Raw genomic sequence first — 57,337 nt, forward strand, 5'->3', positions numbered from 1 at the left:
GCCGTGCTGGCCCGGGTCGCGGGCTACGCGGGCGCGCTGCACGAGCTCGACGGGCCCTCCGGCCGGCCGTCCATCGGCGCCCCGCGCTCCGAATCCGTACTGGAGCAGCTGTCGGCGACCCCCGCGCCGTACCCCGACGGCTGCGGCAGCTGGCAGCAGGCGGATGTCCGCACGGCCCGCGACCGGCTCGGCTGGCGGCCCCGTATCAACCTCGAAGAATCCCTTGCCGACATCTGGATGGAGGCAGCATGTCGCATCTGACCACCACCACCACCCAGCTCGCCGCGACCGACGCGGTGGGGGTCCCCCCGGACGAAGGATGGGGGAGACTCGGCTTCGGCATCCCCGGCTACGCCCACCCGTTGCTCGCCCCCGCCGAATGGGCCGAACTGACCCGTCCCGGCACGCCGTTGCACTGGGTCGTCCTCAATGTCGCCGACGGCCCCGGCGACCGCCCCGACCCGCACTGTCTCGAGGCCACGGGCAAGTTGCGCAACGCGGGCGTACAGGTCCTCGGACACATCGACATGGCGCACGGCTCGCGCTCCTTCGGCGATGTCGTCTCCGATGCGCACCACTACCTCGAGTGGTACCGCGTGGACGGCTTCCTGCTGGACCGCTGTCCGACGGAACGGGCCGATCTGCACGGGGTGCGGCGTGTCACCGCGACGCTGGAGGCCGTCGTGGACGGCGGGCATCTCGTCCTCGGCCACGGCTCGCACCCGTACCCCGGATATGCGGAGGCCGCCGACCAGCTGGTCACCTTCTCCGGGCCGTGGACCGATTACCGCTGGTCGCAGGTGGCGGAGTGGACGGCGGACTATCCGCCGGAGCGGTTCGCGCACTTCGTCCACGGGGTGCCCCGCACGCATCTGGAGGAGGCCACCCGTATCGCGCGCTGGCAGGGCGCGGGGACGATCTTCTTCACCGACCGGACCGCGCGCTGCGACCACAGAGGACAAAGCACCGCATTCGAGGCACTGCCCGGCTACTGGGACGAAATCGTCTCGCAGATCGGACCGGGTGTCTCGGAATGAGGAGGGCCGTGGCAGTGTTACGGAGAGAACAACCGTACTGACATACCGACCAACGGAGCCCCCGTGTCGCTGCCACCCCTGGTCGAGCCAGCTGCTGAGCTCACCGTCGACGAGGTCCGCAGGTACTCCCGCCACCTGATCATCCCGGACGTCGGGATGGAAGGGCAGAAGCGGCTGAAGAACGCCCGTGTGCTGTGCGTGGGCGCCGGCGGCCTGGGTTCGCCGGCTCTGATGTACCTCGCCGCGGCCGGTGTCGGCACGCTCGGCATTGTGGAGTTCGACGAGGTCGACGAGTCGAACCTGCAGCGCCAGATCATCCACAGCCAGGCCGACATCGGCCGCTCCAAGGCCCAGTCCGCGAAGGACTCGGTGCTCGGCATCAACCCGTACGTGAACGTGGTCCTGCACGAAGAGCGGCTCGAGGCCGAGAACGTGATGGACATCTTCGGCCAGTACGACCTGATCGTCGACGGCACGGACAACTTCGCGACCCGCTACTTGGTCAATGACGCGTGCGTGCTGCTGAACAAGCCGTACGTCTGGGGCTCCATCTACCGCTTCGACGGCCAGGCGAGCGTGTTCTGGTCGGAGCACGGTCCCTGCTACCGCTGCCTCTACCCCGAGCCCCCGCCGCCCGGCATGGTCCCGAGCTGCGCCGAGGGCGGCGTGCTCGGCGTGCTCTGCGCGTCCATCGGCTCCATCCAGGTCAACGAGGCCATCAAGCTGCTCGCGGGCATCGGTGAGCCGCTGGTCGGCCGACTGATGATCTACGACGCCCTGGAGATGCAGTACCGCCAGGTCAAGGTCCGCAAGGACCCGGACTGCGCGGTCTGCGGCGAGAACCCCACCGTCACCGAGCTCATCGACTACGAGGCCTTCTGCGGCGTCGTGTCGGAGGAGGCGCAGGAGGCGGCGGCTGGTTCGACGATCACTCCCAAGCAGCTCAAGGAGTGGATCGACGACGGCGAGAACATCGAGATCATCGACGTCCGTGAGATCAACGAGTACGAGATCGTCTCGATCCCGGGCGCCAAGCTGATCCCGAAGAACGAGTTCCTGATGGGCACCGCTCTGGAGACGATGCCGCAGGACAAGAAGATCGTCCTGCACTGCAAGACGGGCGTCCGCAGTGCGGAAGTCCTCGCGGTGCTCAAGTCCGCGGGCTTCGCGGACGCGGTGCACGTCGGCGGCGGCGTCATCGGCTGGGTCAACCAGATCGAGCCGGACAAGCCGATCTACTGACGCGAGTCTGCTGGGCCCTGGACCGGAACGCCGGTCCAGGGCCTTCGCGCTGGCGCGGGCAGCTATCCGCAGGTCTTGCCGTTCGCCGGGACCTTGCCGTCCAGCAGATACGCGTCCACCGTCCCGGTCACGCACGCCCCGTTCCCGTACGCGCCGTGGCCCTCGCCCTTGTTGGTGAGCAGCACGCCGACACCCGCGCCGAGCTCGTCCGCCATCTTCTTCGCGCCCTCGTACGGAGTCGCCGGGTCGCCCGTGGTGCCGACGACCAGGATCGGGGCCGCGCCCTGTGCGGCGACTTCGGGAGTCTCCCACTCGCCGGTCACCGGCCAGTTCGCGCACCAGCCCGCCAGGTCCCAGGCCAGATACGGGCCGAAGACCGGCGACACCTTCGTGAACTCGGCCAGATGGCGGGACTTGACCTCGGCGGCCGTCACCCGTCCCGTGGTGTCCGCGCACGATATGGCGCGTTGCGAGTGATCCTGCGTGCTGTAACTGCCGTCCTCGTCACGGCCGTTGTACGAGTCGGCCGACATCAGCAGCCGACTCCCGTCGCCCTTCTCGGCCTCGTCGAGGGCCTTGGTCAGGTACGGCCACTCGTCCTCGGAGTACAGCGGCCTGATGATGCCGGTGAGCGCGAGGCTCTGGGTGAGCGTGCGGCCCTGCGTGGTGGGCAGGGGCTTGCGGTCGAGCTCGTCGAGCAGCTTCACCACGCGCGCGGTGCCGTCCTTCGCGCCGATGCCGCGGCTCTTGAAGTAGTTCTCCAGGGCGCGCTGGAAGCCGAGGGCCTGGTTGCGCGAGTGCCCCGGGTAGTCGGCGGAGGGGTCCACCACAGCGTCCAGGACGAGGCGTCCGACCCGCTCCGGGAACAAGTGGGCGTAGACGCCGCCCAGTTCGGTGCCGTACGAGAAGCCCAGGTAGTGCAGCTTGTCGTCGCCGAGGACCTGGCGTATCAGGTCCATGTCGCGGGCGGCGTTCGCGGTGCCGACGTGCGGCAGCACCTTGCCCGACTTGCTTGCGCAGCCCGCGCCGAAGGCGGTGGAGTCTTCGAGGTACGCCTTCTCCTCCGCGGGTGTGTCCGGGGTGAAGTCCAGCCGGAACGAGGCCGCCGACTGCTTGCTGTCACGGCAGACCACCGCGGCGCTCTCCGCAACCCCGCGCGGGTCGAAACTGACCAGGTCGTAGCGGCTGTTCAGCTTCTTGAAGCCGTCTGCCGAGCCGGGCAGTCCGGCCACACCCGAGCCGCCGGGGCCGCCGAAGTTGAAGAGCAGCGAGCCGATCCGCTTGTCCGCGTCGAGTGCCTTGGCGCGGATCAGGGCGATCCCGATCGTCTCGCCCGCCGGCCTCTGGTAGTCGAGCGGGGCCTTGAGCAGGGCGCACTGCCATTCCTTGCCCGGCGTCCGTGCGTAGCTGCCACGGGCCTTGACGGGGGCCTTGCAGCGCTTCCAGTCCAGCTGCTGGCCGGTGAGGGCGGCGGGCAGGGCCGCCTCACCCGGCCTGCTCGGCGCGGCCTTGCCCGGGGCAGCCCTGGACGCCGAGGGCTTGGCGGCGTTCTTGCCGTCGGCCGCCGCCCTGTCCGTACCACTGTCACAGCCGACGGCCGCCCCGGCCAGGAGCAGCGCGGCCGCGGTAAGGGCCCCCGCCCGTACCCGCATGGTCATCCCGTGCCCCCCAAGGCTTCGAAGATTCTTTCGGCATCCTATGCGGGCCTATTGACAGACCGTCCCGGCAGCGGGCGCCTTGCCCTCGAGGAGGTAGACGTTCACGGCCTGCTGCACGCACTTGTTGCCGCCGTTGTAGGCGCCATGGCCCTCGCCCCGGTACGTGACCTCCACACCGACGCCCTTGCCGAGGGCGTTGACCATCGCCCGCGCGCCCTCGTACGGGGTCGCCGGGTCGCCGGTGGTGCCGATGACGACGATGGGCGGCGCGCCGGGCGCGGACACGTCGGGTGTGTGCCAGGTGCCGGGCACTGGCCACTCGGTGCAGCCCATCAGGCCCCAGCCGAGGTAGTCGCCGAAGACGGGCGACACCTTGCGGAACTCCGGCAGCTTCGCCTTCGTCTGCGCCAGGGACCAGCGGTCCTTGGAGTCGACGCAGTTGATGGCCGCGTTGGCCGCCGAGAGGTTGCTGTAGTGGCCGTTCTCGCTGCGCCCGTTCATCGAGTCGGAGAGGGCGAGCAGCAGGGCGCCGTTGCCGCCGTCGGCCTCGTCGAGACCTTGTTCCAGAAACTCCCAGTACTCCTTGGAGTACAGAGCCTGCGCGATTCCGTTGGTGGCCTGGCTCTGGGTCAGTTTCCGGTCGCCGATGCCGGCGATCGGTTTCTTGTCGAGCTCGTTGAGCATCGCGATGATCCAGTCCTGGATCTCCTGCGCCGTGGTGCCGGGCAGCAGGCACTCTTCGCCGCGGTCCACGCAGTCCTGGGCGAAGTTGGTCAGGGCCAGCTGGAAGCCCTTCGCCTGGCCGAGCGAGCCCTGTTCGTAGTTCTTGGTCGGGTCGACGACGGCGTCGAAGACCGCCCGGCCGACCTTCGTCGGGAACAAGTGGGCGTAGACGCCGCCCAGTTCGGTGCCGTACGAGATGCCGAAGTAGTAGAGCTTGTCGTCGCCGAGTACCTGGCGCATCAGGTCCATGTCGCGGGCGGCGTTGGTGGTGCCGACGTACGGCAGATGCTCGCCGGAGTTCTTCTCGCAGGCCCCGGCGAAGGTCTTCAGGTTGTTCGTGTACGTCTTCTCCTCTGCGGTGTCGTCGGGCGTCCAGTCCTGGGCGAAGTACGCGTCGAGCTGCTTGTCGTCCTCGCACTCCACAGCCGCGCTGCGGCCCACCCCGCGCGGGTCGAAGCTGACCAGGTCGTAGCGGGTGTGCAGGGCGGCGTAGTCCGGGGCGGCGGCGGGCAGGTTGGCGACCCCGGAGCCGCCGGGGCCGCCGAAGTTGAAGATCAGCGAGCCGATCCGCTTGCTCGTGTCGCGGGCCCTCGCCCGGATGAGGGCAAGCTCGATGGTGTCGCCGTCCGGCTTGTCGTAGTCGAGCGGGGCGTCCATGAAGGCGCACTCCCAGGCGATGCCGCCGGGCAGCGGCGAAGGCGCGGGCCCGCCGCCCTCCGCCTCCGAGGGCGGCGGGCATTTCTGCCAGTCCAGCGTCTGCGAGGCGAGATCCTTCGCCCGCTCCTCGCCCGGTTCATCGCCCTTGTCTCCGCTGCCGGAACAGCCGGCGGCCGTCAGCAGCACGGCGGCGGAGGTGGCGAGTGCGGCGGCGCGCAGGGCGGTGGTGCGCAGAGCGGTGGTGCGGACGGCCGCGGAAGAGGTCGGCATGCCGCCATGGTGCGCCGCGGGGGCGCGCGGCGCGCGGGCGGCGGTCCATGCGGGTGGCGCGGGACGGGACGGGTGGCGCGGGACGGGCGGCCGGGGCAGGACGGGTGGCCGGGGCAGACGGGCGGCGCGGGGCGAGCATGCCTTCCGGGCGCGGCGACAGCCGGACGGCCCCGGCATTACCCGGACGGCCCCCCGGCGTTACAGAGCGCCCTTGCGGGTCAGGTGGCTGAAGGCGAACCACCCCGGCAGCACCGGCAGCCACAGCGTCATCAGGCGGTACAGCAGCACCGCCGGCGCCGCGACCTCCTTCGGTACCCCGGCCACGATCAGACCGAAGGTCAGCGCACCCTCGACCGCGCCCACACCGCCCGGCGTCGGGGCCGCCGAGCCCAGCGCGTTGCCCGCCAGGAAGACCACGGCGATGCTCGCGTAGCTCAACGGCTGGTTGCCGCCGTCGAAGGCCCGGATCGAAGCGTCCAGGCACATCACGAACACACCGGTCAGCAGCAGCATCCCGCCGATGCCGGTGAGCAGCTTCATCGGCCTCTGCAGTACGTCGAGCATGCGCGGCACCACCCCGGCGAACAGCGAGCGCAGCCTCGTCGAGACGAACTTCCGCAGGAACGGGATCGCGGTCACCACCAGCACCAGCACGGCGACCGTCAGCAGACCCGCGATCACTGTCCTGGACGGGGTGAACGACGCCGTCCGCTCCGTACCGGTCAGATAGCCGAAGGCGAGCAGCAGCATGATGTGCGCGCCGAGCCCGAAGAGCTGGGACGCGCCGACACTGGCCACCGCGAGGCCGGGACGTACTCCCGAACGCTGCAGGAAGCGGGTGTTCAGCGCCACGCCGCCGACCGCCGCCGGAGCGACGATCTTGACGAAGGACCCGGCGACCTGTGCGACGACGGTCCGCAAGAACGACACCCGCTCGGGCACGAAGCCCAGCAGGCTCATCGCCGCCGCGAAGTAGCTGAGTACGGAGAAGGCGACGGCGGCCGCCACCCAGCCCCAGTGGGCCCGGGCGAAGACCGTGCCGAAGTCGATGCCGGCGAGCTGCGAGAGCAGGAAGTACGCGGCGACCGCGCCGGCGATGAAGCTGACGAGCGTACGCGGCCTGATCCGCTCCAGGCGGACCGGCTCGACCGGCGCCTGCGGCCTGATCAGCAGCATCTGCCGGCGGATCTGGGAGAGCAGATCCTCCTCGCGCACCTCGTCCATGGCCTCGTCCATGGCCTTCTTGTCGGCCTGCTTCTCCGCCCGTTCGGTCTTGCGGACGGCCTTGCGGTCGTCGACCGCCGCCTCCTCCGTCTCTTCCGTACGGGCGCGCCTGGCGGCCGCGGACGCCTCCAGCACCGCCTCCCGCTCACGATGCGACCGCTCGCGGGCGAGCCTGCGCAGGGTCGCCCGGGTCGAGCGGCTCAGCGCGATCGGCTGGAGCAGCGGCAGACAGTCGGCGACCTTGTCGGGGCCGAGCACCTCCACGGCGGTGGCCACCGCACGCTCGGCGCCGACCCGCAGCCCGGTCGTGGTGAGCAACTGCGCGATGTCCATCCGCAGCACCACGTCGCCCGCCGCGATCTCGCCGCCGCGCAGATCGGTCACGATCACCTTGCCGGAACGATCCACCAAAATCGCGTCGCCGGTCAGCCGCCGGTGCGCGATACGCCTCGATTGCAGCGCCTGCACCTGCCGCCAGGCCCCGCGCAGCACGTCGTCGGTGATCTCCTCGTCCGCCATGGAGTCGAGGGACCGGCCGCCCAGGTGCTCGTACACCAGCATCACGGCGTCCGGACCGAGCTCCGATGTGGCGATCAGCTTGGGCGCGTTGGCACCGGCGGCGATCGCCGCGTACGCGAGCAGCGCCTCCTGCTCCAGGGCCTGGCGCAGGGACGGGATTGAGCGGCGGGTGGTGATGGAGCGCAGCGTCAGCCGGCGCCACACCCGGTAGAAGAAGCCCTGTGCCTGCTGCTCGCGGTCGACGACGGTGACATCGAGCGGCGCGCCCTCCTCCAGCGTGACCTGGTAGCGGCGGCCGCGGTCGCTAGGCTCTGCGGAGTCGGGAACTTCCTCGGCGCGCATGGCGGTGACAGGGCGGAAGCCGACGTGGCGCAGACCGGCCAGCAGGGTCTGGCCGGTGGGCCGTACGTTCGGCGAGCCGACGGCGTACAGAGTGCCGTAGGCGACTGTCCAGCCGAGCAGCACGGTGAGGATGATCGAGAACGGGGTGGTGTAGCCGGCGACCAGCATCGCGAAGGCGTCGAGCAGCAGAACCACCCACAGGACCACGCGCCAGCGGGGTCTGCGGGACATGCCGACGGCCGTCATGTACGCGATGACGGGCGCGAGATAGCCGTGGACGGGGTCGGTCAGCCCGCCGCCGGTCTGCGCCTGGGTCAGCGCCTCCTGGAGGGGGCCGGGCGCGGCCCTGGCGACCCAGAGGTCGGTGGCGAGGGTGGCGCCGTGCGCGAGTACGGCGGCGAGGACGCCGTCCGCGATCCGCAGCCCGTCGCGTTTGATCAGCCGCTCGATCGCGAAGGCGACCGGGACGAGCAGCACGGCGATGCTGGAGACCAGACCGGCGATCTTGACGAAGAGGTCGGGGGCCTGTCCGGTGCCCTTGTTGATGTCCTGCTCGAGGCCGGATGTGGTGCCGTGGGCGAAGGCGGCGATGGCGAGTACGACGGCGATCGCGAGGATGCCGATGAGCAGGCGCAGCAGGTCGGAGGGGCGGTGAACGCGGGCGGCGAGCAGCGGCTCGTCCCCCGAGACCCTGTCGACGCCGGCGTTGCCCGAGGCGTCTGCGGTTCCGTCCGCGGCTTTGCCGCTGCCTTCGGTGGCTTCGGTGCCTTCGGTGGCTTTGTCGGCGCCTTTGTCCTCGGCTGTGTCCTGGGCCTTGTCCGTGGCTTTGGCTGAGGCATCGTCCGTGGCCGCGTCCGGGGCCCTGTCGACGTCTATGTCAGCGGCGGTGTCCCGGGCCGTCTCAGTGGCTTCGTCCGCCGCTTCCTTCCTCCCCTTGGGGGCGCCGGCAGACTCCTGCGAAACGGGCGCGTCCGGGTACGGCTCGGACTCAGGGGTGCTCGCCGCCTGAGGAGGCTGCACGCCCTGCTCCTTCGCCGTCTCGGTCTCTTCTTGATCTCGTATCACCAGTCACCGCCCGCATGATGGTGGCACGGCCCGCCGACAGAGGGGGGCATCAGGGTGCATCGCGGGGGCGTGAGGCGGGCAGGATACGCCCCTTTGCCCCTCGGGTCCGGCTGTCCGGGGCGTTGTCGGTGGCGTACGGCAGGATGGGTCGGATGGAAGAGCTGCCGGAGTACGCGGAGCGGGTGCTCGAGGTCGCCGAGCTGATCCCGCCGGGCCGGGTGATGACGTACGGCGACATCGCCGAGTGGCTCGGTGAGGGCGGCCCCCGCCAGGTCGGCCGCGCGATGTCCCTGTACGGCGGCGGCGTGCCCTGGTGGCGCGTCGTGCGCTCGGACGGCGCGCTGCTGCCCGGCCATGAGCTGAGCGCCCTGGAGCACTACCGCACGGAGGGGACGCCCTTGCGCGAGGCAGCGCGCAGCGCCCAGAGCCACGTGCCGCGCCTCGACATGAAGCGCGCACGATGGGACGGCGGCGGTGGTGCCGGCGACAGCGCTCACATATGACAGCTTCCGCCATTCGGCGGTCGCACGGGCGCTCCGACGACCGTACGGAGTGCGCGCCGGACTCGCTGCGTCGCGGTAGCGCGCTGGCGTAGCGTCGTCAGCGCGCGGCACGAACCGCTCCATCACCACCAGCACACCCACCAGGACCGGCGATCCACGTGAGCTCCTCCTCCACCACCGGGCGTACGCCGTACCAGCAACAGGTACGGCAGGGGGTCCCCCCACGCCCGCAGGGGCGTAGGGGGAGGACCCCGGGCGCGTACCGACTGGTGCGTACCCCGCCGGGCCGCGTGGATCCCCCTCTCCTGGACGCAAGTCAGCGCGCTGTGGTTGACCACGATCACGGTCCGCTGCTCGTTCTGGCAGGTCCGGGCACCGGCAAGACCACCACGCTGGTGGAGGCGGTCGCCGCGCGGGTGGCCAAGGGGACGGATCCGGAGCGGATCCTGGTGCTCACTTTCAGCCGCAGGGCGGCGGTGGAACTGCGCGACCGGATGGCGCTGCGGCTCGGCGGCGCGCAGGGGCCGCAGGCGACGACCTTCCACTCCTTCTGTTATGCACTGGTCCGTGCTCACCAGGACGCCGATCTGTTCTCCGAGCCGCTGCGGCTGCTGTCGGGTCCCGAGCAGGACGTCGCCGTACGGGAGCTGCTGACGGGCCAGCTCGATCTGGAGGCCGAGGGGCTGGCGCGCAACCACTGGCCGGACGAGCTGCGGGCGTGCCTGACGACGCGTGGCTTCGCCGACGAGGTGCGGGCGGTGCTCGCCCGGAGCCGTGAGCTGGGCCTGGGACCCGATTCGCTGGCCCGTTTCGCGGCCCGTACCGGCCGCCCCGACTGGGGGGCGGCCGCGTCCTTCCTCGCCGAGTATCTGGACGTCCTGGACATGCAGGGGGTGCTCGACTACGCGGAACTGGTGCATCGGGCGGTGCTGCTGGCCCAGCGGGTCGCCTCGCCTTACGACTTCCCCTACGACGCGGTGTTCGTGGACGAGTACCAGGACACCGACCCGGCCCAGGTACAGCTGCTCCAGGCGCTGGCCGGTCAGGGCCGCACGCTGGTCGCGTTCGGCGATCCGGACCAGTCGATCTACGCCTTCCGCGGCGCGGATGTGAACGGCATCCTCGATTTCCCCGACGCCTTCCGGCACGCGAACGGCAGCCCGGCGGACGTGGCGGTCCTGACGACGTCCCGGCGCAGTGGCGGGCACCTGCTGACGGCGACTCGGCTGCTGACCCGCCGGATGCCCCTGCCCCGGCTCCCGTCGGAGAAGGTCCGGGCGCACCGGGAGCTGGGCGCCGTCCGGGAGGGAGGCCGGGTCGAGACGTACACCTGTCCGACGGCTTCCACGGAACTGGACAACATCGCGGACATCCTGCGCCGGGCCCACCTGGAGGACGGCGTTCCCTGGCACGACATGGCAGTCCTGGTCCGCGCCGGCGGCCGCACGATCCCCTCGGTCCGCCGCGCCCTGACGTCGGCGGGCGTACCCCTGGAAATCGACGGCGACGACGTCCCCCTGCGTCACGAACCTGCGGTGTCCCCGCTGCTGACGGCATTGCGCGCGGTGGCTACGGCGGCGACGCAGCCGCAGAGGGCGCAGTCCGCCGACACTGCGGGGGGCGACACTGCGGGTGGCGACACAGCGAGGGCCGACTCTGCGGGGGAGGGTGACGACAACCCCACCACCCCATGGCTCGGCACAGAGACGGCCCTCACCCTCCTAGCCTCCCCCCTCGGCGGTATGGACGCGGCCGATCTCCGCCGCCTCGGCCGTGCCCTCCGCGACGAGGAGCGCGCCGGCGGCAATCGCGTACCCCCGCCCTCCGACCAGCTCCTCGCCCGCGCCCTCGCCGAGCCCGAGCGCCTCGTCGCGCACGACCCGGCGTACGCCCGAGGCGCGCAGCGGCTCGGCGCGCTCCTGCGCAAGGCGCGTGAGCTCCTCGAGGGCGGCGGTACCGCCGAAGAGGCGCTGTGGGAGCTGTGGGCCGGCACCCCCTGGCCGCAGCGCCTCGAACGCGCGGCTCTTCGCGGCGGCGCGGGCGGACGCAACGCCGACCGCGACCTCGACGCCGTCTGCGCCCTCTTCGAGACCGCCGCCCGTGCCGAAGAGCGCACCGGCGGCCGCGGCGCCCTCAACTTCCTCGAGGAGATCGAGGCCCAGGACATCGCCGCCGACACCCTGGCCGGGAGAAGCACCCGCCCCGACGCCGTACGCCTGATGACCGCCCACCGGTCCAAGGGCCTCGAATGGAGCCTCGTCGTCGTCGCCGGCGTACAGGAAGGTCTGTGGCCAGATCTGCGACGGCGGGGCTCGCTCCTGGAAGCGGACAGGATCGGGCGCGACGGGCTCGCCGAGCCCCTCACCCCCGGCGCCCTCCTCGCCGAGGAACGCCGGCTCTTCTACGTCGCCGCCACCCGCGCCCGCGACCGCCTCGTCGTCACCGCCGTCAAGGCACCAGCCGACGACGGCGACCAGCCTTCCCGATTCCTCACCGAACTCGGCGTCGAACCCAAGGACATCACCGGCCGTCCCCGCCGCCCCCTCGCCGTCGCCGCGCTCGTCGCCGAGCTGCGCGCCACCACCGTGGACCCGCAGGCGACACCCGCGCTGCGCGACGCCGCCGCACGCCGTCTCGCGCGCCTCGCCGCGCTCGCCGACGACGAGGGCCAGCCGCTCGTGCCCGCCGCGCACCCCTACCGCTGGTGGGGCCTGTACGAGCCGACCCACAGCCGGCTCCCCCTGCGGGACCGGAACCAGCCCGTCACCCTCTCCGGCAGCGCACTGGACCAGCTGGCCAACACCTGCGCGCTCCAGTGGTTCCTGGGCCGCGAGGTGAAGGCGGACGCCCCCGCAACGGCCGCCCAGGGATTCGGCAACGTCGTTCACGTGCTCGCGGACGAGGTCGCCTCCGGACAGACCCCCGCCGACCTGGCCGTTCTCATGGAGCGGCTCGACTCCGTCTGGAGCGCGCTCGTTTTCGACGCCCCATGGAAGTCGCAGCAGGAGAAGGAGCACGCGCGCGTGGCGCTCGAACGCTTCCTGCGCTGGCACGTCATGGACCGCGGCGGCCGAGCCCCCGCCGCGACCGAGCACGACTTCGACGTGACCCTGGAGGCCGGTGAGTACGAGGTGCGGATCCGAGGCTCCATGGACCGCGTCGAGCAGGACGCCGAAGGACGCGCGTACGTCGTCGACTTCAAGACCGGCAAGCAGACGCCGACCCGGGACGAGGTCGCCCGGCATCCTCAACTGGCCGTCTACCAGCTCGCCGTGCGTGAAGGCGCCCTGGACGAGGCCTTCGACGGCCGCCGCCCCGAGCCCGGCGGCGCCGAGCTCGTACAGCTGCGCCAGGCCGCCGCCAAGAAGGAGGGCGGTGACGACCTTCCCAGGATCCAGGCGCAGGCGCCGCTCGCGGGGGAGTGGGTCGGCGAGCTGCTGGCCACCGCCGCCGGCCGCGTACTCGACGAGCGCTTCACCCCGAGCGCCGGGCAGCACTGCACCCACTGCACGTTCCGTTCGTCGTGCAGCGCCCAGCCCGAAGGCCGCCAAATAGTGGAATGAGCGGTGTTTTGTCGCGCATTGCCGCATTTGCTTGCATCCAATGAATGGCGACAAGGCGATACGCGGACCTGCAAGGGGAGACACATGGCGGCCAAACGGAAGTCGTTGGTTACGGCGGTGGTCTTCTCGACCGTGACCGCGATCGCTGCGCTGGCGGGCTGCTCCGACGATGGCGGCATCAAGGCCAAGAGCGCCTCCGTGGAGCAGGAGGAGAGGGAGCAGGAGCAGCGGGACAGGGCGCAGGAACCGGCGGCCGTCACCAGCACGGCACCCGCCGACCTCGCCGGTCTGACCGCCGATCAGATCGCGGGCAGGGCCGTCGCGGCCACACAGGCAGCCGGGTCCCTGCGGATGGCGGGTCAGGTCAACAGCGCCGGCGAGCGGACGTCCGTGGACCTCGCTGTGGACAACAAGGGCGCATGTACGGGCAGGCTGGGCTTCGGCGGCGGAATCGCCGAGCTGCGCCAGGTCAACAAGGTCCTGTACATGAAGGGCGACGAGAAATTCTGGCGTGCCTCGCTCAGCGAGAGCGGCTCGCCCGGCGCAGACGGCGAAAGCGTCGTCGAGCTGGTGAAGGACCGCTGGATCAAGATGCCGCCGGGCAGCGCGAAGGCCATGGGCGGGGTCTGTGACCTCAAGGCCATGCTCGCCGAGAGGGACAAGAACACGTCGGACCGTCAGGGGATGACCAAGGGGCCTGACGCCGAGGTCAACTCTCTGCCCACGACGACCCTCGTGAAGAAGAATCCCGGCGGCGAAACGATCACCATGCACGTGGCCAAGAAGGGCGAGCCCTACCTCATCAGGGTCGTCAGGGTCGGCGGTGACGGGCCCGGCACGATGACCTTCTCCGACTTCAACAAGCCGGTCAGGGCCGTAGCCCCGCCGGCCAACCAGGTCGTCGACCTGGAGAAGCTGGGCACCGGCCTGAGCGCGGGCCCCGGGTCCGGCACCGACACCGACGCTGACACCGGCTCCGGGCTCGGTCTCGGCTTCGGTCTCGGCTTCGGTTTCGGCTTCGGTTTCGGCACGGGCTCCGGCTCCGGCGCCTGACGCTCCCCGAGTCCGAGTCCGAGTCCGAGTCCGAGTCCGAGTCCGAGTCCGAGTCCGAGAGCCCGAGGCCGAGTCGAGTCCGAGTCCGAGAGACCGAGGCCGAGTCGAGTCCGGAGGCCGCCCGAGGCGGTTGAGGCCGTCGGGGACCACCGGAACCTGAGTATCAGCATCAATGTCAGTGGTCCCCGTTAGCCTCTCTGAGGTGACCCCACGCATCACCGACCCCGAGCAGCTCAAGGAGCTCCTCGGCATCCCCTTCACCCCGGAGCAGACGGCCTGCATCACCGCGCCGCCCGCCCCGCAGGTGATCGTGGCCGGAGCCGGCTCGGGGAAGACGACGGTGATGGCCGCGCGGGTGGTGTGGCTCGTGGGGACCGGCCAGGTCGCTCCCGAGCAGGTCCTCGGCCTCACCTTCACCAACAAGGCGGCGGGGGAGCTCGCCGATCGCGTCCGCAAGGCACTCGTGAGGGCGGGGGTGACGGACCCCGACGTCATCGATCCGGACAACCCGCCCGGCGAGCCGCGCATCTCCACGTACCACGCCTTCGCCGGTCAGCTCCTCACCGACCACGGGCTGCGGATAGGCCTGGAGCCGACCGCGCGCCTGCTCGCCGACGCCACCCGCTACCAGCTCGCCGCGCGGGTGCTGCGCGAGGCGCCGGGCCCGTACCCCTCGCTCACCAGGTCCTTTCCGTCCCTGGTCAGCGATCTGCTGGCGCTTGACGCGGAGCTCGCGGAGCATCTCGTACGTCCCGAGCAGCTCGGCGCGTACGACTCCGAACTGCTGCGCACCCTGGAGAGCGCCCGGCTGAGCAACGCTGAACTGCGCAAGGTGCCCGAGGCGGCCGCGGCCCGCCTTGAGCTGCTCGATCTGACCGTCCGTTACCGCGAGGCCAAGCGCGCCCGCGATCTCCTCGACTTCGGCGACCAGATCGCGCTCTCCGCCGAACTCGCGCTCACCAGGCCCGAGGTCGGGGACATCCTGCGGGACGAGTTCCGGGTCGTGCTGCTCGACGAGTACCAGGACACGTCGGTGGCCCAACGGCTGCTTCTGTCCGGCCTGTTCGGTCAGGGCACCGGTCATGCCGTGACCGCGGTCGGCGACCCCTGCCAGGCGATTTACGGCTGGCGGGGGGCCTCCGTCGCCAACCTCGACGACTTCCCGGCGCACTTCGCGTACCCCGACGGCAGCCCAGCGACTCGCTTCTCCCTCAGCGAAAACCGCCGCAGCGGCGGTCGGCTGCTGCACCTCGCCAATGGCCTGGCGGCCCCGCTGCGCGCCATGCACGAGGGCGTCGAGGCGCTGCGGTCCGCCCCCGGCGCCGAGCGCGACGGGTCCGTCCGTATCGCTCTCCTCCCCACTCACGCTGAGGAGATCGAGTGGCTCGCCGACTCGATCGCCCACCTGGTGCGTACGGGCAAGGAACCCGGAGAGATCGCGGTCCTGTGCCGCACGGCGGGCGACTTCCCGGAGATCCAGAGCGCACTGGTCGCAAGGGACGTCCCGGTCGAGGTCGTCGGCCTGTCCGGGCTGCTCCACCTGCCCGAGGTCGCCGACCTGGTCGCGATGTGTGAGGTCCTGCAGGACCCGGGGGCCAACGCGTCTCTTGTACGTCTGCTCACCGGACCGCGCTGGCGGATCGGCCCGCGTGACCTCGCCCTGCTGGGCCGCCGGGCCCGGCTGCTGGTGCACCGCGCCTCGTCCGACGGGACGGATCCGGACGAGCGGCTGGCCGCGGCCGTCGAGGGCGTCGACCCGGCCGAGGTCATCTCGCTCGCCGACGCGCTGGACACGTTCCTGGAGTCGGCGGGCTGGGAGGACGACGACCTCCCCTTCTCGGCGGAGGCCCGCGTCCGTTTCGCCCGCCTCGCCGCCGAACTGCGCGACCTGCGCCGCTCCCTGGCCGACCCGCTGATGGACGTCCTGCACCGCGTCCTGTCCACCACCGGCCTCGAGGTCGAACTCTCCGCGTCCCCGAACGCCCTGGCCGCCCGCCGCCGCGAGACCCTCGCCAACTTCCTTGACACGGCGGCCGGTTTCGCGGCACTGGACGGGGAGGCCACGCTGCTGGCCTTCCTCGCCTTCCTGCGTACGGCCGCGCAGTACGAGAAGGGCCTGGACAACGCCCTTCCGGGCGGCGAGAACACCGTGAAGGTGCTGACCGCCCACAAGTCCAAGGGCCTGGAATGGGACGTGGTCGCGGTCCCCGGCCTGGTCGCCAAGCACTTCCCGAACGACCAGGCGCGCGAGGCCTGGACCTCCCAGTCCAAGGTCCTGCCGCACGCGCTGCGGGGCGACGCGGCCACCCTTCCCTCCGTCGAGTCCTGGGACGCGAAGGGCCTCAAGTCCTTCAAGGACGCGATGAAGGACCACCAGCACACGGAGGAACTGCGCCTCGGCTACGTCACCTTCACCCGTCCCCGCTCCCTGCTCCTGGGCTCGGCCCACTGGTGGGGGCCGACGCAGAAGCGCCGCCGCGGCCCCTCGCTGTTCCTGCAGGCGCTGTACGACCACTGCGCGGAGGGCTTCGGCGAGACCGAGGTCTGGGCGGACGAACCGGAGGAGGACGCGGAGAACCCGCATCTGCGCGAAACGACGGCGGACCAGGCCTGGCCGCTGCCGCTGGACGCGACTTCGCTGACGCGCCGCCGCGCCGCGGCCGACACGGTGCTGGCGTATCTGGACGAGCCGGAGAGGCTCCTGTCCGAGCCGGGGGAGTTCCCGCGCCAGCCGGAGAAGCTCCTCTCCGAGGCGGAGGAGATCCCGCGCGAGGCGGAGGAGATCCCGGCCGAGGCGGCAGAGCCCCCGCCCGAGCCGTACGAGCCCCACCCGGAGCCTGAAGAGCCGGACTGGGACGACCCCTGGGACGAGCCGGACCTTCCGGACGACGCGGCGGCCGCCCTGCCGCACCAGCGCCGCGAACCCGACGCTCTTGAGGCGGCCACCCCCGAAGACGTCCGCACCATCGCCTCCTGGGACCGCGACCTCGACGCCCTCGCCGGTGAGCTCCGCCGTAGCCGCGCGAGTGTCCGCGACGTCACCCTGCCCCCGTCACTCTCCGCCTCCCAGCTCATGCGCCTCGCCGCCGACCCCGACGGCTTCGCGCAGGAGCTGGCCCGCCCCATGCCGCGCCCTCCGCAACCCGCGGCCCGCAGAGGCACCCGGTTCCACGCCTGGGTGGAGTCGCGATTCGAGGAGCTCCCGCTCCCCATGCTCGGCCCGGACGAGCTCCCCGGCGGTGACGCCGACGAACCCGAGATCGCGGACGAGCGTGATCTGGCCGCGCTCAAGGAGGCGTTCGAGCGCACGCCGTACGCCCGGCGCACGCCCTACCGCGTGGAGTCCCCGTTCCAGCTCACCCTCGCGGGCCGCGTGATCCGCGGCCGTATCGACGCCGTCTACCGCGACGAGACGGCCGCGGGGTCGGCAGACGAGACGACTGGGGCGTACGAAATCGTCGACTGGAAGACCAGCCGCACACACACCGCCGACCCGCTCCAGCTCGCCATCTACCGACTCGCCTGGGCCGAGCAGCACGACCTCCCCCTTGAAGCCGTCAACGCCGCGTTCGTGTATGTACGCACCGGAGAGACCGTCCGCCCCCACCCTCTCCCGGCCCGGGCCGAGCTCGAGCGCATCCTGCTCGGCGAGACGGCCGACGAGACAGTCATCCGCGCCCGTTAGGCTCAGGTGCATGAGCGACACCCCGGACAGCGCCGTCCGTACCTACATAGAGCAGCACCGCGGCGCCTTCCTCGACGACCTCGCCGACTGGCTGCGTATCCCGTCCGTGTCGGCCCAGCCCGACCACGCCGCGGACGTCCGGCGCAGTGCCGACTGGCTCGCGGCCAAGCTCAAGGAGACCGGCTTCCCGGTCACCGAGGTCTGGCCCACCCCCGGCGCCCCCGCGGTCTTCGCCGAATGGCCCTCCGGCGACCCGGATGCACCGACCGTCCTGGTCTACGGCCACCACGACGTCCAGCCCGCCGCCCGTGAGGACGGCTGGCACACGGACCCCTTCGAGCCGCAGATCGTCGACGGCCGGATGTACGGGCGCGGCGCGGCGGACGACAAGGGGCAGGTCTTCTTCCACACCCTGGGCGTGCGGGCCCACCTCGCCGCCACCGGACGCACCGCCCCCGCGGTCGGTCTCAAGCTGCTGATCGAGGGCGAGGAGGAGTCGGGATCGCCGAACTTCCGCGCCCTGGTCGAGGCGAACGCCGCCCGCCTCGCCGCCGACACGGTGATCGTGTCCGACACCGGCATGTGGTCCGAGACGACCCCCACCGTCTGCACCGGCATGCGCGGCCTCGCCGACTGCGAGATCGCGCTGTACGGCCCCGACCAGGACATCCACTCCGGTTCGTTCGGCGGCGCGGTGCCCAACCCGGCCACCGTCGCCGCCCGTCTCGTCGCGGCGCTGCACGACGCCGACGAACACGTCACCATCCCCGGCTTCTACGACGGCATCGCGCCGCTCACGGACGCCGAGCGCGAGCTGTTCGCCGAGCTCCCCTTCGACGAGGCGTCCTGGCTGAGCACCGCCAAGTCGTACGCCACGCTCGGCGAAGCCGGCTACTCCACGCTGGAGCGCATCTGGGCCCGCCCGACGGCCGAACTCAACGGCATCGGCGGCGGCTACCAGGGCCCAGGCGGCAAGACGATCATTCCGTCGTCCGCCCAGCTGAAGCTCACGTTCCGTCTTGTCGCCGGCCAGGACCCGGAGAAGATCGAGCAGGCGGTCGCCGACTGGGTCGCGGCCCAGGTGCCGGCCGGTATCCGCCACGAGATCACCTTCGGCGCCTCGACCCGCCCCTGTCTGACGCCGCTGGACCACCCGGCCCTGCAGTCGGTCGTACGGGCGATGAGCCGCGCCTTCGACGGGCGGAAGATCCGCTTCACCCGCGAGGGCGGGTCGGGCCCCGCTGCGGATCTTCAGGACGTACTGGCGGCTCCCGTGCTCTTCCTGGGCATCTCCGTACCGTCCGACGGCTGGCACGCGCCCAACGAGAAGGTCGAACTGGACCTGCTCATCAAGGGTGTGGAGACGACGGCCCACCTCTGGGGCGACCTCGCCGCCGCCCTCCACTGAACTGCCACCCAATCCACCCGGGGGAGTTGGAATTACCTGTGAGCACCACTGCCAACGGCACCACACACCGCCCGATCGATCTCACCGCGCCGATCGGCCTCACCGCGTCGAGCGGCATCGACCGCGAGGCGCACCACCGCCTCGACGAGGCCTGGCTGGCGGCGGCGTGGAGCCACCCGACGACCCGGGTCTTCGTGGTCTCGGGCGGCCAGGCGCTGGTCGACGACACCCCCGACGGCCGCACCGAACTGGTCATGACCCCGGCCTTCGAGGCCCCCGTCACCGAGACCCACCGCTACTTCCTCGGAACCGACGAAGACGGCGTGCGCTACTTCGCGCTGCAGAAGGACGCCCTGCCCGGCCGCATGGACCAGTCGGCCCGCCCCGCGGGTCTGCGCGAGGCCGGACTGCTGCTCTCCCCGCGCGACGTGGGACTGCTGGTGCACGCCGTCGCACTGGAGAACTGGCAGCGACTGCACCGCTTCTGTTCACGCTGCGGCGAGCGCACGGTCATCGCGGCCGCGGGCCACATCCGCCGCTGCCAGGCATGCGGGGCCGAGCACTACCCTCGTACCGACCCCGCCGTGATCATGCTCGTCACCGACGAGGAGGACCGCGCGCTGCTGGGCCGCCAGGTGCACTGGCCGGAGGGGCGCTTCTCCACGCTGGCGGGCTTCGTCGAACCGGGCGAGTCGATCGAGCAGTCGGTGCGCCGCGAGGTCTTCGAGGAGGCGGGCGTCACGGTCGGCGAGGTCGAGTACATCGCCAGCCAGCCCTGGCCCTTCCCGTCCAGCCTGATGCTCGGCTTCATGGCGCGGGCGACGTCCTCCGAGATCGACGTCGACGGCGAAGAGATCCACGAGGCGCGCTGGTTCTCCCGGGAAGACCTGCGGGCCGCATTCGAGTCCGGGGAGGTGCTGCCTCCCTATGGGATCTCGATTGCGGCCCGCCTGATCGAACTCTGGTACGGCAAGCCGTTGCCGAAGCCCGGAGATGTGGGCTGAGCGGTCCCCCGCTCAGACGCCGATCTTCTGCTTGACCTGGGCCAGCGAGGGGTTGGTCAGCGTCGAACCGTCCGCGAAGAGCACGGTCGGGACGGTCTGGTTGCCCCCGTTGGCCTTCTCGACGAAGGCCGCGGAATGCGGGTCCTGCTCGATGTTGATCTCGTTGTACGTGATGCCTTCGCGGTCCATCTGGCTCTTCAGCCGACGGCAGTAGCCGCACCACGTGGTGCTGTACATCGTCACAGTCCCCTGCATCGTTTCTCGCGCTCCTCTGTCTCGTCCGTCTCGTTCGTCTCAGTCATGCGAGTTCGCATCGACGCGTGCTCCGTGCATGCTCGATGCGTGTTCGCACGCCGTAGAACGTACGTGACATGGCCGCCATTCCCGCATTAGTACGACCACCCCCGGCCCCCTGTGGACAACGGCCGCACCCATCTCTGCCGACCTGGCAGCATGGCGGTGTGACAGCAGCAACGCACTCCTCTCTTTTCCCGCAGGTCCCCGAGTCGGCGGACGCGGTGCTCGACGGGCTCGACCCCGAGCAGCGCGAAGTGGCGACCGCCCTGCACGGTCCGGTGTGTGTGCTGGCAGGAGCCGGCACGGGCAAGACGCGCGCGATCACCCACCGCATCGCGTACGGAGTGCGCGCGGGCATACTCCAGCCCGCCAGTGTGCTGGCCGTCACCTTTACCAACCGCGCCGCGGGCGAGATGCGCGGCCGGCTGCGCCAGCTCGGCGCGGGCGGCGTCCAGGCGCGTACGTTCCACTCGGCCGCGTTGCGCCAGCTCCACTTCTTCTGGCCGAAAGCGGTCGGCGGCGAGCTGCCCCGCCTCCTGGAGCGCAAGATCCAGCTGGTCGCCGAGGCCGCGGCCCGCTGCCGTATCCGGCTCGACCGCAATGAGCTGCGGGACGTCACGAGCGAGATCGAGTGGGCCAAGGTCACCCAGACCGTGCCCGCGGACTACCCGGCCGAGGTCGCCAAGTCGCACCGCGACGCCCCGCGCGACCCGGCCGAGGTCAGCCAGATCTATGGGATGTACGAGCAGCTCAAGCGCGACCGCTCGGTGATCGACTTCGAGGACGTCCTGCTCCTCACGGTCGGCATCCTCCAGGACCGGCACGACATCGCCGACCAGATCCGCCGCCAGTACCAGCACTTCGTGGTGGACGAGTACCAGGACGTCAGCCCGCTCCAGCAGCGGATGCTCGACCTGTGGCTCGGCGACCGCGACAGCCTCTGCGTCGTCGGCGACGCCAGCCAGACGATTTACTCCTTCACCGGCGCCACCCCCGACCACCTGCTGAACTTCCGCACCCGCCACCCCAGTGCGACCGTCGTCAAGCTGGTCCGTGACTACCGCTCCACCCCCCAGGTGGTCCACCTCGCCAACGGCCTGTTGAGCCAGGCCCACGGCCGCGCCGCCGAGCACCGCCTCGAACTGATCTCGCAGCGCGCGGCCGGCCCCGACCCCGCCTACACCGAGTACGCGGACGAACCGGCCGAGGCCGAGGGCACCGCCCGCCGTATCCGCGACCTGATCGCCGCGGGCGTCCCGGCCGGCGAGATCGCCGTGCTCTACCGGATCAACGCCCAGTCGGAGGTCTACGAGCAGGCGCTCGCCGACGCCGGAGTCCCGTACCAACTGCGCGGCGCCGAGCGCTTCTTCGACCGCCAGGAGGTACGTGAGGCGGGCGTCGCCCTGCGCGGTGCGGCCCGCGCAGGTGGCAACGACCCCCTGCTCGACGATGCCGAGAATCTCCCCTCCCAGGTCCGGGCTGTGCTCTCCACCAAGGGCTGGACCACCGAGCCGCCCGCCGGTTCGGGAGCGGTGCGCGACCGCTGGGAGTCCCTTGCCGCGCTGGTCCGCCTCGCCGAGGACTACGTACGGGTCAAGCCGGACGCGAGCCTCGGCGATCTGGTGGCCGAGCTGGACGAGCGCGCCGCGGCCCAGCACGCACCCACCGTCCAGGGCGTCACCCTCGCCTCGCTGCACTCGGCGAAGGGCCTGGAGTGGGACGCAGTGTTCCTGGTCGGCCTCACCGAGGGCATGATGCCGATCACTTACGCCAAGACCGACGAACAGGTCGAGGAGGAGCGCAGGCTTCTCTATGTCGGCGTCACCCGCGCCCGGCTCCATCTCTGCCTCTCCTGGGCGCTGTCCCGCTCACCGGGCGGCCGCGCCTCCCGTCGGCCCACCCGCTTCCTGAACGGGATGCGGCCGGGCTCCGTGACACCCGGCGCACGCGGTGCGGCGGGCGGCGCCGGCGGCATCGAGCGCGGCAGCGGCGGCCGCCGCAAGCGGCGAGGCCCTGTGCTGTGCCGGGTCTGCGGCAAGACGCTCACCGATGCGGGCGAGATGAAGCTGATGCGCTGTGAGGAGTGTCCCTCCGACATGGACGAGGCGTTGTACGAGCGCCTTCGCGACTGGCGTGCGGACCAGGCGAAGGAGCTGGGCCAGCCCGCGTACTGCGTCTTCACCGACAAGACACTGATGGCGATCGCAGAGGCGGTGCCGGGCAGCGAGGGGGAGCTGGCCCAGATCTCCGGCGTCGGTGGCCGCAAGCTGGAGCGTTTCGGAGTCGATGTGCTGGCTATCTGTGCAGGTCAGGAGGTTGGGGGAGGCGACGAGGAGGACTGATACAAACTCGTCGAGAAAATAGTTTGCGCCCGCCCCAGCAAGCCCCATAGGTTCTTAACCACGGGAACAGCGACTTCTCTGAAGCCCTGTCCTCGTGCTGTACTTATCCGAATATTCGTGATCGGCCCCGGCCGGTCCCCGAGACGCCGAGAGGAGGCGATTCCAGTGATCAGCATCAAGACCAGCTTCGTCAGCACCGCCAAAGTGACCGATCGCTCGGTCGTCTCCACCTGCCCGCTCGGCTTCTCCGTCGCGTTCAACTCGGCGCTCAACGGCACCGGTATGTCCGGCATCTCTGCCGCGCTTCCCGTGTCCCGCCTGGGCGGTCTCCCCGTCCTGGAGCGCAATGAGCGACCGACCAAGGCGCTGGAAGCAGGAGTAGCAGCGGCAAAGGCTCGTGCCTATGCCTTTGCGGCGGCCAGTGCCGGCACCAAGAAGCAGCAGACGCAGCACCACACGATGTGGGCCTTCCGTGGGCTCGAACCCTGGAGTGATCCAGCCTGATCCAGATCAGGCCGGCGCCTTCAGGGCCGCGGAACCCCACCCGGGATCCGCGGCCCTTCTGTTTTCCCCGAACGGGGGGCAGAGCGAAGGGGCCTCGGGACAAGAAGCACCCGGTACCAAGCCGACACCCGGCCAACAGGCCGGACCGACCAGACGAGGAACGACACCACCGTGCAACTCGAAGCGCACGCCCCGTCCGTACCGCCTTCCGAGACGATCCCCCAGCCCGCCCTCACGGAGGACTCCACCTTGACTCCGCTCACTGCGCTCACCGCGCTCGACGACGCCATCGAGAACCTCGGCGTACCCGTCCCCTGCCGCGCCTACGACCCGGAGGTCTTCTTCGCCGAGTCGCCGGCCGATGTCGAGTACGCCAAGTCCCTCTGCCGTACCTGCCCGCTGATGGAGGCCTGCCTTGCGGGCGCCAAGGAGCGGCGTGAGCCGTGGGGCGTCTGGGGCGGAGAGCTCTTCGTCCAGGGCGTGGTCGTCGCCCGCAAGCGGCCGCGTGGTCGCCCGCGCAAGAACCCGGTCGCGGCGTGACCGCCCTCGCGCTGGGGACGACGAAATCCCCGCTGCGCACCGGAACCATCGACCGCCCCATTACGCACGATCCCCAGAAGCTGGCCCCAATGACCTCTTCCACGAGCGAGCCGTCCGGCTCCGCCACCCCAGACGTCATCACCATCGGCGCGAACGCCTCGCGTCAGAACAGGACCCGTGAGATGCAACTCATCCCAGAAGCCATGGCTCGTGCGCATATGCACGAGCGCCTGCGGGAAGCCGACGCGGAACGCCAGGCCGTGCGCCTGGTCGCCGCCCGGCGGATGCAGCGCCGTGCCGAGCGCGTGTCGATGCGTGCCCGCCGCGCACTGGCCATGGCCGTCATGCACTGACGGCAATCAAGGCACTGACAGCACACACTGACCCGGGGGCCGGTCCGAACGGACCGGCTCCCGCGGTGCGTTGTCCCTGCGACTGGTCCCCAACGGGGCTATCGTCACGACGTGGACCAGCAGCAGACTCCTCACCCTGCGCAGCCGGGTGCCGAGAGCATCGTGTGTTCCCACTGCGGCGCCGTCGCCGAGGGACCACCGCCCACCTGGACCTGCTCCGTGGAGAACGGCACCCGTCACTACTTCTGCGACGACTGCGCGCGCGCCAACATCAGGGCGATCGAGGGCAGGCTCGACTCGGCCTGGTGGTGAGCCCCTTGACTGTCTCCCCCCGACCGCCTCCTGCCGACCGCCGGCTGTTGTGGCGCTCGGCCCGCCGCGGCGAAGACTCAGGCCGGCGCCTCGACCGCCGTGATGTCCTCCTCGTCCTCCGGCAGGAAACCGGGCATCCATGAATCGAGTTCGTCCCGCAGTCGCACCGTCGCGTTCAGCTGGCACAGCACGCCGATCGTGCTCAGCGTCACCCGGTGGATCAGCAGATACGAGGGCGGCAGATTGAGCTGCTTTCCCAGCTGATGAGCGGGGGAGCGGATATCGGCGATCCGGGCCGCCTGGGTGCGCATCCAGCTCCGGGTGAAGGTGAACTGCTCCACCTCCGCCGGCTCGATGATCGGCACCAGATACTCGAGCACCGCGTCCGGGTCGAGCTCTATGGCCTCCTTGACGAAGCCTTCGCGGCACAGCAGCTCGTAGACCCCTTCGGCCTCACCCTCCAGCGTCATCCGCAGACACTCGCCGATGGTCGCCGGCAGTCCGCCGGGCAGCCGGTCCACCGTGCCGAAGTCCATCACACCCAGCCGCCAGCCCGCGCCGTCCTCCTCCGGGAGCAGCCGGAAGTTTCCCGGGTGCGGATCCGCGTGCAGCAGCCCCGTGCGGGCCGGGCCCGAGAAGAGGAAGCGGGCCAGCAACTGGCCCGCCCGGTCCCGCTGCTCTTCCGTGCCGTCGGCGATCACCTCGGCCAGCGGGATCCCGTCGATCCACTCGGTCACCAGCACCTGGTCGCACTGGTGCACCACATCCGGCACCAGCACATCCGGATCGCCCGCGAACTCCGCCGCATGCTCCCGCTGTGCCTGTCCCTCCAGCTCATAGTCCAGCTCCTCCGACACCCGGTCACGGAGCTCGGCGATCAGCGGCTTGATGTCCATGCCCGGGATCAGCGGGCCCAGCAACCGGGCGAAGCGGCTGAGCTGCGTCAGATCGGACAGCAACGCCTCCCCCGCCCCCGGGTACTGCACCTTCACCGCGACCTCGCGCCCGTCGTGCCACACCGCCCGGTGCACCTGGCCGATGGAGGCGGCTGCCGACGGCTTGTCCTCGAAATTGAGGAACAGCTCCCGCCACTGAACACCCAGCCGCTCCTCCAGGACCGCGTGAACCGTGCGTGTCGGCATCGGGGGTGCCGCGTCCTGGAGCTTGGTGAGGGCCGCGCGGTAGGGGCCCGCGATCTCCTCGGGGAGCGCCGACTCGAAGACGGACATGGCCTGCCCGAACTTCATCGCACCGCCCTTGAGCTCGCCGAGCACCTTGAACAGCTGCTCCGCTGTGCGCTGTTGCAGTTCCCGGGCCACGATCTCCGCGGACTTCCCGCCGATCCGCTTGCCCAGACCCCAAGTGGCACGCCCGGCGAAGCCCAGTGGCAGTGCGGCCAACTTGGCGGTCCGGGTGACCGCCTTCCGGGGAAGATCAGACATGCGCCCCTCCAATTCCCAGACAGCCGTGCCGCGTGTGCCTTACGGCATTGCTTCATTGACGGCGGTTACCCGGCCATTGTCTCGTGCAGCGGCCCGAACGCTGAGGTGTGCTCGCTCTCACTCTTCCCTTCCGCGCTGCAGAGGCAGTCGAGGTGCGGCCTGATGCTCTCCGACTGCCACTCCAGCAGCGGCAGTGACGCCTCCCATCGCGCTCCTGTACTCGCGGGCAGCTCCCCGTCGAGGAACGACAGCGCATGCGCCGCGGTCAACCCCGCCACAGCCGCGGCCAGGGCGACATCGCAGGCCGGCACCGCGCTACGGCGGCTGCCCGAGCGCCACTGCGCGAGCAGCCTGGGCCTGCCCGGGTCGCGGTCCGCCAGGCCCAGCTCCAGACAGCCGGCGCACGCAGTCCCCCCGGGCAGCACCAGCGGGCCCACCACTCCGGTCCCTTCCACAACTCCCGCGTACAGATGGGGTGTCCCGGTGGCGATCCAGCCCTCGGCCGCTGCCGGGTCGGGAGCATAAGCCGCCAGCCCGTCCCGCGGCGCCACCACGACCAGGGAGAGGCCGGGCTCGCCCGAGCCAGAACCCGCCGCCGACTCGGCGGCCCGCGGCGGGCGGTCGGGCGCGCACCGCCGCACCAGCTGCCGGGCCGCCGCGTCGCGCCGCTCACCGACAGCATCCGACGGCAGCCCGCCGGGGGCCACGTCCCAAGGCTCCGTACACCCACCGTCCAGGACTTCGACCCGGCCCACCCCGGAGGCGGACAGCACCGCGGCGACCGTCGCGCCCACCCGGCCCGCGCCCCGGACCTGGACACGCATCGCCCGCCGGGCCGCCAGGCGCGCTGACCCGCCGCCCGGTTCCGGATGGACAACGGAGAGCGATGCCAGATCGGGGCGCAACCGGTCGAGAGCGCCGGCCCTGTTCCGTAACGCATCGGCCGCGGGACCGCCCGCCGTCGGATCGTCGAGCAGACCGGCCGACGTCAACCGCTTCACCAGAGCGTCCACTTGTCCATCCGGCAGCCCCATCGCCCGCGCCTCCTCGCGCAGCAGCGGAAGCCCCCGGGTCCCGTCCAGCAGCTCGAGCAGGGCGCCTGTCGCCGTGTCCACCGGGCCGACCATCACCGCATGCGCGGGAGTCACCCCGAACTGCACGGTCTGCCGCTCCCGCCATGCCCGCCTGAGGGCGGGCTTCACCATCGGATGCATATCCACTTCCCCCGTCCACTTCTTGTGCCGATCTTGTGCCGAAGTGTTGTCGGATCTCTCCGCTGATCTGTTGTCAGAATGCACGGTCGCGCCGATGGGTGTGAAAAGTTATCCACAGGCACTGGGTATTAGTCGTTCAAATGGTGCACGCCATGGAGTGGATCAAGGTCGAACCGTCCCGGAGGCGGGACTTCCCCCACTGGCAGCGGGTAACGTCGGGGCGTGTCCGTCGACCCGTCCCCTTCTTTCGCTGGGGAGACCCCATCCCCGCGCCTTGTCGGCGAGGGCCCACCGCACAGCGCCGGAAGTCAACAGCGCGGCGCGACAAACCGACCGCCCCGCGGATCGGGGACGAGTGCGGTCGAGGTCCGCAGGAGCGCCCGGCGCAGCAGAACGGTCTCGGCCTACCGGGAGGGCGACCGGACCATCGTGCTCATCCCCGCCCGGATGTCGGAGGCGGAGGAGCAGCGCTGGGTCAGCGTGATGCTCGACAAACTCGCCGCCCAGGAGAGCAAGCGCATCCTCGGCGACACCGAACTGGCCGAGCGCGCCGAGCGCCTGTCCGCCCAGTACTTCGACGGACGCGCAAGGCCGACATCCGTGAGATGGGTGACGAATCAGAACACCCGCTGGGGCTCGTGCACCCCGGCCGAGGGCAGTATCCGCCTCTCGCACCGCCTGCAGGGGATGCCCGAATACGTCGTTGACTACGTGCTCGTCCACGAGCTTGCCCATCTCCTCGTGCCGGGGCACGGGCCGCGGTTCTGGCGGCTCCTCGAGGCGTATCCCCGCACCGAGCGGGCGCGGGGCTATCTCGAGGGCGTCGTCGCCGCCGACCGGCTGCCGTATTTGCCCGCAGCGCGCGGAGAGTAACTGTCGACGGTCCTGTACCGAATGTGTACCGGCTTGGCTCAATGTCGCACTCAGCCGTTAGCCTGACGCGACGCATTCACATTTCGGGATGGGGGACGGTCGTTACGCATGGCCAGGGAATTCCAACGCGGCCACAAGGCCAAGATCAGTGATCTCACGCCGGGAACGGATCTGTACGTAGGTGTGCAGATCGCCGCTCCTGGGCTGACCTTCGACATCAGCTGTTTCGGACTCGACGCCAACGAGCAGCTCTCGGACGACCGCTACTTCATCTTTTTCAACCAGCCGAAGTCGCCGGAGGAGTCCGTACAGCTGCTCGGCGCGCAGGCCGGTGACACCGAGTCCTTCCGCGTCACTCTCGACCGCATCCCAGCGAACATCCACAGGCTCTCCTTCACCGCGACGATCGACGGCGCGGGGCAGATGTCGAACGTCGGCCCCGGCTACATCCGCATCGTCGCGGGCGGCGAAGAGGTCGTGCGGTACGCCTTCAACGGCTCGGAGTTCACCACCGAGCGCGCCGTGATGCTCGGCGACTTCTACCTGAAAGACGTGTGGCGCTTCACTGCCGTCGGCCAGGGCTTCGACGGCGGACTCGACGCGCTGCTGAAGAATTTCGGCGGTGAGGTCGCCGAGGAGCAGCCGGCCGCGGAGCAGCCGCAGGGCGCCGCGCCGTCGTTCGCACCGCCCGCGCAGGCCACCGCGCCCCCGGCGTTCGGCGCACCGGCCTCACCGTCGGCTCCGCAAGCGCCCCAGGCGCCCCAAGTGCCGCAGCCCGCGCCCTCCTTCGGCGCACCGGCCGCCCCGGCACCGGCCCCCGCCCCTCAGCAGCCGAACCCGCAGATGCACTCCGCGCCCACCATCGCGGCTCCCACGGCCCCGTACGGACAGCCGCCCCAGCCGCCCCAGTACGGCCAGGTGCCGGGCCAAGCCCCGGGCCAGATGCCTGGTCAGATGCCTGGTCAGGTCCCGCCGGGTGCGCCTTCGCCGTACGGACAGCCGGCGCCTTCCCCGTACGGACAGCAGCCTCCGGGCGTCCCACAGGGCGTTCCCCAGGGAGCTCCGCAGACCGGCGCCGGTCTCCAGGCCGCCCTGCAGCCCTATCGCGAGACCGCCACCGGCCAGCGCTGGACCCCGCAGAACCAGCAGCTCATGCGGGTCGACCTGACCATGGGCAGCACGCCCGTCCTCGCTCGCCAGGGCAGCATGGTGATGTACCAGGGCAAGGTCGACTTCAGCTACAAGGGCGCCGGTTTCGCCGGGCGCATAGTCGGCAATGCGACCGGCCAGGAGATGCAGCTGATGCGCTGCACCGGCCGTGGCCAGGTGTTCCTCGCCGAGAACGGCGCGCATCTGCACTCCATCGAGCTGCAGGGTGACGGCATCTGCGTCTCCGCGGAGAACGTCCTCGCTTTCGACGAGTCCCTGCAGCACGAGGTCCGCAGGATCGAGGGCCACGGCATTCCGGGCGGCGCCCTGTTCACCATGCAGTTCCAGGGCACCGGCACGGTCGTCGTGAAGACCCACGGCATCCCCGTGGTCCTCCCGGTCACGCCGACCACCTTCGCCGACTGCAATGCCGTCGTCGCCTGGTCGTCCGCGTCCCAGGTGATCCTCTCCAGCCAGGTCCGGCTGCGGCGCAACGCGTACCCGGGGCACAGCGGCGAGACCGTCAACCTTCAGTTCCGGGGCGCCCCCGGCAACTTCATCGTCGTCCAGCCGTACGAGGTCTGAGGGAGCCCGAAGAAATGAACCAGCAACTCGCGGGCTTCGCCCCGACCCCCGTCGCGGCCCGGATGGAGAACCACGGCCGCACCATGCTCAAGGTCGCCATGGCAAGTGGCCAGGACCTGTACGCACGCACCGGCTCGATGGTCGCCTACGAAGGCTTCGTGCAGTACGAGCCGAACCCGCCCGCCGTGCGCCAGATCGCCTCCCAGTGGGTGACCGGCGAGGGCGCGCCCATCATGAAGTGCTCCGGTGACGGACTGCTCTACCTCGCCGACTATGGCGCGGACGTGGTCGTCATCAACCTCAACAACGACTCGCTCTCGGTCAACGGCACCAATGTGCTGGCCTTCGACGCGCACCTCCAGTGGGGCGTCGAGCGGGTCAAGGGGATGGCCAAGCTCGCCGGCCAGGGCCTGTGGAACGTGCAGATCGCGGGCACCGGCTGGGTGGCCCTCACCTCGCGCGGCACCCCGATCGTCGTCGACTGCGGCCGTGGCGACGACGAGACATACGTCGACCCGGACGCCCTTGTCGCCTGGTCCCCGAACCTCAAGGTGAAGGGCAAGCGCAGCTTCAAGGCGTCCTCGCTGGTCGGGCGAGGCAGCGGTGAGGCGTACCAGATGGCCTTCTCGGGCCAGGGCATCGTCGTCGTACAGCCGAGCGAGGACAGTACCGACCGCCTGCGGATCCGGAACTGAGGGGGAGCGAGAACACACCATGCAGAGTCCGCTTTTCAGCTACACGGAACAGCAGTCCCAGGACCGGTACGTCGTGCAGAACCCGCAACTGTTGCGGGTCGCGCTGACCGGCCACGACGACATCCTCGCCCGCAAGGGCGCCATGGTCGCGTACCAAGGGCTTGTCGACTTCGACGGCGAGTACCAGACGAGCAATCAGCGGCGGGCCCGCGCCGGCACCGGTGAGGGCCTGGACCTGATGCGCTGCTCGGGGCAGGGCACCGTCTACTTCGCCAACCTCGCCCAGTACGTCCATGTCGTGGACGTCGACCACGAGGGCATGACGGTCGACAGCGCCTATGTCCTGGCGCTCGACTCCACGCTGCACACCGAGGTCATCGCGGTGGACAGCCAGTACGGAATCTCCGGCTCGGGGAAGTACCAGCTCAATATCTCCGGCCGGGGCAAGGTCGCGCTGATGACCTCGGGCCAGCCGCTGATGATGCAGGTCACGCCGGACAAGTACGTCAATGTCGACGCCGACGCGATCGTCGCCTGGTCCTCCGCACTGCGGGTCCAGATGCAGGCGCAGACGCACTCGTCCGGCGTACGGCGCAGGCGCGGCAACACCGGCGAGGGCTGGGAGTTGAGCTTCCTCGGCCAGGGCTTCGCCCTTGTGCAGCCCAGTGAGGTCATGCCGCCGCAGGGCGCGGAGATCGGGCAGGGCCTGCGCGCGCAGTACGGCGTGGGCCAGCAAGGCGCCCACGCCCAGAACCAGAACAACGCCTGGAACTGACGAGCAAGGACGCACGGGTAAGGGGCGGTCTCCAGGGAGACCGCCCCTTACCCAAGCACCGTCACAGTGCTGCGCGCGTACGCTCCAGCAGTCGTACGACCGACTCGTCGGCCACGTCCGCCACCTCGTCGTACGCGAACCAGCGCAGATCCAGCGACTCCTCGCTGATCTCCTCGACCGCCCCGGCCGGCGCCATCGCCGCGTATTGCACATCGAGATGCCAGTGGCAGGGCGCCGGAATCGCATGCCGGTCCAGCCGCACGGGACCGCGGGGCAGCAGCGTCAGCCCCCGGATCCCGGACTCCTCCGTGGCCTCGCGCATCGCGGCGTCCGCGAGCGTCGCGTCACCCGGCTCGCAGTGGCCGCCCATCTGCAGCCATATGCCGAGCTTTCTGTGCAGCGTCAGCAGCACCCGTCCGCGCTCCGGTTCGACGACCAGTGCGCTCGCCGTGACATGCCCGGCCTCGCAGGCCTTCCACATCCCGTCCGGGTGCGCTGCCAGGTGGTCCAGATAGAGCTGTCGCAGCTCCCGTTGATGCTCGTAGCTCTTCAGTACGAGAAGGGCGTCGTCGTGCAGGCTCACCGGTCCTTGTCGCCCTTGTCCTCGTCGCCCTTGTCGTCCTTGCCGAGGTCCTCGTCCTTTTCGAGCTTCGGCTTCCCGCCGCCCGCCGCCTCGCCGAGCATCTTGTCCAGCTCCGAGAAGTCGAGCTGCTCGCCGTGGACGAAACCGTCCGGGTCGTCCAGATCGGTGGCCGTCGGCAGCATGTCCGGGTGCTCCCACAAGGCGTCGCGCCCGTCCATGCCCCGCGCGTCCGTGAGCGAGGCCCACAGCCGGGAGGCGTCCCGCAGCCGGCGCGGACGCAGCTGAAGGCCGATCAGGGTCGCGAAGGTCTGCTCGGCGGGACCGCCGGAAGCGCGCCGCCTGCGCAGCGTCTCGCGCAGGGCGCCCGCCGAGGTCAGCCGCCTGGACGCGGCCTCGTGCACCACCGAGTCCACCCAGCCCTCGACCAGCGCGAGCGCCGTCTCCAGACGGGCCAGTGACGCCTTCTGCTCGGCGGTGTCCTCCGGCTGGAACATGCCCTGCTGGAGGGCCTCCTGCAGCTGCTCGGGGTGTGAGGGGTCGAACTGGCCGACCACGTCCTCCAGCTTGGTCGTGTCGACCTTGATCCCGCGGGCGTACGCCTCGACCGCACCGAACAGGTGCGACCGCAGCCACGGCACATGGGCGAAGAGCCGCTGGTGGGCCGCCTCACGCAGGGCGAGGTACAGCCGCACCTCATCCTTCGGCACGCCGAGGTCCTTGCCGAACGTCTCGATGTTGAGCGGCAGCAGCGCGGCCTTGCCGGCCGGGCCGAGCGGCAGACCGATGTCGGTCGAGCCGACCACCTCGCCCGCCAGCACACCCACGGCCTGCCCGATCTGCTGGCCGAACATCGCGCCGCCCATGGAGCGCATCATGCCGATCAGCGGGCCCGCCATGGCCTGCATCTCCTCCGGCAGCACATCGCCCATGGCCAGGCCGACGCGCTCGGCGACCGGGTCGACGAGCTGCTGCCACGCGGGCAGCGTCGCCTCGACCCACTCCGCGCGGCTCCACGCCACGGCGGTGTTCGCCCCGGAGGGCAGGGACGTCACGCTGTCCAGCCACAGATCGGCGAGACGCACGGCCTCCTCGACCGCGGTCCGCTCGGCCGGACCCACACTCTCGTCCTTGGTGCCGTCCTGTGTGCCCTGGGAGACCGTCTGGCGCGCGATCTGCTTGGCCATGTCCCAGTTCACGGGACCGCCCTCGTAGCTCAGCATCTGGCCGAGCTGCTGGAACGCCGCGCCCAGGTCATTGGGGTTCAGGGAGCCGAACATCGCGGCGAACGGATTGTCCGAGCCCTCCCCGAAACCGAAGGGATTCGCCGGGGACGGCCCGCCGGAGCCCTGGCCACCTCCGGCGGGATCCTTCTTCTTGCCCTCGTCGCCGTTCTCCGGCTCCTCCGGCGGAAGGCCGAATCCGAATGGGGTGTCACTCACGGGGTTCCTCGGCTCGTAGGGCCGCCGGCTTCCTGCCGACGGCGAATGCCCGACAACACCACCCAGCGTAATCATCCGGGCCCCATATGGGCTCGGGTGCTCCGCCGGCTCTTGGCCTGCGGCAGGATGGACGCCACCTGGTGCGCACGCGTCATTCGCGTTCGTACTGAAGACAACCGCTGGAGACGCCTGGTGAGTTCCCCAGATCCGCAGGTTCGCGCAGCGCGAAACCCCTCAACCCAGACCTCAGGCCGCGGGTCGGCCGGCCGTGGTCCCGTCGTCGCGGTCACCGGTGCCGCCTCGGGCGTCGGCGAGCTGCTCACCCGGCGCCTCGCCGCGTCCGACGAGATCAAGCAGGTCATCGCCATCGACGAGCGCCGGGGCGAGGTTTTCGAGGCGCAGTGGCACATTCTCGACGTGCGCGATCCGGCCATCGCTGAGAAGCTGCGCGGCGCGGACGTGGTGGTGCATCTGGCGCTCGACCTCGACCTGGAGACCGACTCCGCCGCCCGTACGGCGTACAACGTGCGCGGTACACAGACCGTGCTGACCGCCGCGGCGGCGGCCGGTGTCCACCGAGTCGTCCTGTGCACATCGGCGATGGTCTACGGCGCTCTGCCGGACAACGACATCCCCCTCTCGGAGGACGCGGAACTGCGCGCCACAGCGGAGGCCACGGGTGTCGGCGACCTGCTGGAGATCGAACGTCTGAGCCGCCGTGCGCCGCGCGCCCACCCCGGGCTCAACGTCACGGTGGTAAGGCCCGCCGTCCTGGTGGGCGGTACTGACACCGCGCTGACCCGCTACTTCGAGTCGCCGCGGCTCCTTGTGGTCGCCGGATCCCGTCCCACCTGGCAGTTCTGCCATGTCGAAGACCTGGTGAGCGCGCTGGAGTACGCCGCGCTGGAGAAGGTGGACGGCGAGCTGGCGGTCGGCTGCGACGGCTGGCTGGAGCAGGAGGAGGTCGAGGAGCTCAGCGGCATCCGCCGGATGGAGCTGCCCTCTGCGGTCGCCCTGGGCGCGGCGGCCCGGCTGCACCGGATCGGTCTCACCCCGTCCCCGGCCGGGGACCTGGCGTACACCATGCACCCCTGGGTGGTCAGTGTGAGCCGCCTCCACGACGCGGGCTGGCGTCCCCAGTGGACGAACGAGGAGGTCCTCGCCGCGCTGCTGGAGGAGGTGGAGGGCCGCCACACGGTCGCCGGCCGCCGCCTCGGCCGCAAGGACGCGACCGCCGCGGGCGCCGCGGGTGCGACGGTCGCGCTGCTTGGTACGGCCGCGCTGGTCCGGCGCGCGCGCAAGGCGCGGCGCCGTATGTAGGAGGCTCCAAGCAGGCCCGTTCCCGGCCGGTCGAATGGGCTATTCCGCGATGTCAGTGGCGTACGGCACGATGGACGGCATGGCAAGCAGGTACGACCACCCCGGCGAGCAGGCGGCGAACGACCCCGTCCGCCTGCTCGCGATCCGCGACACGCCGCTCTCCGTCGACGAGGTCTTCGCCGCCGTCGGCGACGACGCGGCGGGCGGCATCGCGCTCTTCGTCGGCACCGTGCGCAATCACGACGGCGGCGCCGATGTCGACACGCTGGGGTACTCCTGCCACCCCACGGCCGAGGCGGAGATGCGCCGTATCGCCGAGAAGGTCACGGCGGAGTTCCCCGTTCGGGCGCTCGCCGCCGTCCACCGTGTGGGTGACTTGGCAGTCGGCGATCTGGCGGTGGTCGTCGCCGTGTCGTGCCCCCACCGCGGGGAGGCCTTCGAGGCATGCCGGAAGCTGATCGACGACCTCAAGCACGAGGTGCCCATCTGGAAGCACCAGAAATTCTCCGACGGCACGGAGGAGTGGGTCGGCGCCTGCTGAGGCGGTGGGCCGGTCGGGGCCTGTTGAAACCCGGTCGGCTCCCATGCGCCCCGATTTGCGTAACCGCCCCCCTGGCCTGAGCGTTGAACCGGCAGATGACTAGTCTGCTGATCATCCAGTTCCGTTCGCTCATGGGGTAGGGAGGTCGCGATGGCAGCACTGGCGTGGTTGCTGATTCCGCTTTTCGCTGCCGTCGGGGCTGCGATATGGGGAAGCTGGGCTTCACGCAACCGGACGACCGGGGATGTCGCCGAGCTTGCCGGTTATGCGCGGTTCCGTGACGCGATGGAGAAAACCGACTCCGGTACTGACACCGCTTGACCGGGCGTGACCTGCCGCCGACCGTACGCAGTTGCCAAGTAGCCTCGTACGCAGCGGCCCCGACGGTGGTCTGACAGACCCTTCCCGTACTGTCGTTCCATGCCACGCCGCACCGCGACGATGCTCGCCTCCACCCTGACTTTCATCGCGCTTCTCTGCGCAGGGGTGTTCATCACCGTGCCGTACTCGGAGATGTCGCCCGGGCCGACGGTCAACACGCTCGGCGCGGCTCGTGGCGAACCGGTCCTGCAGATCTCCGGCCGCAAGACTTACCCGACGACCGGCCATCTCAATATGACGACGGTCAGGGTCACCGGCGCGGACTACAAGATGAACCTCGTCGAGGCGGTGTACGGCTGGCTGGCCCACGACAACGTGGTGGTGCCGCACGACACGCTCTACCCGGACGGGAAGACCGAGGAGCAGTCGACTCAGGAGAACGCCGAGGAGTTCAGCCAGTCGCAGGAGAGCGCCAAGGTCGCCGCGATGAAGCAGCTGAAGATCCCGGTGAAGTCGCGGGTCGTGGTCTCCACGGTCATCAAGGACACGCCTTCGGAGAACCGGCTGCACGCAGGCGACGTCATCCGCGCCGTCGACGGTAAGGCGGTGAAGGAGCCCGGCGACGTGGCCAATCTGGTCGTGAAGCACAAGCCCGGCGAGGACGTGGTCTTCACGATCGTCCCCGCGAAGGAGGCGGCCGCGGCCGAGAAGGCGGGCAAGGAGCCCAAGGGCACCGAGAAGGTCACGATCACCACGGTGAAGGCGGACAAGGGCGACCGGGCGATTGTCGGGATCCAGGCCGGGACCGACCACACGTTCCCGTTCGGCATCGACATCAATCTGGCGGATGTGGGGGGTCCCAGCGCGGGCCTGATGTTCGCTCTCGGGATCGTCGACAAGTTGACGCCCGGGGACCTCACCGGCGGGAAGTTCGTGGCGGGCACCGGCACGATCGACGACCAAGGGAAGGTCGGTCCGATCGGCGGGATCGAGATGAAGCTCGTGGGAGCGCGCAACGCGGGCGCGAAGTATTTCCTGACGCCGAGTGAGAACTGCGCGACGGCGGCGTCGGACATTCCGGACGGCCTGACGCTGGTGAAGGTGAACACGATCGACGACGCGACGAAGTCGCTGGAGAAGATCAAGTCGGGGGATACGGCGGGGCTGGTGGGCTGCTCGGCGAGCTGACGCCGGGGTCTTGGCGGCCCTCCGCGGCGACGCCGCCCGGCGGGGGCTCCCCTCAGGACAGGCCCTCGCACACGGCCGCCTCGCGCCGGGGGGCGGCCCCGCACCGCGGCCGCCCTGCATCGCCCGTCTCGCGCCGCCCGTCTCGCGCCGGCTGCCTCGGACCGGCCGTCTCGGACCGGCCGTCTCGGACCGGCCGTCTCGGAAGACCGGCCGTCTCGGACCGGCTGCCTCGCGAGGCGGCCGTATCGGCCGCTCATCGCGCCGCCCATGGCAAACCGCCGTACCCGGTCATCCCGACCCGGTACGGCGGTTTCTTCGTGCTGTCAGGTGCGGCTACGCCTCGAACGTCGCCGCAAGCGCCTCCGCGAGGCCCGGGACCAGGGCCGAGCCCGTCAGGACCTCCTTGGCGGAGTCCTTCTCCCGCAGGCGCAGCGCCGACTCACGGGCGCCGTCGCGGAGGACCGCCACTGTCATCCGGACCTCCTGGCGGTCCGGGTGGGCCGCGACCCACTCGGTGAGGGCCGTGTCGTCGAGGCCGTCCGGAACGGAGGCCTCCGCCGACGGCGGGAGCATCTGGCGCTCCACCGTGAGCGCGCAGCCGGCCACGGCGTCCGGCCAGGCGATGGTGGCCAGGAACTCGTCCAGCGGTGTGCCGGCCGGGATCTCGTCCTGCTCGATCGGGGTCAGCGGGGCGGCCGCCTCGTCGCCGTCGAGGCCGAGCTGGGCCGCGAGGCCCGGCTCCTGGGAGCGCAGTTGCGCGGTGTCGACGAGCGCGAAGAGCCTGGCCGGCTGATCCCAGCCGAGCCCGGATGCGTACTCGTCGATTTCGAGCACTGCGCGGGTCAGCGGGCTCGCGGCGACCGGGCCGGACGCCGGGGGCGGCTGATCGGATGGTGTGGAAGGGGAAGCGTTGGACATGGCTAATATCCTGCCTCCTTCCGGCCCCAAGACGGGAACTAGGTAAAGCCTCAGTAAGTTGCACTAGTGGGCTCTACGATCGCGGGGCCCGTTTCACACGACCGCGAACTTCGAGGTGCGCACGTTGGCTTTCCAGATGCCGGACCGCGGCGGAGGCCCGACCGGGCCACGGATCAGAGTGGGCCGCCCGACCCGGCGTGTCCGCACCCTGCTCATGACACTGGGCGTCCTGGCCGTGCTGGCCATGGCGTTCGTCATGTTCGCCGGGTTCTGGACGGACTGGCTCTGGTACCGATCGGTTCACTACTCGTCGGTCTTCACCACCACCCTGTGGACCAAGGTGGGGCTGTTCGCCGTCTTCGGCCTGCTCATGGCCACGGCTGTCGGCCTTAACATCTGGCTCGCGCACCGGCTGCGTCCGCCGCTGAGCGCGATGTCGCTGGAGCAGCAGAGTCTCGACCGGTACCGGATGAGCATCGCCCCGTACAAGAAGTGGGTGCTCCTCGCGATCACCTCTCTTGTCGGGCTGATCGCCGGAGCCTCCGCCACCGGTCAGTGGCGGACCTGGCTGATGTGGGTCAACGGCGTCTCCTTCGGCCAGAAGGACCCGCAGTTCCAGATGGACGTGTCGTTCTACGCGTTCGACCTCCCCTGGTACCGGTTCCTGCTCGGCTTCGGCTTCGCGGCCGCAGTGCTCTCGCTGATCGCCGCCGCCCTCACGCACTATCTGTACGGCGGACTGCGCATCACGAGCCCCGGCGCCCGGGCGACGGGCGCGGCCACCGGCCATCTCTCGGTGCTGCTCGGCGTCTTCGTCTCGCTCAAGGCCGTGGCGTACTGGCTCGACCGGTACGGCCTCGCGGTGAAGTCCAGCGACTTCAAGGCGACCGGCAACTGGACGGGCCTGCGGTACGTCGACGCCAACGCCTACCTCCCGGCGAAGACGATCCTCTTCTGCATCGCCGTCATCTGCGCCGTGCTCTTCTTCGCGACGCTCTGGCGCCGCACCTGGCAGCTGCCGGTGATCGGCTTCGGGCTGATGGTCCTGTCCGCGATCCTCATCGGCGGCCTCTACCCGGCGATCGTGCAGAAGTTCCAGGTCCAGCCGAACGAGCAGGCCAAGGAAAGCCCGTACATCAAGAAGAACATCGAGGCCACGCGGCACGCGTACGGCATCGACAGCGCCAAGCCGGAGGACTACTCCGGCAAGGGCGACCCCAAGCGGAAGGCCCAGCAGCGCGCCGCGGCTCCGACGGCGGCCAGCTATCGCCTGGTCGACTCGAACGTCGTCTCGCCCGCCTTCCAGCAGCTCCAGCAGGAGCGCAAGTACTACCAGTTCCCCGCGACTTTGGACGTCGACCGGTACAACGGCCCCGACGGCAAGCCGCAGGACACGGTCATCGGTCTGCGCGAGCTCAACATCACGGGCATCCAGAAGCGCAACTGGATCAATGACCACTTCACGTACACCCATGGCTATGGCGCGATCGCGGCCAAGGGCACGAACACCATCACGGACCCGGACAAGGGCACTGTCGGTTCGCCCGACTTCACCGAGTCCGGGCTGCCGACCAGCGGCCAGCTCGGCAAGTACGAGCAGCGGATCTACTACGGCGAGAAGACCGAGCAGTACTCCATCGTCGGCGGTCCGCAGAAGGAGCTCGACTACGAGAAGAACGGCGAGGAGACCACCAGCTACAAGGGCAAGAGCGGGGTCAACCTCTCCAGTCCGCTGAACCGCGCGGCGTACGCCGTCGCCTTCAGCGAGCCGCAGATCCTCTACTCGGGAGCTGTCGGCGAGGGCTCGCGGATTCTGTACAACCGCACGCCCAAGGAGCGCGTCGAGGCCGTCGCCCCCTGGCTGACCATCGACGGTGACGCCTACCCGGCAGTCGTCGACGGCCGCATCCAGTGGATCGTCGACGCGTACACCACGACCAACGGCTACCCCTACGCCTCTCGTACGACGCTGGGGGACACCACTGCCGATTCGCTGACCACCAATCAGCGCGCCGTCGTTGCCCAGCAGAACCAGGTCAACTACATCCGCAACTCGGTGAAGGCCACCGTCGACGCGTACGACGGCACGGTCAACCTGTACCAGTGGGACACCAAGGACCCGGTGCTGAAGACCTGGATGAAGGCGTTCCCGGGCACGGTGAAGGCGAAGGACAAGATCTCGCCGGAGCTCAAGGCCCATCTGCGGTACCCGCAGGACATGTTCAAGGTGCAGCGCGAGCTGCTCACCCGGTACCACGTCACCGAGCCGGAGCAGTTCTACAGCGGCAGTGACGCCTGGCAGGTGCCGGACGACCCGACGAACAAGGACACCAGTGCCGTCCCGCCGTACTACCTGAGCCTGAAGATGCCCGGGGACACGGCGCAGAAGTTCTCGCTGACGACGACGTTCACACCGGCCGGACGCCCCAACCTGGGTGCGTTCATGGCGGTCGACGCCGATGCCAACAGCGACAAGTACGGCACGATAAGGCTGTTGAGAGTCACCGAGACGGTCCAGGGACCGCAACAGGTGCAGAGTGAGCTCAACGGTGTGCCGGAGGTCGCGACCTTCGTCAGGGACCTCAGAGGCACCGACTCGGACATCGAGTACGGCAACCTGCTGACGGTGCCGCTCGACGGCGGGTTCCTCTATATCGAGCCGGTGTACGCCCGAGGCGGCAGCGCGAACTATCCGCTGCTGAAGAAGGTCGCCGTCGCCTACGGCGGAGGCAAACCGGTCTTCAAGGACAGCCTGACGGAGGCGCTCAACGCGGTCTTCGAACAGAACGGCGCGGCGCAGCCACAGCCGCCGACGACGCCACCGCCGGGCGACACCACCAAGCCGCCGCCGGCGACCGGTGACGCGGCGCTGAAGGCCGCCATCGCGGACGCCCAGAAGGCGTACGACGATGCCGAGGCGGCACTGGAGAAGAAGCCGACGGACTGGGAGGCGTACGGCAGGGCGCAGACTGCCCTGCAGGACGCGTTGGAGCGGGCTGCGGCGGCGCAGACCAACCCCGCACCGAAACCCAGCCCTTAGGGCCCCTGAGCAGGCACCATCCCGCGCCGTGGTACGGTTGGAACACAACGACGCGGGGTGGAGCAGCTCGGTAGCTCGCTGGGCTCATAACCCAGAGGTCGCAGGTTCAAATCCTGTCCCCGCTACTGAAAAGAAAGAGGGCCCGGATCCTTTGAGGATCCGGGCCCTCTTCGCGCGTATGTGCTGCCGGTGAGAACTGTGTGCCGCGTGGGGCGAGTTGGGGTTGAGCGTGTTTGACTTGTCTCTCTGTGGGCATGTCGACAAAACGCTGAAGTGACCTCACTGGCTGCGGTATACCAGGTGTACGCGGGTTGCAGGTGGTGCGACGATGGAATTTATGGGGGACAGGGCAACTCTGTTGGAGACAGGGCGGTTTGTACGGCACGCCGGAAAGGTGGCGGACGCGACCGGTCCTGCCGGTGCCGTTGACAACGTCGACCGTGCCGGCAGCGGTGCGAGCGTCGACCCGGTGGAGACCGCCGGGGCCGAGGCGCGGCACCGGCGTGCGGCCGACGGCGGCGACACCGCGTCGATGAGCGTGCTCGGCGCGCTGCTGCTGCGGCGCGGCGACCTCGACGGCGCCGAGTCGTATCTGCGTGCCGCGACCGCCGAGGGTGACCGTGCCGCCGCCAACAATCTGGGTGTCCTGCTCCACCAGCGGGGATACGCGGACGAGGCGGCGGGGTGGTGGCGTATCGCCGCCGTGGCCGGTTCCGCGGCGGCGGCGCACGCGCTGGGACGGCACTTCCGCGAGCGCGGCGACGAGCCCGCCGCGGAGTACTGGCTGCGCCAGTCCGCCGAGCAGGGGCATGCGCTGGGCGCGTACGCCCTCGCCGATCTGCTGGAGCACCGCGGCGACGTGGGCGCGGAGCGCTGGCTGCGCGCGGCGGCGGAGCAGGGACACCGCGAGGCGGCGTACCGGCTCGCCCGCACGCTGGAGCGCCAGGCGGCACAGGAGGCCCGCGCGGGCGGGGCCGGGGACCTGGTGATGGGACGCGCGGGGTCCGCGAGGGACGGTGGATCCGCGGCGAGTGACGGCGAGAGCGTCGCCTCGGGAGCTGTCGGCGAGGACGGCGAGAGTGGTGAGCTCGGCGATCGCGCTGAGCTGTCCGTACTCGACGAGGCCGCGCAGTGGTATCAGCAGGCCGCCGCCCGTGGGCATCGGCGGGCCGCGCTGCACCTCGGCGCGATCCTCGAGAAGCGCGGCGAGCTGAAGGAGGCCGGCCGCTGGTACCTCACGTCCGCCAAGGACGGCGAGGCCCGTGCCGCCTGCGCGCTCGGGTTTCTGCTGCGGGACGCCGGCGACGAGGAGAGCGCCGCCGTCTGGTGGCTGCGTGCTGCCCAGGACGGCGACGGCAATGCCGCCAACGCCCTCGGCGCCCTGCACGCCGCCCGTGGCGAGCAGCAGACCGCCGAGCGCTGGTACCGCGCCGCCATGGACGCGGGTGACGTCAACGGCGCGTACAACCTGGGGCTGCTCTGCGCTGCCCAGGACCGTACGCCGCAGGCCGAGCAGTGGTACCGCCGCGCCGCCTACGCCGGGCACCGTGAGGCGGCCAACGCGCTCGCCGTACTGCTCCTGCAGGCAGGCGACCCGACCGGCGCCGAGCCCTGGTTCTCCAAGGCCGCCGAGGCCGGAAGCGTCGACGCCGCCTTCAACCTGGGCATCCTCTACGTCGGCCGCGACGACGACCGTACGGCCCTGACCTGGTACGAGCGGGCAGCGGCGGCCGGCCACACCGAGGCCGCCCTCCAGGTCGGCATCGCGCTGCTCAGGGACGGCGACGAGCAGGCCGCCGAGCGTCATCTGCGCTGCGCGGCGGGCGGCGGCAGCGCCGAGGCCGCCTTCCGGCTCGCCACCGTGCTCGACTCGCGCCAGCCGCCGCCGGGGCCGCCGGCGCTCGGTGAGCCGATGGCCGAGAAGAGCGAGTGCGAGGAGTGGTACGAGCGCGCCGCCGAGCTGGGGCACCGCCGTGCCCAGGTACGGGTCGGGATGCTCGCCGCCGCCCGCGGCGACATGGCCGACGCCGCACGCTGGTACCGGGAGGCCGCAGAGGCGGGCAGCCGCAACGGCGCGTTCAACCTCGGGCTGCTCCTCGCCCGCGAGGGCAGTGAGCGCGAGGCCGCCCTGTGGTGGTCCCGCGCCGCCCGCGCGGGGCACGGCCGGGCCGCGCTGCGCCTGGCGCTGCTCGCCGCACGCCGGGGTGAGCTGACCGAGGGCCAGCGCTGGTGCGCGCGTGCCGTCGAGCTGGGGCCCGCCGAGGTGGCGGAGCGGGCCGCGCGCCTGCGCGAGGCGCTGCACCAGGAGCTCACCGCGTAGCAGGGTGCAAGGCAGCGACGGATATCGATTTGCGCTGGTCGGCGGGGTCACGTAAGGTCGTGTTTACCGACGCGGGGTGGAGCAGCTCGGTAGCTCGCTGGGCTCATAACCCAGAGGTCGCAGGTTCAAATCCTGTCCCCGCTACTGATAGACGAAGGCCCGGATCCTCAAGGATCCGGGCCTTCGTCGTACGCCGCGGGCCGTACGCCATGGAGTCGTATGCTCGCGAGCCGCATGCCATGGAGCCGTACGCCACTGAAACGCGAAAGGCCCGGCACCTCATCGGTGCCGGGCCTTTCGGATGCGCTGATCTCAGGCCGAGGCCGCAGGCCGATGTCTCAGGCCGACGCGCAGTTCGGGCACGTGCCTCGGTAGGTGACCTCCACGTCGGAGATCGTGAAGCCGAAGCGCTCCGTGTCCGGGAGGTCGGCCAGCGGGTTGCCCGCGGGATGAACGTCCCGGATCGCGCCGCACTGGGCGCAGACCAGGTGCTGGTGGGGCTGGTGGGCGTTCGGGTCGTAGCGCTTGGCGCGGCGGTCCGTCGAGACCTCCAGGACCTCACCCAGGCTGACCAGCTCGCCCAGAGTGTTGTAGACCGTCGCCCGGGAGATCTCGGGGAGCCTCTTCACGGCACGCGCGTGCACCTCGTCGGCCGTCAGGTGGACATGCTCGCCGTCGAGGACCTCTGCCACGACACGCCTCTGGGCGGTCATGCGCCAGCCGCGTCCGCGCAGTCGTTCCAACAGGTCACTCATAGGGACCAGCCTAACAGTGGCGGGACCCAGGTCCCGAACGGGTGTGAAATTGGATGTTCACTTGACTTAGACAATGTCCATTGTAGGATCGGGACCGGCAAACGCCAAGGGACAGGACTCGCAGTTATGACGCAGGAGGCGCACGTGACGCAGGGACCGCTCACTACGGAGGCCGGCGCGCCGGTCGCCGACAACCAGAACAGCGAGACCGCGGGCGTCGGCGGTCCGGTTCTCGTTCAGGACCAGGCTCTTCTCGAGAAGCTCGCGCACTTCAACCGTGAGCGGATCCCGGAGCGCATCGTGCATGCGCGCGGCGCCGGGGCGTACGGCACCTTCACGCTGACCCGCGACGTATCGCAGTGGACGCGTGCGAAGTTCCTCTCCGAGGTGGGCAAGCAGACGGAGACCTTCCTGCGGTTCTCCACCGTCGCCGGCAACCTCGGCTCCGCCGACGCCGTGCGCGACCCCCGCGGCTTTGCGCTGAAGTTCTACACCGAAGAGGGCAACTACGACCTCGTCGGCAACAACACCCCGGTGTTCTTCATCAAGGACGCCATCAAGTTCCCCGACTTCATCCACACGCAGAAGCGCGACCCGTACACCGGCTCGCAGGAAGCCGACAACGTGTGGGACTTCTGGGGCCTCAGCCCCGAGTCGACCCATCAGGTGACCTGGCTCTTCGGCGACCGTGGCATCCCGGCGACGCTGCGTCACATGAATGGCTACGGCTCGCACACGTACCAGTGGAACAACGAGGCCGGCGAGGTCTTCTGGGTCAAGTACCACTTCAAGACCGACCAGGGGATCGAGAACCTCACCACCGACGAGGCCAACCGCCTTTCGGGTGTGGACCCGGACTCCCACCAGCGCGACCTGCGCGAGGCCATCGAGCGCGGTGACTTCCCGTCCTGGACCGTGCAGGTACAGATCATGCCGGCGGCCGAGGCGGCCACGTACCGCTTCAACCCGTTCGACCTGACCAAGGTCTGGCCGCACGAGGACTACCCGCCGATCGAGATCGGCAAGCTGGAGCTCAACCGCAACCCGGAGAACATCTTCGCCGAGGTAGAGCAGTCGATCTTCAGCCCCGCGCACTTCGTGCCTGGCATCGGCCCGTCGCCCGACAAGATGCTCCAGGGCCGGCTCTTCGCGTACGGCGACGCCCACCGCTACCGCGTCGGCATCAACGCCGACCACCTGCCGGTGAACCGCCCGCACGCCACCGAGGCGCGTACCAACAGCCGTGACGGCTTCCTCTACGACGGCCGCCACAAGGGCGCCAAGAACTACGAGCCGAACAGTTTCGGCGGCCCGTTCCAGACGGACAGGCCGCTGTGGGTGTCGACCCCCGTCGCCGGTGCCACCGGCGACCACGAGGCCCCGTCGCACGCGGAGGACAATGACTTCGTGCAGGCGGGCAACCTCTACCGGCTGATGTCGGAGGACGAGAAGGGCCGCCTCATCGAGAACCTCGCCGGGTTCATCTCGAAGGTGTCGCGCGACGACATCGCCGAGCGCGCGGTCAACAACTTCCGCCAGGCCGACGGCGACTTCGGCAAGCGCCTGGAGGCCGCGGTTCAGGCCCTGCGCGGCTGACGGGAGCTTGTCGTAGAAGAGAGGGCCGGATCCCTGTCCAAGGGGTCCGGCCCTCTTGTGTGTGCAGACTGGTGAATCTGCGTGCTGCCCGGTGAGCGCGGCTGCCCTCGCTGCCCTCGCTACCCGGCGAGCGTCGCCGGGTGCCGCCTGGCCGGGGCCCAGCAGCGGATGATGTCGCGTACGGAGACGATGCCGACAGGCCCGTCGCCGTCGAGCACGATCAGATGGCGGAAGCCGCCGTGCGTCATGGCCTCCGCGGCCTCCTCCAGGGTCCAGGACGGCGCGGCGAAGACGACGTCGGTCGTGGTGTGGGTGCCGGCGGTTTCCAGATCGGGGTCCTGCCCCGCGCCCACCGAGGTCAGGATGTCGCGCTCGGTCAGAATGCCGAGCCCACCGGCGTCGGTGTCGAGGACGACGGCGGCGCCGATACGGCGCGCGGCCATCAGGCGGGCTGCCTGGCGGAGTGTGTGTGCGGGTCCGATGGTGAGGACCACCGTGCTCATGGCGTCACGGACGAGCATGAATGGAGCCACCTCCTTGGTGGATCGGTCGTTCGGGAACCGATTCACAAATTCACAAGTGGGGGGACTCTCAGAGTCTCAGTCCTGCGGGGTGGCAGCAAGAGGGCGAGCATCGCCGGTTGGAAGTGTGTATATGCCCGCCAAATAAGCCGGTCGCTGGCGCTGGTTCCCGTCAGTAGCGCTGGTTGAGGTAGCCCAGCAGTTCCTCGTGGAGCAGACCGTTGGACGCGGCCGCGTTTCCGCTGTGCGGGCCCTCGCGTCCGTCCAGGCCGGTGAAGGATCCGCCCGCTTCCTGTACGACGATCGCGGTCGCCGCCATGTCCCACAGCGAGAGCTCCGGCTCCGCGCAGATGTCCACCGAACCCTCGGCGACCATCATGTACGGCCAGAAGTCGCCATAGCCGCGAGTGCGCCAGCAGGCCCGGGACAGGTCCAGGAACCCGTCGAGCCGCCCCTGCTCCTCCCAGCCGCTCAGCGAGGAGTACGCGAACGACGCGTCCTGGATCCGGCCGACCTCGGAGACCCGCAGCCGGCTCGCGGAGGTCAGGCTGCGCCCTGTGTATGCGCCGCCACCCTGCGCGGCCCACCAGCGGCGGCCCAGCGCCGGGGCCGACACCACGCCCACGACGGGCTGGTAGCCGCCCTCGCCCTGCACCATCAGCGAGATCAGCGTCGCCCAGACCGGCACCCCGCGCACATAGTTCTTCGTGCCGTCGATCGGGTCGATGACCCAGCGGCGCGGGCCCGTGCCCTCGATGCCGTACTCCTCGCCGAGGATCGCGTCGCGCGGCCTCGCCCGCTGGAGCTGCCCACGGATCAGCTCCTCCGCCGCCTTGTCGGCCTCGCTCACCGGCGTCATGTCCGGCTTGGTCTCGACCTTCAGGTCCAGAGCCTTGAACCGGTCCATCGTGGCGGCGTCGGCGGCGTCCGCGAGGACATGGGCGAGACGCAGATCGTCGTGGTAATCGGGCATGGTCATCACTCTATCGGGGCGTGCCTGGTCCATCCCCGGGCGCTGTCCGCCATGGCTATTGACAGTGGATGGCGTCCCGTCAACTCTGAGCGCAGTGCCGCACGGCCGCGGAGGCGCACGGCCGGAGAGCCGCACGGCCCGGGAGGCGTCGATGCCTACAGCTCGAGAGTCCTTGCTGAACGCCGCTCTCACGGCGCTCGCCCAGCTGCCCTGGTCGGGGGTGCGGATGGTCGATGTCGCCTCTGCCGCCGGGGTCTCGCGGCAGACCCTCTACAACGAGTTCGGCAGCAAGGACGGCCTCGCCCGCGGGCTGGCGCGCCGCGAAGCAGATACGTATCTCCACGGTGTCGAGCGGCTGCTCGCCGAGCGGACCGGGGCCACGGACCGGCTGGTCTCGGTCGCCGAGTGGACCGTCGGCGAAGCGCGGGCGAAGCCGCTGCTGCGGGCCCTGCTCACCGGCTGCTGGAGCGAGCGGCTGCCCGTGCCGAGGCCCGCCCGCCGGGGAGCCCTGCTGTCCAAGGCGCCCGCCCAGCGCCGCGCCGACGCAGGGCTGCCGTCCCCGGCCGACCTGGTCGCAGCCGTACGGGACCGATCGGTGGCCGCACTGGAGAAGGGGTCTCACCCCGGCCGTACGAGGGAGGAGTCGGCCGAGCTCGCCCACCGCAGCGAACTCGCGGTGCGACTCGCGCTCTCGTATGTGATCGCGCCCGTCGGCGAAGGGATCGGGCCGCTGGTGCGCGCGGCCGTCGGCGGAGCCGTCAGTGCGACGAGCCCGACAGCTGCAGACCAATGACGCCGACGATCACCAGCGTGATCGAGACAAGCTTCAGGGTGGAGACAACGTCGCCCAGGAAAACCATTCCGTAGACCGCGGTGCCCGCCGCTCCGATACCCGTCCACACCGCGTACGCGGGCCCCACGTCGAGCTTTCTCAGCGCGAGCGTCAGAAGACCGAAGCTGCCCAGCGCGAAGGCGGCGAAGGCGATGGTCGGCCAGAGCCGGGTGAAACCGTGCGAGAGCTTGAGGCAGACGGCGAAGCCCGTCTCGAGGAATCCGGCGACCACCACAAGCAGCCACGCCATGATCTGTGCCTCCCGCATCAGTCGGTGACTGCTTCGTCGCACTTGGTGCGATTATGCACTTACCAGGTGCAGCGGGCCGCAAACGTGCGCGAGTCAGTCGCCTTCGCGTCGCTCGCGGGTAGCGAGCAGTCGCCGCAGCGAGTACAGCCGCGCCGGATCCGCATGCCCCTCGGCCACCCAGTCGTCGAGCGCGCAGTCCGGCTCGTCATGACTGCATGCCCGCGGACAGCCTTCCGTACCCGGTACGAGGTCGGGGAAAGCGAGGATCACCCGGGACGGGTTGACATGGTGCAGCCCGAAGGAGCGCACCCCCGGGGTGTCGATCACCCAGCCGCCCTCCGCGGCCGCCAGCGGGAGCGCGAGCGCCGATGTGGTGGTGTGCCGGCCGCGGCCGGTGACCGCGTTGACGACGCCGGTGCTGCGGCGGCGCTCCTTCGGTACGAGGGCGTTGACCAGGGTCGTCTTGCCGACGCCGGAGTGGCCGACGAACACGGTGGTCCGGCCCTTGAGGTGCTCATGGACCCGCTCGGCGGCGACGCCGTCCACGAACTCGTCGTGGGTCGTGACGATATGAGGGACGCCCAGCGCGCCGTACTTCTCCAGCAGCTCGTCGGGCGAGGCCAGATCCGACTTGGTCAGTACGAGGAGTGGCGTGAGTCCGCCGTCGTACGCCGCGACGATGCAGCGGTCGATCAGGCGGGGGCGAGGTTCGGGGTCGGCGAGCGCCGTGACGATCGCCAGCTGGTCGGCGTTGGCGACGACCACGCGCTCGTAAGGATCGTCGTCGTCGGCAGTCCGCCGCAGGACGGATTTCCGCTCCTCGATGCGCACGATGCGGGCGAGGGTGTCCTTCTCGCCGGAGAGATCGCCGACGATCCCGACCCGGTCACCGACCACGGCGGCCTTGCGGCCCAGCTCGCGGGCCTTCATCGCCATCACGACGCGGTCGTCGACGAGACAGGTGAGCCGGCCGCGGTCGACGGTCAGGACCATGCCCTCGACCGCGTCCTCGTGCTTGGGGCGGATATTGGTCCGGGGGCGGTTGCCCTTGCGGTTGGGGCGGACGCGGATGTCGTCCTCGTCGGGGTTCTTGCCGTAGCGGCGCATCTCGTCAGGCCCCGAGCATTCCGGCCCACATCCGCGGGAAGTCGGGCAGGGTCTTGGTGGTCGTCGCCACGTTCTCGATCTGCACGCCCTCGACGGCGAGTCCGATGACCGCGCCGGCCGTGGCCATCCGGTGGTCGTCGTACGTATGGAAGACGCCGCCGTGCAGCGGGCGCGGGCGGATGTGCAGTCCGTCCTCGGTCTCCGTGACATCGCCGCCGAGCTCGTTGATCTCCTTGGTCAGGGCCGCGAGCCGGTCCGTCTCATGGAGGCGCAGATGGGCGACGCCGCGCAGCGTGGAGGGGGAGTCGGCGAGCGCGGCGACGGCCGCGATGCCGGGCGTCAGCTCGCCGACCTCGCCGAGGTCGGTGTCGATGCCGTGGATACGGCCGGTGCCGGTGAAGGTCAGACCCACATCGGTCAGCTCGCAGGAGCCGCCCATCTCGGTGAAGATCCGGCGCAGCGCGTCACCGGGCTGGGTGGTCCGCTCGGGCCAGTCGGGGATGGTGACCCGGCCGCCGGTGATCAGCGCGGCGGCGAGGAACGGCTGGGCGTTGGACAGGTCGGGCTCGACGGTCAGATCGCGGCCGAGCAGGGCGGACGGCGAGACCCGCCAGACATTGGGCTCGCCGCCGGTCTCCGGCTCGTCGACCTGGGCGCCGACGGCGCGGAGCATGTCGACGGTCATCCGGATGTGAGGCATGGAGGGCAGGGTGCCGCCGACGTGCCGTACCTCCACGCCCTGGTTGAAGCGCGGGGCGGACAGCAGCAATGCCGAGACGAACTGGGAGGACGAGGACGCGTCGATCCTTACCGACCCGCCGTCGAGCGCGCCGCCGCCGTGCACGGTCATCGGGAGCGCGCCGCGGCCGTCGTCGTCGATACGGGCGCCGAGGACGCGCAGGGCGTCGATCACGCCGTCCAGAGGGCGCTCGTAGGAACGGGGGTCGCCGTCGAAGCGGACCGAGCCGTCGGCGAGGGCGGCGACCGGGGGCAGGAAGCGCATGACGGTGCCGGCGTTTCCGACGTCGACCGTGGCCGGACCGTGCAGCCCGGCCGGGATCACGCGCCAGGTTTCGCCCTCGCCGTCCGCTCCCACGCCCTCCTCGATGCCGACGCCGAGGGCGCGCAGCGCCTCCGCCATCAGATAGCTGTCGCGGGAGCGCAGCGGGCGGCGCAGCCAGCCTGGCTCGGCGGCGAGTGCGGCCAGCACCAGAGCGCGGTTGGTGACCGATTTGGATCCGGGCACGGTAACCGTCGCTTCGACGGCCCCGGTCGCGTAGGGGGCGGGCCAGAGGGCGGGGTGGACGGAGCTTTCGGTCATGGCCATCACTTTAGTGGCTCGGCGAAGAGCCGGATCTTGATCAAATGCGGCGAAATAGGGGCGTAACCAAGGAGTGGTAGAGGGCTGTGCCGGCCTTCGGCGGTCGGTTCAGAGGCCCAGCAGCCAGCGGCCGCCGCCGATCAGGGAGCAGAGCGACACCGCGTGGAAGAGAAACAGCCACATCGCGGGCGGTACGTGCGTCAGCCGGGAGAGCTGATCGGCGTCCGAGTCGGGGGCTCCGCCGTGCCGGCGCTTGGACTGCAGCTCGAAGGCCGGTCGTACGCCGCCGAGCAGCAGGAACCAGACCGCGGCGTAGGCGAAGGCGGCCTGTACGCCGGGTTCTGTCAGCCAGGAGACCAGCAGGAATGCGGCGCCCGTGAGGATCACGGTGAGCGCTCCGTACGCGTTGCGGATCATCACGAGCATCGCGATGAGCAGGGCCGTGGCCAGCCAGAGGAGCAGCGTGATGTGGTGCGCGGCGAGCAGCCAGGCGCCGCCGAGACCGAGCAGGGGCGGTGCGGTGTAGCCGGCCGCGGCGGTCAGGATCATGCCGAGGCCGGTCGGCTTGCCGGCGCTGACGGTGAGGCCGCTCGTGTCGGAGTGCAGCCGGATGCCGTCCAGACGGCGGCCTGTGAGCAGGGCCACGAGGCCGTGGCCGCCTTCGTGGGCGATGGTGACGGCGTTGCGGGACAGCCGCCATATGGGGTGGGGGGCGACGACGGCGAGGGCGACGAGACCGGTGGCGATGACCAGCCACTCGTCCGGGGCGGGCTGATTGCCGAAGACGCGGTCCCACAGGTCGGCGGCGGGCTGGGTGCTGGCCATTTGTCGGGCGGCTCCTCGGGCGGCGGGCGGGAGTGGCAGTGTGGCACTTATGTGCGGACGGTATGCAGCGAGTCGTAGACCCGAGGATCTCGCCGGACTCTTCGAGGTCGAGAAGTGGGAGCCGGAGGAGACCCTGGCGCCCGACTGGAACGTGGCCCCCACGAAGGAGGTCTACGCGATCCTCGAGCGCCCTGTGAAAGACGCGGGTGATCCTCGTCCGGTTCGCCAGCTGCGGGCGCTGAAGTGGGGGCTGGTGCCGTCCTGGGCGAAGTCGCCGGAGGGCGGGGCGCGGATGATCAACGCGCGGGCGGAGACGGTGCACGAGAAGCCGTCCTTCCGCAGGCCCTTCCTGACCCGGCGCTGCATCCTGCCGGCGGACGGCTATTACGAGTGGGTGACCGGGGCGGAGGAGCGGGAGCTGGAGGCCGAGGGCAAGAAGAAGCGCCCGCGCAAGCAGCCCTACTTCGTGACGCCGGCGGACGGGTCGGTGTTCGCGATGGCGGGGGTGTACGAGTTCTGGCGCGACCGGACGCTGCCGGACGACCATCCTCAGGCGTGGTGGGTGACGTGCTCCGTGATCACGACGGAGGCGGAGAAGGGGCCGCTGGGGGTGGCGCCGGCGGACGGGCCGCGATCGCTGTCGGACATCCACCCGCGGATGCCGCTGATGCTGACGCCGGACCGGTGGGACGCGTGGCTGGACCCGTCGCAGAGGCAGCTGGAGCGGGTACGGGCGCTGCTGGAGCCGCCGCCGGAGGGGTTGATGCGGGCGTACGCGGTGACGACGGCGGTGAGCAATGTGCGCAACAACGGGCCGGAGCTGCTGGAGGAGCTGTCGGGCCCGGAGGAGAGCACGCTGTTCTGACCCGTCTGCGCGCCTGGCCCGTCTGGCCCGTCTGGCCCGTCTGACCCGTCTGACGCGCCTGACGCGTCCGGCCCGTCTGACCCGCTTGACCCGCCGCTGCGCGGGGCCGGGTCCGCCCTCCTCCCGCCCCGGCGCGGCAGGATGGACGCGTGAGTGGACTTGAGATCGTGGAGACCGGCGCCGGTGATGCCCGAGTCACCTGGGTGTCCGCCGCGCGGGCTCGGCTTGTAGTGACCCTCAGTCATGGGGCCGGGGGCGGGATCGAGGCGCGGGATGTGCAGGCCCTCGCCCGGGCGCTGCCCGAGGACGGGGTCACCGTGGCGCTCGTCGAGCAGCCGTGGCGAGTGGCCGGGAAGAAGGTCGCTCCCGCGCCGAAGACGCTGGATACCGGGTGGCGCGGGGTCTGGCCCGTGCTGGAGAAACGCGGGCTGCCCGTCGTCGCCGGAGGCCGCAGTGCCGGGGCACGGGTCGCCTGCCGGACCGCGCGGGAGCTCGGGGCGGCCGGCGTACTCGCGCTGAGCTTCCCTTTGCATCCGCCCGGCAGGCCGGAGAAGTCCCGCGCGGACGAGCTGCTGGGCGCGGGCGTGCCCACCCTCGTCGTACAAGGGGGCAACGATCCCTTCGGGCGGCCGGAGGAGTTCCCCGAGGGCGACTACGAGCTTGTGACAGTGCCGTACGGCGATCACGGGTTCGCCGTGCCGAAACGTGCCGGGATCAGCGAGGAGGAGACCCTGCGGACGATCACGGACGCCGTCCGGACCTGGGCGCGCGGCCTGTGGGAATGATGCGCGTGCGCGCACTGTTGTGGCGGATGTCGAGACGTCAGTCAACAGAGCTTGCAGTAGGGAGTCCGTCTCATGGGTTCGACCATCTGCCCGAGCCGCTCGAACGCCGCTGACCTGGAGTGGACGGTGCTTTCCGCGGCCAAGACCGCCCCTGCTCGGGCGGCGGGCGGAGCGGATCGTCGTCTATCCTCCGATTCGAGCGGGTCCGCATTCGGCCTCGCCACAGCGTTGGAGGAGGTGGGTCCGGTCACTGGGACCGACGCAGGGACCGACGACGGCCAGGCGGAGCAGTCCGAGGAGACGACCGTCGAGCGCAATGCCCGTTTCGAGCGGGACGCCCTCGGCTACCTCGACCAGATGTATTCGGCTGCGCTGCGCATGACGCGCAACCCCGCCGATGCCGAGGATCTTGTGCAGGAGATGTACGCCAAGGCGTACGGCTCCTTCCACCAGTTCCGCGAGGGCACGAACCTCAAGGCGTGGCTGTACCGGATCCTTACGAACACTTTTATCAACTCGTACCGCAAGAAGCAGCGCGAGCCCCAGCGCAGCGCTGCCGAGGAGATCGAGGACTGGCAGCTCGCCCGCGCCGAGTCGCACATGTCGACCGGGCTGCGCTCCGCCGAGTCGCAGGCCCTCGACCACCTGCCGGACTCGGACGTCAAGGCAGCACTGCAGGCCATCCCCGAAGAGTTCCGCATCGCGGTCTATCTCGCGGACGTAGAGGGCTTTGCGTACAAGGAGATCGCGGACATCATGGGAACACCCATCGGGACGGTGATGTCCCGCCTGCACCGCGGCCGCCGTCAACTGCGCGGCATGCTGGAGGATTACGCCCGCGAGCGCGGGCTCGTCCCGGCCGGTGCGGGGGAGTCGAACAACGCGAAAGGCTCGGGCTCATGAGCTGCGGAGAGCCGCACGAGACGGATTGCTCAGAGGTCCTGGACCATCTCTATGAGTTTCTCGACCACGAGATGCCCGACGCCGACTGCACCAAGTTCGAAGTGCACTTCGAGGAGTGCTCGCCGTGCCTGGAGAAGTACGGTCTCGAGCAGGCCGTGAAGAAGCTGGTCAAGCGTTGCTGCGGCCATGACGACGTGCCCAGCGATCTGCGGGCCAAGGTCATGGGGCGCATCGACCTGATCCGGTCCGGTCAGGCCGTGCCCGACCACGACGTGACGGTCACCGGCGCGGAGCTGCCGGGCGTCGCCACCCAGGAGTAGGTGCCTGCGCAGTACGTACGCACATGGCGCGCCGCGGCTTTCGCGGCGCGCCTTTTTGCGGCGTGCCTTTCGTGTATAGCCCGCTGCATATATGCGCGTTTGCCTATACGCGACCTGTCACCCGTAGGTGCGAAAAGCTGACTACTTGCCGCCGCGGCACCCCCAACTCGCTAGCCTGGCGCTCCCTTTGAGAGAGGCGAGGAGAGGGCGGGACAGTGAGGGCCATACCGGCGGCGGCACGCGCGTACATTCTCGGCGCGGCGCTGTGTGCTGCGGTATGCGCACTGCCCGCGGTGCGGCACGCGGCCGCGGTCCCCTGGAGCGCCGTGCTGCTGCTCGCCGTGCTGTACGCCGTGTGCGAGATGCCCGCCCGCTGCCGCTACCTGGGGAACTCCGTGCCGGTGGGCGCCGGGTCCTTCTTCCCCGTACTGCTCGCCGGGGCGTTTCTGCTGCCGCCGGCCGCCGCCATGCTCGTCGCCGTGCCCGGCGCGCTGCTGGGCCGGATCGACCGGCGGCCCGCGGGCGTACGCCGGATCTGGCGGGCGGCGCGCCTCGCGCTCGCGACATGGGGCGCGGCGCAAACGTATCTGCTGCTCGCCGGGGAGCGCACGCTGCGGGCGCCGGACTTCCCGTACGCGCTGCTGCCCGCCGCGGCCGGGGCGCTCGTCTTCTGTCTGGTGCTGACCTTGCTCGACGGCGGCATCCTCGCCACCGCGGAACAGCTGCCCGTACGGACCGCCTGGCGCGGGCTGCTGCTGCGATCGCTGGCGCCGCACTGTGTGCACGGCCTCGCCGGGCTGATGATGGCGGTGCTGTGGCGCAGTCCGTACGGGCCGCTGTCCGCGCTCTTCGTGTTGCTGCCGATGTACATCTCCTGCTGGATCTTCGCGCAGTACCACCGGGAGCGTGCCGCGCATCAGGCGACGATCCGGGCGCTGGTGCAGGCCGTCGACATCAAGGACAAGTACACCCGGGGGCACAGCGAGCGGGTCGGGCGTGCGTCCGTGCTGATCGCGCGCGAGCTGAGCATGGATGAGGGTCGGCTCGAGCTGCTCCGGTTCGCCGGGATCCTGCACGACGTGGGCAAGCTCGGGGTGCCGACGCGGGTGCTGCGCAAGGACGGGCCGCTGACGCCCCAGGAGCGGCGGGTGATCGAGCTGCATCCGGAGTACGGGCACGACATGGTGCGCGGCATCGGATTCCTGGGGGAGGCGCGGGCGGCGATCCTGCACCACCACGAGCGGTTGGACGGGAGCGGGTATCCCTACGGTCTTGTGGGGCGCCAGATCCCGGAGTTCGCGCGGGTGGTCGCGGTGGCGGACGCGTTCGACGCGATGACGTCGACCAGGTCGTACCGGCGGGCGCGGCCGGTGGCGGTGGCGCTGGAGGAGCTGAAGCGGTGCGCGGGGACGCAGTTCGACCCGCAGATGGTGCGGGCGCTGGTGCGGGCACTGGAGCGGCACGGGTGGGAGACGGCGGTGACGTCGGACGAGGCGGGAGTGGGCGCGGGAGCCGGTGCCGGGTCCGGCGGCGGGGCCGCCGGGCGGGGCGTGAGCGGAAACGTCCCTCCGCAACCGGAGCAGGTACGTATGGCGGTGCCGGGGCGTGACACCGGCACCGCGGGCAGACCGGGGTGACCACCTCGCCGGGGAACCTCGTCCGCGTCGTCTACGCCGCCGCCGCGCTGCTCACCGGCGGTGCGCTGGGCGGGACCCTGTGGCAGGGACTGGACCAGCCCGGGAATGCCCTCGCCTTCGGGGCGTTCATCGCCGTCGGGGAGCTCGCCCGGTGGGGGTCTCAACCCGGGGTGGGGGTACCTCCCATGCGCTTGGCGCCATGGGGGAGGGAGCCGGCGCCTCTGGGGGCCGCGGGTGCGCTCGCCTACGCGCTGCTCGGAGAGTGCGCGGGACGGCCCACCACGCACGGGGTGCTGCAGGTGGTCGCCGTCGTCGTCGCGGCCGCGCTCGCCGGGGCCGTACCGCATGTGGCGCGGGGGAGCGGGCCCGCGCTCGACCATGTGGCGCGGCGGGTGCTGACCGTCGGGTTCGCCGCCGTCTGCTTCCAGCCGCTCTACAACTCGGGGGAACTGGCGCGCTGGGTCGGGCACGGTGCCTATTACGCGCTGTTCCTGCTCGTGCTGCTCGTGCTGACCGCCCTGTGCGACGCCGTCCTCGCCGCCGCGATGCTGCACGCCCGCACCCGGTTTCCGTACGGCCCTCTCCTGCGCGACGAGCTCAGAGCCCTGCTCGGCATAGGCTCCGCGGTCTGCGCCACCGGAGCCGTGATGGCTCTCGCCGTCGCCGTCGCCGGACTCTGGGCGCTGCCCGTGTTCTGCGTGCCCCTCCTCCTCGCCCAGCTCTCATTCCGGCGGTACGCCGCGGTCAGGACCACCTACCGGCAGACCATCGTGTCCCTCGCCCGCGCCACCGAGATCGCCGGGTACACCCAGCCGGGCCACGCCCGCAGAGTCGCCGCGCTCAGCACGGCCGTCGGACGGGAGCTCGGGCTCTCCGGGCCCGATCTGACCGTCCTGGAGTACGCGGCGCTGATGCACGACATCGGGCAGCTGTCCCTCGTCGATCCCGTACCGGAGGGGGCCACCGCCACCCTGCCCGTCGCCGAGCAGCGCCGCATCGCGCTGCTCGGCGGGGCCGTCGTCCGCCAGACCGGCGTCCCCGCGGCCGTCGCCGTCGTGGTGGAGATGCAGGCCGACCCGTACCGAGAACAGCCGCTTCCCGCCCGGATCGTCCGGGCCGTCAACGCATACGACGATCTGGCCGGGGGAAGCGGAGGAACAGCGGGCGGGGCGCTCAGCGCACTCGAGCAGCTGCGGCTCGGCACCGGGCGCGACTACCAGCCGGAGGTGGTCGAATCCCTCGCCAGAGTCCTGGCACGAGGCGGTCTGGCCCCCGTCCCACCTGGGTAACCCATGGGTAATGAGCGAGCCTCCGACTAGGCATGGTTGGATGCGAAAGAAGGCAAACAAGCATGCGTCCGGGGGCAGTGACCCGAGCGACCGGCAGGCGGGAATCGTGAGGATCTTCGGGAAGGTACGGCATCGGCCCTCCGCCTCTTGGCGGCAGGCCACCGACCGCGCGTTCACGCTGATCGGCGACGGCCGGTACGAGGACGCGGGCGCGCTGCTGACACGGGCGGCGGACCTCGAGCCCTGGCTCTCCGAGTCCTGGTTCAACCTGGCGCTGCTGCACAAGTTCCGGCACGACTGGGAGCAGGCGCGCGCCGCCGGTCTGCGGGCCGTCGCGCTGCTGGACAAGGAGACGGGCGCTCCCGACTGGTGGAACGTCGGGATCGCCGCCACCGCCCTGCAGGACTGGCCGCTGGCCCGCCGGTCCTGGCAGGCGTACGGACTGAAGGTGCCAGGCGCGGCCGCGGCCAATGGCGAGCCGGTCGGCATGGAGCTGGGCAGCGCGGCGGTACGCCTCTCGCCCGAGGGCGAGGCCGAGGTGGTGTGGGGCCGCAGGCTCGACCCGGCCCGGATAGAAGTGCTCTCCATCCCGCTGCCGTCCTCCGGGCGCCGCTGGGGCGAGGTCGTCCTGCACGACGGCGTGCCCCATGGGGA

General features: G+C 70.5%; 49 protein-coding genes and 2 tRNA genes (2 of these 51 only partly in view). 35 read left to right on the top strand and 16 right to left on the bottom strand.

Annotated elements, in window-relative coordinates; all coding sequences use genetic code 11:
* From ACFYWY_RS02725 to moeZ, 3 genes are all read left to right on the top strand, one after another.
* Nucleotides 1-261 carry the final stretch of an NAD-dependent epimerase/dehydratase family protein gene (locus ACFYWY_RS02725; protein WP_381193160.1) on the top strand. It extends 699 nt beyond the left edge of the window, so 261 of the gene's 960 nt are visible here — the last part of the coding sequence; its start codon lies off the left edge, out of view; its stop codon occupies nt 259-261.
* Nucleotides 249-1,037, top strand: coding sequence for a spherulation-specific family 4 protein (locus tag ACFYWY_RS02730; RefSeq protein WP_389178590.1), 789 nt, complete (start codon nt 249-251; stop codon nt 1,035-1,037). The genes ACFYWY_RS02725 and ACFYWY_RS02730 overlap by 13 nt, the downstream gene beginning before the upstream one ends.
* 63 nt (nt 1,038-1,100) lie before the next feature.
* Entirely contained in the window at nt 1,101-2,279 is a 1,179-nt protein-coding gene (gene moeZ, locus ACFYWY_RS02735; RefSeq protein WP_389178593.1) for an adenylyltransferase/sulfurtransferase MoeZ, read from the top strand.
* A gap of 62 nt (nt 2,280-2,341) precedes the next feature.
* On the opposite strand, the gene ACFYWY_RS02740 is transcribed toward moeZ, so the two are convergent.
* From ACFYWY_RS02740 to ACFYWY_RS02750, 3 genes are all read right to left on the bottom strand, one after another.
* Nucleotides 2,342-3,937 (bottom strand): alpha/beta hydrolase, encoded by a 1,596-nt coding sequence (locus ACFYWY_RS02740; RefSeq protein WP_389178596.1) that lies wholly within the window; start codon nt 3,935-3,937, stop codon nt 2,342-2,344.
* 48 nt (nt 3,938-3,985) lie between these two features.
* Nucleotides 3,986-5,587 (bottom strand): alpha/beta hydrolase, encoded by a 1,602-nt coding sequence (locus tag ACFYWY_RS02745; protein ID WP_389178599.1) that lies wholly within the window; start codon nt 5,585-5,587, stop codon nt 3,986-3,988.
* 198 nt (nt 5,588-5,785) lie between these two features.
* On the bottom strand, nt 5,786-8,692 hold the full coding sequence (locus tag ACFYWY_RS02750) for a lysylphosphatidylglycerol synthase domain-containing protein (RefSeq protein ID WP_389178602.1): 2,907 nt from the start codon (nt 8,690-8,692) through the stop codon (nt 5,786-5,788).
* A 188-nt stretch (nt 8,693-8,880) separates the two neighbouring features.
* Here ACFYWY_RS02750 and ACFYWY_RS02755 point away from each other — a divergent pair, with 188 nt between their 5' ends.
* From ACFYWY_RS02755 to nudC, 6 genes are all read left to right on the top strand, one after another.
* Nucleotides 8,881-9,240: an MGMT family protein gene (locus tag ACFYWY_RS02755; RefSeq protein WP_389178605.1), complete on the top strand. Its 360-nt coding sequence runs from the start codon at nt 8,881-8,883 to the stop codon at nt 9,238-9,240.
* 158 nt (nt 9,241-9,398) lie between these two features.
* The gene (locus ACFYWY_RS02760) at nt 9,399-12,803 is read left to right on the top strand and encodes an ATP-dependent helicase (protein ID WP_389178608.1); all 3,405 of its coding nucleotides are present in this window, start codon (nt 9,399-9,401) and stop codon (nt 12,801-12,803) included.
* An 84-nt stretch (nt 12,804-12,887) separates the two neighbouring features.
* Entirely contained in the window at nt 12,888-13,856 is a 969-nt protein-coding gene (locus ACFYWY_RS02765) for a hypothetical protein (protein ID WP_389178611.1), read from the top strand.
* 202 nt (nt 13,857-14,058) lie between these two features.
* Complete coding sequence (locus ACFYWY_RS02770) at nt 14,059-17,541, top strand: ATP-dependent helicase (protein ID WP_389178613.1); 3,483 nt, start codon at nt 14,059-14,061, stop codon at nt 17,539-17,541.
* A gap of 10 nt (nt 17,542-17,551) precedes the next feature.
* Entirely contained in the window at nt 17,552-18,949 is a 1,398-nt protein-coding gene (locus ACFYWY_RS02775; protein ID WP_389178616.1) for a dipeptidase, read from the top strand.
* Nucleotides 18,950-18,987: 38 nt separating this feature from the next.
* The gene (gene nudC / locus ACFYWY_RS02780) at nt 18,988-19,953 is read left to right on the top strand and encodes an NAD(+) diphosphatase (RefSeq protein WP_389178619.1); all 966 of its coding nucleotides are present in this window, start codon (nt 18,988-18,990) and stop codon (nt 19,951-19,953) included.
* Nucleotides 19,954-19,965: 12 nt separating this feature from the next.
* Here nudC and ACFYWY_RS02785 read toward each other — a convergent pair whose 3' ends face one another.
* Nucleotides 19,966-20,208 (bottom strand): mycoredoxin, encoded by a 243-nt coding sequence (locus ACFYWY_RS02785; RefSeq protein ID WP_307661262.1) that lies wholly within the window; start codon nt 20,206-20,208, stop codon nt 19,966-19,968.
* Nucleotides 20,209-20,324: 116 nt separating this feature from the next.
* Here ACFYWY_RS02785 and ACFYWY_RS02790 point away from each other — a divergent pair, with 116 nt between their 5' ends.
* The 5 genes from ACFYWY_RS02790 (at nt 20,325) to ACFYWY_RS02810 (ending at nt 24,301) form a co-directional block, all read left to right on the top strand.
* Nucleotides 20,325-22,592, top strand: a complete 2,268-nt coding sequence (locus ACFYWY_RS02790) for an ATP-dependent DNA helicase UvrD2 (protein ID WP_389178622.1) — start codon at nt 20,325-20,327, stop codon at nt 22,590-22,592.
* A 165-nt stretch (nt 22,593-22,757) separates the two neighbouring features.
* The gene (locus ACFYWY_RS02795) at nt 22,758-23,096 is read left to right on the top strand and encodes a hypothetical protein (RefSeq protein ID WP_389178625.1); all 339 of its coding nucleotides are present in this window, start codon (nt 22,758-22,760) and stop codon (nt 23,094-23,096) included.
* 171 nt (nt 23,097-23,267) lie between these two features.
* Nucleotides 23,268-23,636: a WhiB family transcriptional regulator gene (locus ACFYWY_RS02800; RefSeq protein ID WP_389178628.1), complete on the top strand. Its 369-nt coding sequence runs from the start codon at nt 23,268-23,270 to the stop codon at nt 23,634-23,636.
* Nucleotides 23,637-23,725: 89 nt separating this feature from the next.
* Entirely contained in the window at nt 23,726-23,989 is a 264-nt protein-coding gene (locus tag ACFYWY_RS02805; RefSeq protein WP_389179552.1) for a hypothetical protein, read from the top strand.
* 111 nt (nt 23,990-24,100) lie between these two features.
* A complete protein-coding gene (locus tag ACFYWY_RS02810) occupies nt 24,101-24,301 on the top strand; it encodes a hypothetical protein (protein ID WP_307661257.1) in 201 nt (66 codons plus the stop codon).
* 77 nt (nt 24,302-24,378) lie between these two features.
* Here the strand turns inward: ACFYWY_RS02810 and ACFYWY_RS02815 are convergent, their stop codons facing one another.
* Together ACFYWY_RS02815 and ACFYWY_RS02820 are read right to left on the bottom strand one after the other, a co-directional pair.
* Nucleotides 24,379-25,743, bottom strand: coding sequence for an ABC1 kinase family protein (locus tag ACFYWY_RS02815; protein WP_389178631.1), 1,365 nt, complete (start codon nt 25,741-25,743; stop codon nt 24,379-24,381).
* A gap of 65 nt (nt 25,744-25,808) precedes the next feature.
* Complete coding sequence (locus tag ACFYWY_RS02820) at nt 25,809-26,957, bottom strand: ThiF family adenylyltransferase (RefSeq protein WP_389178634.1); 1,149 nt, start codon at nt 26,955-26,957, stop codon at nt 25,809-25,811.
* A gap of 222 nt (nt 26,958-27,179) precedes the next feature.
* Between ACFYWY_RS02820 and ACFYWY_RS02825 the strand changes: the two genes are divergently transcribed.
* From ACFYWY_RS02825 to ACFYWY_RS02840, 4 genes are all read left to right on the top strand, one after another.
* Complete coding sequence (locus ACFYWY_RS02825) at nt 27,180-27,830, top strand: M48 family metallopeptidase (RefSeq protein WP_389178638.1); 651 nt, start codon at nt 27,180-27,182, stop codon at nt 27,828-27,830.
* Between the two features lie 108 nt (nt 27,831-27,938).
* On the top strand, nt 27,939-29,564 hold the full coding sequence (locus ACFYWY_RS02830; RefSeq protein WP_389178641.1) for a TerD family protein: 1,626 nt from the start codon (nt 27,939-27,941) through the stop codon (nt 29,562-29,564).
* A 14-nt stretch (nt 29,565-29,578) separates the two neighbouring features.
* Entirely contained in the window at nt 29,579-30,259 is a 681-nt protein-coding gene (locus tag ACFYWY_RS02835) for an AIM24 family protein (RefSeq protein WP_389178644.1), read from the top strand.
* A gap of 19 nt (nt 30,260-30,278) precedes the next feature.
* On the top strand, nt 30,279-31,034 hold the full coding sequence (locus ACFYWY_RS02840; RefSeq protein WP_389178647.1) for an AIM24 family protein: 756 nt from the start codon (nt 30,279-30,281) through the stop codon (nt 31,032-31,034).
* 61 nt (nt 31,035-31,095) lie between these two features.
* Here ACFYWY_RS02840 and ACFYWY_RS02845 read toward each other — a convergent pair whose 3' ends face one another.
* Together ACFYWY_RS02845 and ACFYWY_RS02850 are read right to left on the bottom strand one after the other, a co-directional pair.
* Nucleotides 31,096-31,617, bottom strand: a complete 522-nt coding sequence (locus ACFYWY_RS02845; protein WP_389178650.1) for an NUDIX hydrolase — start codon at nt 31,615-31,617, stop codon at nt 31,096-31,098.
* Nucleotides 31,614-33,056, bottom strand: coding sequence for a zinc-dependent metalloprotease (locus ACFYWY_RS02850; RefSeq protein ID WP_389178653.1), 1,443 nt, complete (start codon nt 33,054-33,056; stop codon nt 31,614-31,616). Before ACFYWY_RS02850 ends, ACFYWY_RS02845 begins: the two co-directional genes overlap by 4 nt.
* Before the next feature lie 192 nt (nt 33,057-33,248).
* Here ACFYWY_RS02850 and ACFYWY_RS02855 point away from each other — a divergent pair, with 192 nt between their 5' ends.
* From ACFYWY_RS02855 to ACFYWY_RS02870, 4 genes are all read left to right on the top strand, one after another.
* Nucleotides 33,249-34,376 (top strand): SDR family oxidoreductase, encoded by a 1,128-nt coding sequence (locus ACFYWY_RS02855; RefSeq protein ID WP_389178656.1) that lies wholly within the window; start codon nt 33,249-33,251, stop codon nt 34,374-34,376.
* A gap of 79 nt (nt 34,377-34,455) precedes the next feature.
* Nucleotides 34,456-34,917, top strand: coding sequence for a molybdenum cofactor biosynthesis protein MoaE (locus tag ACFYWY_RS02860; protein WP_389178659.1), 462 nt, complete (start codon nt 34,456-34,458; stop codon nt 34,915-34,917).
* A 150-nt stretch (nt 34,918-35,067) separates the two neighbouring features.
* Entirely contained in the window at nt 35,068-35,238 is a 171-nt protein-coding gene (locus tag ACFYWY_RS02865; protein ID WP_351457651.1) for a hypothetical protein, read from the top strand.
* Between the two features lie 99 nt (nt 35,239-35,337).
* Nucleotides 35,338-36,426, top strand: coding sequence for a PDZ domain-containing protein (locus tag ACFYWY_RS02870; RefSeq protein WP_389178663.1), 1,089 nt, complete (start codon nt 35,338-35,340; stop codon nt 36,424-36,426).
* A gap of 333 nt (nt 36,427-36,759) precedes the next feature.
* Here ACFYWY_RS02870 and ACFYWY_RS02875 read toward each other — a convergent pair whose 3' ends face one another.
* Nucleotides 36,760-37,344 (bottom strand): PPA1309 family protein, encoded by a 585-nt coding sequence (locus ACFYWY_RS02875; protein WP_389178666.1) that lies wholly within the window; start codon nt 37,342-37,344, stop codon nt 36,760-36,762.
* Nucleotides 37,345-37,480: 136 nt separating this feature from the next.
* Between ACFYWY_RS02875 and ACFYWY_RS02880 the strand changes: the two genes are divergently transcribed.
* The 4 genes from ACFYWY_RS02880 (at nt 37,481) to ACFYWY_RS02895 (ending at nt 42,848) form a co-directional block, all read left to right on the top strand.
* Nucleotides 37,481-40,384 (top strand): UPF0182 family protein, encoded by a 2,904-nt coding sequence (locus ACFYWY_RS02880; RefSeq protein WP_389179555.1) that lies wholly within the window; start codon nt 37,481-37,483, stop codon nt 40,382-40,384.
* A gap of 51 nt (nt 40,385-40,435) precedes the next feature.
* A tRNA-Met gene (locus tag ACFYWY_RS02885) sits at nt 40,436-40,509 on the top strand.
* Between the two features lie 203 nt (nt 40,510-40,712).
* Nucleotides 40,713-42,704, top strand: a complete 1,992-nt coding sequence (locus tag ACFYWY_RS02890) for a sel1 repeat family protein (protein ID WP_389178669.1) — start codon at nt 40,713-40,715, stop codon at nt 42,702-42,704.
* Nucleotides 42,705-42,774: 70 nt separating this feature from the next.
* Nucleotides 42,775-42,848: transfer RNA gene (locus ACFYWY_RS02895), tRNA-Met, on the top strand.
* A gap of 194 nt (nt 42,849-43,042) precedes the next feature.
* On the opposite strand, the gene ACFYWY_RS02900 is transcribed toward ACFYWY_RS02895, so the two are convergent.
* Complete coding sequence (locus ACFYWY_RS02900) at nt 43,043-43,459, bottom strand: Fur family transcriptional regulator (RefSeq protein ID WP_389178672.1); 417 nt, start codon at nt 43,457-43,459, stop codon at nt 43,043-43,045.
* A gap of 144 nt (nt 43,460-43,603) precedes the next feature.
* Here ACFYWY_RS02900 and ACFYWY_RS02905 point away from each other — a divergent pair, with 144 nt between their 5' ends.
* Nucleotides 43,604-45,055: a catalase gene (locus ACFYWY_RS02905; protein ID WP_389178675.1), complete on the top strand. Its 1,452-nt coding sequence runs from the start codon at nt 43,604-43,606 to the stop codon at nt 45,053-45,055.
* Nucleotides 45,056-45,174: 119 nt separating this feature from the next.
* Here the strand turns inward: ACFYWY_RS02905 and ACFYWY_RS02910 are convergent, their stop codons facing one another.
* Together ACFYWY_RS02910 and hisN are read right to left on the bottom strand one after the other, a co-directional pair.
* Nucleotides 45,175-45,576 (bottom strand): cyclic nucleotide-binding/CBS domain-containing protein, encoded by a 402-nt coding sequence (locus ACFYWY_RS02910; protein ID WP_389178677.1) that lies wholly within the window; start codon nt 45,574-45,576, stop codon nt 45,175-45,177.
* Nucleotides 45,577-45,748: 172 nt separating this feature from the next.
* Nucleotides 45,749-46,549 carry a histidinol-phosphatase gene (hisN, locus tag ACFYWY_RS02915; RefSeq protein ID WP_389178680.1) on the bottom strand — a complete coding sequence of 267 codons (801 nt, stop codon included), beginning with the start codon at nt 46,547-46,549 and terminating at the stop codon, nt 45,749-45,751.
* Between the two features lie 151 nt (nt 46,550-46,700).
* Between hisN and ACFYWY_RS02920 the strand changes: the two genes are divergently transcribed.
* Nucleotides 46,701-47,342 (top strand): TetR/AcrR family transcriptional regulator, encoded by a 642-nt coding sequence (locus ACFYWY_RS02920; protein WP_389178683.1) that lies wholly within the window; start codon nt 46,701-46,703, stop codon nt 47,340-47,342.
* Here ACFYWY_RS02920 and ACFYWY_RS02925 read toward each other — a convergent pair.
* The 4 genes from ACFYWY_RS02925 to ACFYWY_RS02940 form a co-directional block, all read right to left on the bottom strand.
* The gene (locus tag ACFYWY_RS02925) at nt 47,308-47,631 is read right to left on the bottom strand and encodes a DMT family transporter (RefSeq protein ID WP_389179558.1); all 324 of its coding nucleotides are present in this window, start codon (nt 47,629-47,631) and stop codon (nt 47,308-47,310) included. The two genes, ACFYWY_RS02920 and ACFYWY_RS02925, sit on opposite strands and share 35 nt — an antisense overlap.
* A gap of 93 nt (nt 47,632-47,724) precedes the next feature.
* Nucleotides 47,725-48,738, bottom strand: coding sequence for a ribosome small subunit-dependent GTPase A (rsgA, locus tag ACFYWY_RS02930; protein WP_389178686.1), 1,014 nt, complete (start codon nt 48,736-48,738; stop codon nt 47,725-47,727).
* A 4-nt stretch (nt 48,739-48,742) separates the two neighbouring features.
* The gene (aroA, locus tag ACFYWY_RS02935) at nt 48,743-50,059 is read right to left on the bottom strand and encodes a 3-phosphoshikimate 1-carboxyvinyltransferase (RefSeq protein ID WP_389178689.1); all 1,317 of its coding nucleotides are present in this window, start codon (nt 50,057-50,059) and stop codon (nt 48,743-48,745) included.
* 108 nt (nt 50,060-50,167) lie between these two features.
* Complete coding sequence (locus tag ACFYWY_RS02940; protein WP_389178692.1) at nt 50,168-50,884, bottom strand: M50 family metallopeptidase; 717 nt, start codon at nt 50,882-50,884, stop codon at nt 50,168-50,170.
* Between the two features lie 49 nt (nt 50,885-50,933).
* On the opposite strand from ACFYWY_RS02940, the gene ACFYWY_RS02945 reads away from it, so the two are divergent.
* From ACFYWY_RS02945 to ACFYWY_RS02975, 7 genes are all read left to right on the top strand, one after another.
* Complete coding sequence (locus ACFYWY_RS02945; protein ID WP_389178695.1) at nt 50,934-51,749, top strand: SOS response-associated peptidase; 816 nt, start codon at nt 50,934-50,936, stop codon at nt 51,747-51,749.
* A gap of 149 nt (nt 51,750-51,898) precedes the next feature.
* On the top strand, nt 51,899-52,534 hold the full coding sequence (locus tag ACFYWY_RS02950) for an alpha/beta family hydrolase (RefSeq protein ID WP_389178698.1): 636 nt from the start codon (nt 51,899-51,901) through the stop codon (nt 52,532-52,534).
* 237 nt (nt 52,535-52,771) lie between these two features.
* Nucleotides 52,772-53,437, top strand: coding sequence for a sigma-70 family RNA polymerase sigma factor (locus ACFYWY_RS02955; protein WP_389179560.1), 666 nt, complete (start codon nt 52,772-52,774; stop codon nt 53,435-53,437).
* Complete coding sequence (rsrA, locus tag ACFYWY_RS02960; protein ID WP_389178701.1) at nt 53,434-53,757, top strand: mycothiol system anti-sigma-R factor; 324 nt, start codon at nt 53,434-53,436, stop codon at nt 53,755-53,757. The genes ACFYWY_RS02955 and rsrA overlap by 4 nt, the downstream gene beginning before the upstream one ends.
* Before the next feature lie 215 nt (nt 53,758-53,972).
* Nucleotides 53,973-55,394 carry an HD-GYP domain-containing protein gene (locus ACFYWY_RS02965; RefSeq protein WP_389178704.1) on the top strand — a complete coding sequence of 474 codons (1,422 nt, stop codon included), beginning with the start codon at nt 53,973-53,975 and terminating at the stop codon, nt 55,392-55,394.
* Nucleotides 55,391-56,683, top strand: coding sequence for an HD-GYP domain-containing protein (locus tag ACFYWY_RS02970; RefSeq protein ID WP_389178707.1), 1,293 nt, complete (start codon nt 55,391-55,393; stop codon nt 56,681-56,683). Before ACFYWY_RS02965 ends, ACFYWY_RS02970 begins: the two co-directional genes overlap by 4 nt.
* A gap of 106 nt (nt 56,684-56,789) precedes the next feature.
* Nucleotides 56,790-57,337, top strand: partial view of a tetratricopeptide repeat protein gene (locus tag ACFYWY_RS02975; RefSeq protein WP_389179563.1) — the 5' portion only. 433 nt of this gene lie beyond the right edge of the window; 548 of the gene's 981 nt are visible here — the first part of the coding sequence; its start codon is at nt 56,790-56,792; its stop codon lies beyond the right edge, outside the window.

This window comes from Streptomyces sp. NPDC002870, from assembly GCF_042888505.1.
In the GTDB taxonomy this organism is placed as follows: domain Bacteria; phylum Actinomycetota; class Actinomycetes; order Streptomycetales; family Streptomycetaceae; genus Streptomyces.

Coding starts and splice junctions, on each gene's coding strand:
- ACFYWY_RS02945 (WP_389178695.1), top strand. CDS start 50,934: ATGTGCGGACGGTATGCAGCGAGTCGTAGACCCGAGGATCTCGCCGGA.
- ACFYWY_RS02870 (WP_389178663.1), top strand. CDS start 35,338: ATGCCACGCCGCACCGCGACGATGCTCGCCTCCACCCTGACTTTCATC.
- ACFYWY_RS02940 (WP_389178692.1), bottom strand. CDS start 50,884: ATGGCCAGCACCCAGCCCGCCGCCGACCTGTGGGACCGCGTCTTCGGC.
- ACFYWY_RS02730 (WP_389178590.1), top strand. CDS start 249: ATGTCGCATCTGACCACCACCACCACCCAGCTCGCCGCGACCGACGCG.
- ACFYWY_RS02865 (WP_351457651.1), top strand. CDS start 35,068: ATGGCAGCACTGGCGTGGTTGCTGATTCCGCTTTTCGCTGCCGTCGGG.
- rsrA (WP_389178701.1), top strand. CDS start 53,434: ATGAGCTGCGGAGAGCCGCACGAGACGGATTGCTCAGAGGTCCTGGAC.
- ACFYWY_RS02765 (WP_389178611.1), top strand. CDS start 12,888: ATGGCGGCCAAACGGAAGTCGTTGGTTACGGCGGTGGTCTTCTCGACC.
- ACFYWY_RS02920 (WP_389178683.1), top strand. CDS start 46,701: ATGCCTACAGCTCGAGAGTCCTTGCTGAACGCCGCTCTCACGGCGCTC.
- rsgA (WP_389178686.1), bottom strand. CDS start 48,738: ATGCGCCGCTACGGCAAGAACCCCGACGAGGACGACATCCGCGTCCGC.
- ACFYWY_RS02835 (WP_389178644.1), top strand. CDS start 29,579: ATGAACCAGCAACTCGCGGGCTTCGCCCCGACCCCCGTCGCGGCCCGG.
- ACFYWY_RS02775 (WP_389178616.1), top strand. CDS start 17,552: ATGAGCGACACCCCGGACAGCGCCGTCCGTACCTACATAGAGCAGCAC.
- ACFYWY_RS02755 (WP_389178605.1), top strand. CDS start 8,881: ATGGGTCGGATGGAAGAGCTGCCGGAGTACGCGGAGCGGGTGCTCGAG.
- ACFYWY_RS02785 (WP_307661262.1), bottom strand. CDS start 20,208: ATGCAGGGGACTGTGACGATGTACAGCACCACGTGGTGCGGCTACTGC.
- ACFYWY_RS02910 (WP_389178677.1), bottom strand. CDS start 45,576: ATGCTCGTCCGTGACGCCATGAGCACGGTGGTCCTCACCATCGGACCC.
- ACFYWY_RS02805 (WP_389179552.1), top strand. CDS start 23,726: ATGACCTCTTCCACGAGCGAGCCGTCCGGCTCCGCCACCCCAGACGTC.
- ACFYWY_RS02860 (WP_389178659.1), top strand. CDS start 34,456: ATGGCAAGCAGGTACGACCACCCCGGCGAGCAGGCGGCGAACGACCCC.
- aroA (WP_389178689.1), bottom strand. CDS start 50,059: ATGACCGAAAGCTCCGTCCACCCCGCCCTCTGGCCCGCCCCCTACGCG.
- ACFYWY_RS02875 (WP_389178666.1), bottom strand. CDS start 37,344: ATGTCCAACGCTTCCCCTTCCACACCATCCGATCAGCCGCCCCCGGCG.
- ACFYWY_RS02830 (WP_389178641.1), top strand. CDS start 27,939: ATGGCCAGGGAATTCCAACGCGGCCACAAGGCCAAGATCAGTGATCTC.
- ACFYWY_RS02925 (WP_389179558.1), bottom strand. CDS start 47,631: ATGGCGTGGCTGCTTGTGGTGGTCGCCGGATTCCTCGAGACGGGCTTC.
- ACFYWY_RS02900 (WP_389178672.1), bottom strand. CDS start 43,459: ATGAGTGACCTGTTGGAACGACTGCGCGGACGCGGCTGGCGCATGACC.
- ACFYWY_RS02790 (WP_389178622.1), top strand. CDS start 20,325: ATGGCCGCCATTCCCGCATTAGTACGACCACCCCCGGCCCCCTGTGGA.
- ACFYWY_RS02880 (WP_389179555.1), top strand. CDS start 37,481: ATGCCGGACCGCGGCGGAGGCCCGACCGGGCCACGGATCAGAGTGGGC.
- ACFYWY_RS02820 (WP_389178634.1), bottom strand. CDS start 26,957: ATGCATCCGATGGTGAAGCCCGCCCTCAGGCGGGCATGGCGGGAGCGG.
- hisN (WP_389178680.1), bottom strand. CDS start 46,549: ATGCCCGATTACCACGACGATCTGCGTCTCGCCCATGTCCTCGCGGAC.
- ACFYWY_RS02815 (WP_389178631.1), bottom strand. CDS start 25,743: ATGTCTGATCTTCCCCGGAAGGCGGTCACCCGGACCGCCAAGTTGGCC.
- ACFYWY_RS02840 (WP_389178647.1), top strand. CDS start 30,279: ATGCAGAGTCCGCTTTTCAGCTACACGGAACAGCAGTCCCAGGACCGG.
- ACFYWY_RS02745 (WP_389178599.1), bottom strand. CDS start 5,587: ATGCCGACCTCTTCCGCGGCCGTCCGCACCACCGCTCTGCGCACCACC.
- ACFYWY_RS02890 (WP_389178669.1), top strand. CDS start 40,713: ATGGAATTTATGGGGGACAGGGCAACTCTGTTGGAGACAGGGCGGTTT.
- ACFYWY_RS02740 (WP_389178596.1), bottom strand. CDS start 3,937: ATGACCATGCGGGTACGGGCGGGGGCCCTTACCGCGGCCGCGCTGCTC.